Raw genomic sequence first — 55,773 nt, forward strand, 5'->3', positions numbered from 1 at the left:
CAGGACGTAGTCGCCGATGGAGACCTCGTACACCGGCATGCGCGTGGCGTACTCGTCCATGACCCGGCGGTCGATGCCCTCGTAGCGGGCCGGCGTGAAGATCAGCCAGGGCCGCTCGGAGAGTTCGACGGCCAGTTCCTGGGTGAAGGGGCGGCCGCTGGGGGTGGGGACGACCATGACGGGACCGTGCGCGCCCGCCTCGTAGCCGTCGGCCAGGGCGGAGTCCAGGGCCTCGCCCCACGGCTCGGTCTTCATGACCATGCCGGGACCGCCGCCGTACGGGGTGTCGTCCACCGTGTTGTGCCGGTCGTACGTCCACTCCCGCAGGTCGTGCACGTGTACGTCGAGCTGCCCCCGGGCGCGCGCCTTGCCGACGAGGGAGACGTCCAGCGGCTCCAGGTACTCGGGGAAGATCGTGACGACGTCGAGTCGCATCAGGCGTCGTCCCCGGAATCCGCGGCGTCCTCGTCCCGGGTCGAGACGACGACGGCGTCACGCTCGTCGATCAGCCCGGGCGGCGGGGTGATGACGCAGCGCTGCTCCTCCAGGTCGATCTCGGCGACGATCTCCTCCACGAAGGGGATCATCACCTCGGTGCCGTCCGGCCGCTCGACGATGAAGAGGTCCTGCGAGGGCAGGTGGGAGATCTCGGTGATCCGGCCGATCTCGGTGCCGTCCTCCAGCACCACGTCCAGGTCCATCAGCTGGTGGTCGTAGTACTCGTCGGGCTCCTCCGGCAGCTCCGCCGGGTCCACCTCGGCGATCAGGAGGATGTTGCGCAGCGACTCGGCTCCGGTGCGGTCCTTGACGCCCGCGAAGCGGAGCAGCAGCCGCCCGCTGTGCACGCGGCCCGTCTCGATCGTCAGCGGTCCCGCCGTCGCGGGCTCCGTCTTGAGCACGGCGCCGGGACTCAGTCGCAGCTCCGGCTCGTCGGTGCGCACCTCGACGGTGACCTCACCCTTGATGCCGTGGGCGCGGCCGATCCGCGCGACTACCAACTCCACTGTGCTCTTCCCTTACTGCGGCGTGGTTGCTCACATCAATGGTCGCTCCTGCCCGGGGGCAGAAACGACACGGGCCGGGGCGGGCGACCAACGCCCTCCCCGGCCCGTGCCGGTGAATCAACTGCTCAGCGGACCTGGTCCACGTCGACGAGGTCGACGCGGATCCCCCGGCCGCCGATGGCGCCCACGACGGTACGCAGTGCACGTGCGGTGCGGCCGTTGCGGCCGATCACCTTGCCGAGGTCGTCGGGGTGAACCCGGACCTCGAGCACCTGCCCGCGGCGCAGGTTGCGCGAGGCGACCTGCACTTCGTCGGGGTTGTCCACAATGCCCTTTACGAGGTGCTCAAGAGCCTCCTCGAGCATGCTCAGGCCTCGGTCGACTCGGCGGCGGCCTCAGCCTCGTCCGCCTTCTTGTCGGCCTTCTTCGCCTTCTGCGTGATGGCCTCGCCCTTGCCCTCGCCGATGCCCTCGAGGGCCTTGGCGAACTCGTCGAAGGAGCGACGCTTGCTCTCCTTCGTCGCCGGCTGCAGGAGCGGCGCGGGGGCGGGGAGACCCTTGTGGGCCTGCCAGTCACCGGTCAGCTTCAGGATGGCGAGCACAGCCTCGGTGGGCTGGGCGCCGACGGACAGCCAGTACTGCGCACGCTCGGCGTTGACCTCGATGCGCGACGGGTTGTAGGTCGGGTGGTAGATACCGATCTCCTCGATCGCGCGACCATCCCGGCGGGTGCGGGCGTCGGCGACGACGATGCGGTAGTGCGGCTGGCGAATCTTGCCGAGGCGCTTGAGCTTGATCTTGACTGCCACTGGAGTGGTGTCTCCTGAACTTGACGTGGTTGGGCACATGAGATGCCACGTGGGGTTGCGGTACTCGGGTGCCCGATGGACGCGTCAGCCGGAGGAGAGAGGGGTCCTATGCGACTGTCGAGTACAGCTAGCCATTGTGCCATACGCCTGCGGCGCGCTCAGCCGGGCGGGCAGGACCGGTGCCCGCCGGCGGTACGGCGGTACGGGTCACCCGTGCGTGCGCCGTCGGCGGCCGCCCCGGTGGGGGCGATGGCCCGGCGCCCGGTTCGCCGTGGGGCGGTGGCCCCGGCGGCGACGGGAAAGGCGGTCAGGAGGCCGCCGCGATGGCCACGTCGGGGATGCGGAAGGGCTTCATGCAGCCACCGCACACGATCGGCGCCTGGGCCAGCACGGAGGGGACCACCCGGACGTTGCGCCCGCAGTCGCAGACGGCCTTGACGCGCACGCCGCCGCCGGAGGAACCGTGCCGGGCGGCAGGTCCCCGGAAGCTGCGCTTGGTGTCGGCCGCGGTGGCGGCCGTGTGTGCCTTCAGCGCGCGCTGCAGGCGCTCGATGGTGGGACGGTAGCGGCGCTTCGCCTCCGGATTGAGCGTGACCAGGGAGAAGCCGCTGCTCGCGTGCGGCTCCTCGGAGTGGTCCAGCCCCATCTCCTCGGCGATCGCGAGGAATCTGCGGTTGTGGTAGCGGCCGGCGCGCGAGGTGTCGCGGACACCCCGGGCGGCGGCGATGCCGTGGACTGCCTCGTGCAGCAGTCGCTCGAAGGAGAGCTCGGCGCCGCAGGCGGACGAGGACTCTCCGATCAGGGACTCGGGCGCGGCAAGGTCAGGCAGCTCGGGGTGGTACCGCTGAATATCGGCCCACGCCTGCGCCAGCTCTGCGGCGAGAACAGGTGGTGTCGTGCTCACGTCGTGACAACGAGCCGAGGTGCCCGGGTGTTCCGATTCCGGGCCATTCCAAATTTTTTGCACGTACCAGTCAGTTCAGTCTCATGCGTCCTGACGAGGACGGGTGCGCCGATCTCAGGAGGAGTCGGTACGTAACGTCGACCAAGTCGTCCCGGTCGACCGACATGAACCGGCCCCGGCGCGCGGCACGAGCCGCACGCCGGGGCACAAGAGCCGGTGGGCCCGGTCAGTACGAGCGCGCGACGATCGCGAGCGTACCGGGGGCGTCGTCCGCCTCCGGGACCGACCCGTCCTCGGCGATCAGGCAGCGGACGGAGACGGCCTGCTCGGCCAGCTTCGCCTCGCCCTCCGGACCGAGGTCCGCCCACGGGATCCGCGCCCAGCCACCGGCGACGGCGGCCTCGGCGGCCTCCTCGATGGTCGCGACGTCGGACGTACGGGCCAGACGGCGCTCGCGGGACTCGCGCAGCAGCTGCGCCTGGTCCTCGTCCAGCACCTTGGGCAGCAGGTCGGCGAGGGCGTCGATCTGCACGGGGGTCTTCCCGCCCGGAATCCGGCGGGCCAGCATGGCGGTGCCGGCCTCCAGGTCGCGGGGGCCGATCTCGATGCGGACCGGTACGCCCTTGAGCTCCCAGTCCACGGCGCGGCGGCCGAAGGGGGTGTCGACGCGGTCGTCCACGTGCACGCGGATGCCCGCGGCCTTGAGCTGGGCGCCCAGCTCGCGGACCTTGGTGACGGCCTCCTCGCCCTTGATCGCCATGACGACGACCTGGACGTGCGCGAGGCGCGGCGGGACCCGCAGGCCGTTGTCGTCGCCGTGGGACATGATCAGGCCGCCGACCATGCGGGTCGAGACGCCCCACGAGGTCTGCCAGACAAGCTCCTGCTTGCCTTCCTTCGACAGGTACTGGGTGTTGAAGGCCTTGGCGAAGTTGGTGCCGAGCTCGTGGCTCGTGCCCAGCTGCAGGGCCTTGCCGTCGCCCATCATGCCCTCGAGGGTGAGGGTGTTGATGGCGCCGGCGAAGCGCTCCTTGGCGGTCTTGCGGCCGAGCACGACGTCGATGCCGAGCACGTTCGTCATGAAGTCGCCGTAGACGTCCGTGTGGATGCGGGCCGCGTAGTCGCGGGCCTCCTCGTAGGTGGCGTGGGCGGTGTGGCCCTCCTGCCAGAGGAACTCGCTCGTACGGAGGAATACGCGCGGGCGCATCTCCCAGCGGACCACGTTGGCCCACTGGTTGATCAGCAGCGGCAGGTCGCGGTAGCTCTGGACCCACTTGGAGAAGTAGTCGTTGATGATCGTCTCGGACGTGGGCCGGACGACGACCGGCTCTTCCAGCTCCTTGCCGCCGCCGTGCGTGACGACCGCGAGCTCGGGGGCGAAGCCCTCGACGTGCTCGGCTTCCTTCGTCAGGTACGACTGCGGGATGAACAGAGGGAAGTACGCGTTCTGGGCGCCCGCGTCCTTGATGCGCGCGTCCATCTCCTGCTGCATCCGCTCCCACAGGCCGTAGCCGTACGGTCGGATGACCATGGTGCCTCGGACCGGACCGTTGTCGGCCAGCTCGGCCTTGTTGATCAGATCCTGGTACCAGCGGGGGAAATCCTCCGCCTGCGGGGTGAGAACGGGTGCCTTTGCCATGCCGCGAATCGTACGGCGCCCGGCACACGATGCGTGAATCGGGTGCCGCACTCCTCTGGACGCGGGGGCGAATGGGGAGTTCTCTGGCAACGGGGGCAAGGGGGCGAGACGGAATCAGGAGCGCTCTTTCGATGACACCGACGCCGACGGCGACGCTCGTCGCCCGGGACTGGGCGGAGATCCAGGAACGGATGCTTGTACCGCTGTACGAGGCGGTCTACGACCGGCTGGAGGTCGGGCCGGGCGACCGGCTGCTCGGCCTCGACTGCGGAGCCGGGCTGCCGCTGCTGCTGGCGGCCGGGCGGGGAGCCGTGGCCACGGGCGTGGAGGCGGATCCGGCCCGGCGGGCGCTGGCCCGTGAGCGGCTGCTGGAGGTCCTGGCGGCCCCGCCGGAACCGCCGCCCCCGCCCCGCCCGTACGACGCCCTGCTCGCCTTCTCCCCGGCACCCGCGGCCCTGGCTGCGGCCCTGCCCGCGGTCCGCCGGGGCGGGGCGGTGGTGCTGGCCGGCTGGGGGCCCGCGGAGCGCTGCACGGTGCCCTCGGTCCTCGGCGGCGGGCCCGCGCCGCAGGATCTGGACGGGCTGGTGGAGCGGGCCGGGCTCCGGCCGGACGGTTCCGGGCGGGTGTTCTGCCCGTTCGGGTACGCGGACGTGGACAGCGCGGTACGCGGACTGCTGTCGACCGGGCTCTACGACGGCACGGCGGATTCCGTGCTGGCGGAGAAGGAGCTGGCCGAGGCGCTTCACCCGTTCGAGCGATCCGACGGGGCCGTGTGGCTGCCGAACATCTTCCGGTACGTGATCGCCCGGGTGGACTGACGGCCGCTCCTCAGTCGGTCCCGTGCCCCTTCGTCAGCCGCGCGATGCCCGCGGCGGCGTAGGCGGCCGTCTCGTCCAGGGTCTCGTTGGCGAGGAGGGCCTCCGCCAGGGCGTCCAGCTGCCCGCGGTGATCGCGCAGCAGGCGGCAGGCCTCCAGGTAGCACTCGTCCACGATGCGCCGCATCTCGTGGTCGACCGCGTCGAGGGTGGCGGGGGCGGCGGAGAGTCCGTACGGGCCCTGCCCGTCGGAGGGGACCGCGGTGAGGCGGCCGATCCGCTCGCTCATGCCCCAGCGGCCGACCATGCCGCGGACGATGTTGGTCACCTGCTCCAGGTCGTTCTCGGCACCGGTGGTGATGACGTCGTAGACGACGTGCTCGGCCGCCATGCCGCCGAGCGCGCCGATGATGCGGCCGCGCAGGTACGGCTCGGTGTAGGCGTACCGGTCCGCGTCCGGGGTGGAGAGGGTGACACCCAGCGCGCGGCCGCGGGGCACGATCGTGATCTTGCGGATGGGGTCGGCGCCCGGCTGGAGCATGCCCAGCAGGGCGTGGCCGCTCTCGTGGTAGGCGGTGCGCCGGCGCTCCTCCTCCGGCATGACCAGCGGTCTCTCGGCGCCGAGCTGGACCTTCTCCAGGGCGTCCGACAGGTCCGCCCCGGTCACCTGCGTCTGCTGGCGTTTGACGGCCAGCAGCGCGGCCTCGTTCGCCAGGTTCGCCAGGTCCGCTCCGGTCATGCCGGGGGTGGTACGGGCCACGTGTGCCAGGTCGACCCCCTCGGCGAGCGGGATGTCCCGGGTGTGGATGCGCAGGATGGCCTCGCGGCCGGCCCGGTCGGGCGGGGAGACGACCACCATGCGGTCGAAGCGGCCGGGGCGGGTGAGGGCGGGGTCCAGCACGTCGGCACGGTTGGTGGCCGCGAGGACGATCACGCCCTCCGAGCCGGAGAAGCCGTCCATCTCGGTGAGGATCTGGTTGAGGGTCTGTTCGCGTTCGTCGTGGCCGCCCATGGCACTGCCGCCGCCGCGGGCCCGTCCGATGGTGTCGATCTCGTCGATGAAGATGATGGCGGGGGCCACCTTGCGCGCCTCGGTGAACAGTTCGCGCACCCGGGAGGCGCCGACCCCGACGATCATCTCGATGAACTCGGAGGCGGAGGCGGAGAAGAAGGGCACCCCGGCCTCACCCGCGACCGCCCGCGCCAGCAGGGTCTTGCCGGTGCCGGGCGGGCCGGAGAGGAGGACTCCGCCGGGCATCCGGGCGCCCATCTTCCGGTACTCCTCCGGGTTCTTGAGGAAGTCGACGACGTCGTTGAGCTCCCCCTCGACCTCGTCGATCCCTGCCACGTCCTCGAAGGTGGTGCGGCGGGAGCCCGTCTCCAGCTCGACCGGCTTGGGCGGCGCCTTGCGGCCCAGCGCGCCCATGCCGCCCATTCCCGAGCCCATCCGACGGGCGATGACCACCCACAGGAGGACCAGCAGCAGCATGGGGGCGAGGGAGATCAGCAGGTTGGCGAGGAAGCTGCGCTGGACGACGACGGGGGAGGCCGTCACGGTCACGTTCTGCTTGGTGAGGTCGGCCCACAGCGCGTCGTCGGCGAAGGCCGGGCGCTGGGTGACGAATTTGGTGTAGTCGCCCTTGTCGCCGTCGGGCAGCGGCTGCCCGGCCTTCAGCTCACCCTGGATGGCGTCGCCCTTGGAGTAGATCTTCGAGACGTTGCCGGCGGCGACCTGCTTGCTGAACTCGGTGTACGAGATCGTCGGCTCGTCCCCCTCGTTGAAGAAGGACAGCACCAGGTTGGCCACCAGATAGACGATCAGGGCCGCGAGGATCAGCCCCCGCCAGCCGCCCGGCAGCCCCTTCTTCTTCGGCGGAGGACTGGGCGGGGCACCTTCCGAGCGCCAGGGGGTGTCGGCCCTGTCGCGGGGAGGTACGGGGGTGGGGCTGGGCACGGGGCGCCTCCTTCTGCCATCCTCCCGGCCGACCATAAGGGATAAATCAGGCCATCGCCCCAGCAGAGAACAGCAGAGCCCCGACCGTGCGAACACGGCCGGGGCCCTCCTCACCCACCTGCGCGGGTGTTACTTCATGAACTTCTTGAACTCGTCCGGAAGGTCGAAGTCCTCGCCGCCCTGACCGCCCGCCGGAAGGCCGAAGGGGTTGCCGGCGGCCGCGGGCTCGATCGCCTGCGGACCCTGCTCCCGGCGGGCCGCGGCTGCGGCCTCCTCTTCCTTGCGCTTCATCGGGTTGCCGCTCTTGCGCTTGCCCTTGGCCTGCTTGACCTGCTTCTTCTGCCGGCCGGGGCCACCGCCCATCCCGGGCATGCCCGGCATACCCGGCATGCCGCCGCCCTGGGCCATGCGGGACATCATCTTGCGGGCGTCGAAGAACCGCTCGACCAGCGACTTCACCGCGCTGACCTCGGCACCGGAACCCTTGGCGATCCGGGCACGGCGCGAGCCGTTGATGATCGTCGGGTCCTGGCGCTCGCCCGGGGTCATCGACTTGATGATCGCGGCCATGCGGTCGACGTCACGCTCGTCGATGTTGTTGATCTGGTCCTTGATCTGCCCCATGCCGGGCAGCATGCCGAGCAGCTTGGAGATGGAGCCCATCTTGCGGACCTGCTCCATCTGGGCCAGGAAGTCGTCGAGCGTGAACTCCTTGGGACCCTTGGCGAGCTTGGCCGCCATCTTCTCGGCCTCGGCCTGCGAGAAGGTCTTCTCGGCCTGCTCGATGAGGGTGAGCATGTCACCCATGTCGAGGATCCGGCCCGCCATGCGGTCGGGGTGGAACGCGTCGAACTCGTCGAGCTTCTCGCCGTTCGAGGCGAACATGATCTGCTTGCCGGTGACGTGCGCGATGGAGAGCGCGGCACCGCCTCGGGCGTCACCGTCGAGCTTGGAGAGCACGACGCCGTCGAAGCCGACGCCGTCACGGAAGGCCTCGGCGGTGTTGACCGCGTCCTGGCCGATCATGGCGTCGACGACGAAGAGGATCTCGTCGGGGCTGACGGCGTCGCGGATGTCCGCGGCCTGCTGCATCAGCTCGGAGTCGATGCCGAGGCGGCCGGCGGTGTCGACGATGACGATGTCGTACTGCTTGGTCCGCGCGTACTCGACGGAGTCCTTCGCGACCTGGACCGGGTCGCCGACGCCGTTGCCGGGCTGGGGCGCGTACACGGCCACACCGGCGCGCTCGGCGACGACGCTCAGCTGGTTGACGGCGTTGGGGCGCTGGAGGTCGCACGCGACCAGCAGCGGGGCGTGGCCCTGCCCCTTCAGCCAGAGGCCGAGCTTTCCGGCGAGGGTGGTCTTACCCGCACCCTGGAGACCGGCCAGCATGATCACGGTGGGGGCGGTCTTGGCGAAGCGCAGCCGCCGGGTCTCGCCGCCGAGGATGGTGACGAGCTCGTCGTTGACGATCTTCAGGACCTGCTGGCCCGGGTTCAGGGCCTTGCTGACCTCTTCACCGCGCGCGCGTTCCTTGACGTTCGCGATGAAGGAGCGGACGACCGGGAGGGCGACGTCGGCCTCGAGGAGCGCGATACGGATTTCCCGGGCCGCTGCGTCGATGTCAGCCTCGGACAGCCGGCCTTTGCCGCGCAGGCCCTTGAAGGTATTCGCCAAGCGGTCGGAGAGCGTATCGAACACGGTGGTCGCGATTCCTCGGGTCGGGGGCGTTGTGGTCGTCCCCCAGGGTATCCGGCCCGGCCGCACATCCGGCCCTGCGGTCGGCTTTCCCCGGTACTCCGCCCCGGCCCCGCCCCTCAAACGCCGGGGAGGCTGAATTTTGCCCGCCCCGGTGGTCACGTGCGGCTTCAAGATCGGGGCTCCGCCCCGGGGAACGGTGGAAGGGCGGGTAGGGGGCCGCTCAGCGCAGCGGCCGCCCGGGCTACGTCAGGGCCGACGCCACCAGGCCGGCGAGGGCGGTCGCGTTCGCGGGGTCCAGGGGCTTGCCCTCGGGGGTGGTGACGTACAGCGTGTCCACGGCGTTCGCGCCCAGCGTGGAGACGTGGGCGCTGCGCACCCTGACGCCCGCCGATTCCAGGGCCCGCCCGATCCGGTGCAGCAGACCCACGGCGTCCGGCGCGCGCACCTCCAGGACCGTGGCCAGGGAGGACACGTCCGGGACCACCGTGACCCGGGGCGGCGGCGGGACCACCCCGCGCCGGCGCGGATAGGCCGCCTCGCGGTCGGCCAGCTTGGCCGGGACGTCCAGCGAGCCGTCCAGGGCGCGGACCAGGTCGGTACGGAGCCGGGCGCCCTGCGGCAGCGCGCCGTACTCCGCCGCCACCCGCCAGCGCAGCACCAGGACCTCGCCCAGCCGGTCCGGGAGCTCCATGGAGCGCAGGTCGGCCGCCCGTACGGTGAGCCGGTGCAGGGCCAGGACCCCGGCCACCGCCGGGAGGACCCCCGGCTGGTCGGGGACGGCGACGACGAGGTCCACGCCGACCGCGTCTTCCTCCTGCCGGGCCTGGAGCGCCAGGACCGGCTCCCCGGTGCGCAGGGCCTCCATCGCCAGGCGTTCCTGTTCCGTGGTCGGGATCTCCGGTTCGCCGGCCACCGGGGCCGTGCCGCGCAGTACGGCGGCGACCCGCGCGACGAGGTCCGCCACGAGCGATCCCCGCCATGCGCTCCACGCCGCCGGCCCGGTGGCCAGGGCGTCCGCCTCGGTCAGGGCGTGCAGTATCTCCAGCGTGCCCACCGAGCCCACGGCTTCGGCGACCGCGCGGACCGTGGCCGGGTCGTCGAGGTCGCGCCGGGTGGCGGTGTCGATCAGCAGCAGGTGGTGCCGTACGAGCGCCCCGAGCACGGCGACGTCGTGCGGGTCGAAGCCGACGCGGGCGGCGACGTCACGGGCGATGGTCTCGCCGGCCACCGAGTGGTCCCCCGGCCAGCCCTTGCCGATGTCGTGCAGGAGCGCGGCCATCAGCAGCAGGTCGGGGCGGCCGACCCGGCGGGTGAGGGCGGAGGCCCGCACCGCCGTCTCGATCAGGTGCCGGTCGACCGTCCAGGTGTGGACGGGATTGCGCTGGGGGCGGCAGCGCACCCGCTCCCAGTCCGGGAGCAGCCGGGTGATCATGCCCTCGGCCTCCAGGGCCTCCCACACGGCCACCGTCGGCTCCCCCGCCCCGAGCAGGGTCAGCAGTTGCTCGCGGGCCTCGGCCGGCCAGGGCACCGGGAGCGGTTTCCCCTGCGCCGCGAGTCTGCGTACGGCGTGCAGGGAGACGGGCAGACCAGCCTGTGCGGCGGCCGCGGCGAACCGCAGGGCGAGGACGGGATCGCGGTCGGGGCGCGCGGCCAGGGCCAGTACGGCCTCGCCGTCGGACTCCACCACGCCTTCGGCCAGGGGTGCCCGCGCGGCGGCCCGGTCGCCGCGGGTGCCCAGCAGTCCGCGCAGCCTGGGCCGGGCGGCGCGGGCCCGTAGGACGCGGCCCACCTCCCGCCAGGTCACGTCGCCGGCGTAGGCGACGACGCGGGCGGCCTCGTACACCTCGCGCAGCAGCGCGTCCGCGTCGAGGAGTCCGAGCTGGGCCGCGACCTGGTCCTGTTCCTGGAGGGAGAGCCGGTCGGTGGCCCGGCCGGTGACCAGGTGCAGGGCGTCGCGGGCGTCCAGGAGCCGCCGCCGGGCCTCGGCGAGGCCCTCGCGCGGGGCGTCGGCCAGCCAGGACGCGGCGACGGCCCGCAGTGCGGTGGCGTCGCGGAGGCCGCCGCGGGCCTCCTTGAGGTCGGGTTCGAGCAGGAAGCGCAGTTCCCCGGCCCGGTCGGCCCGCTCGCGGCACAGGGAGTGCAGCTCCGGGAGCCTTTTGGCCGCCTGATTGCGCCAGTCGGCCAGTACGGAGGTCCGCAGGCCGGCGAGGAGTCCGGCGTCACCGGCGACGGTGCGGGCGTCCAGCAGGCCGAGGTGCACCTTGAGGTCCTCGGCGGCGGTCCGGCGGGCCTCACCGGGGGTCCGTACCGAGTGGTCGAGGGCGAGGCCGAGGTCCCACACCGGGTACCAGAGGCGGTCGGCCAGCGCGCCCAGCGCCCGCGGCTCGGCCTTGCCGTCGTGCAGCAGCACCAGGTCGAGGTCGCTGCGCGGGGAGAGTTCGGCGCGCCCGTAGCCGCCGACGGCCACCAGCGTGGCACCGCGGACGCCCGTCTCCCGTACGGCGGTCGTGAACAGGGCGTTCAGCCATTCGTCGGTCAGCCCGGCCAGGGCGGAACGGCGCGAAGGCCCGGACTGCGACTCCTCCTGGAGGAGTCGCAGCCGGGCCGCGGCGTATCCGCTGGGTCCCGAGCCGGCCGTGTGGTCCGTGTTCTCTTCGACGCTCGTCACCCGGGAGCTCCTGTCACCTAGAGCGCGTCAGCGCCGCGCTCGCCGGTGCGGACCCGTACGACCGAGTCCACGGGGACGCTCCACACCTTGCCGTCACCGATCTTTCCGGTGGCCGCCGCGCTCACGATCACCCGGATCAGTTCCTCGGCGTCGGAGTCGTCGACCAGGACCTCGATGCGGATCTTGGGGACGAGGTCGACCTGGTACTCGGCACCGCGGTAGACCTCGGTGTGGCCGCGTTGGCGGCCGTAGCCGCTGGCCTCGGTGACCGTGAGTCCCTGCACTCCGAAGGCCTGGAGGGCTTCCTTGATCTCGTCCAGCTTGTGCGGCTTGACGATCGCGGTGATCAGCTTCATGCGTCAACCTTCTTGCTCGCGGCGGAGGGGGTGGGTGCGGCGGTGCTCCGCGAGGCGGCTCCGCCGCCGGCTCCGCTGAAGTCGTAGGCCGTCTCGGCGTGCTCGACCTGGTCGATACCGGCGACCTCGTCGTCCTCGGACACCCGCATCCCGATCGTCTTGTCGAGGAGGAGGGCGAGGAGCGCCGATGCCACCAGAGAGTAGGCGAGGACGGCGAAGACGCCGATGGCCTGCTTGCCGAGCTGTTCCAGACCGCCGCCGTAGAAGAGGCCGGCCACGTCGGACTGGACCCCGCCGGTGGCGAAGAGGCCGACGAGCAGGGAGCCGACCACACCGCCGACGAGGTGGACGCCGATCACGTCGAGGGAGTCGTCGTAGCCGAACTTGTACTTGAGGCCGACGGCCATGGCGCAGAGCACACCGGCGATGGCGCCGACGGCGATCGCGCCGAGCGGGCTGACCGCTCCGCCCGAGGGGGTGATGGCGACGAGGCCGGCGACCGCGCCGGAGGCGGCGCCCAGGGTGGTGAAGGAGCCGTGGCGCAGCTTCTCGTAGCCGAGCCAGGCGAGCATGGCGGCGGCGGTGGCGACCTGGGTGTTGACGAACATGACCGCGCCGACGCCGTCGTCGTTGCCGAGCCAGGAGCCCGCGTTGAAGCCGAACCAGCCGAACCACAGGAGGCCGGCGCCGAGCATCACGAGGGGGAGGCTGTGCGGGCGCATCGGGTCCTTCTTGAAGCCGACGCGCTTGCCGATGACCAGGATCACGCCGAGGGCGGCGGCGCCGGCGTTGATGTGGACGGCGGTGCCGCCCGCGAAGTCGATGACGCCGAGCTCGAAGAGCCAGCCGCCGGCGCCCCAGACCCAGTGGGCGACGGGGAAGTAGACGACGGTGACCCACAGGCCGGTGAACAGGACCCAGGCGCCGAACTTCACGCGGTCGGCCAGCGCACCGCTGATCAGGGCGGGGGTGATCACGGCGAACATCAGCTGGAAGACGGCGAAGACGTAGACCGGGATGGTGTAGCCGTCCCAGAGCTCGGTGATCCCGATGCCGCTGAGGCCGACGTAGTCGGAGTTCCAGCCGATGAGGGAACCGGAGTCGGTGCCGAAGGCGAGGCTGAAGCCGTAGAGGACCCACAGGATCGTGACGATCCCGAGGCTGATGAAGCTCATCATCAGCATGTTGAGGCTGCTCTTGACGCGGACCATGCCTCCGTAGAAGAAGGCGAGTCCCGGGGTCATCAGCATGACCAGGGCGGAGCAGATGAGCATGAACCCGGTGTTCGCGGCAGACAGCGTCGGGGCGTCTGCCGCGAGGGTCGTGATGGCTGATGCCATCGGCGTCTCCTCGTCGTCGGTACGTTCGCGTGCGGGCGATCGTGAAAACCTGAGCGGCGTAAAAGGGGTGTCCGGCCGGGCTGGGGAGGCTGGCCGGTTAATGACCCCGAGATTCGCGCAGGCCGGTTTCCGGCGGCGCCGCTCGGTGTTTCGCGCCCGTGACGAAGAGGGCGGGCGTGTTACGCGTCAATGAACAGGTGGATCACAGAAGCCGGCCGCGGCAGTGACCCGGATGTCCTGGCTGGGGGAGCCTGATCGGGCTTCACGGGGTGACTGCCGCGGCCGGGGCCTTGGGGGCGGCCGCGTGGGCCGTCAGACGGCCTCCGCGGCTTCGGGGAGCCGGGAGGCGAGGTGGTCGGTGAGCCGGACCACCTCGGCGACGTCGCCGTACTCGCGGGCGGCGGTGTCTACGGTCTTGCGCAGGCGGGTGTTCACCCGTTCGGACCGCACCTTTCCCGCCACGTCGAGGGCTCGGTCGACGAGGGCCGCGGCCTGCTCGGGCTCGCGCTGGAGCAGGTGCACGGTGGCCATGCCGATGAGGTTGAGGGCGTAGGAGCGCTGGTGCTCCTCGTCCTTCTCGAAGAGCTCGACGGCCCGTTCCATGACGGGCTCGGCGAGGGAGGCGTACATGGGGCTGCGCCCGGCCACGTAAGCCAGGTCCCGGTACGAGTGGGAGTTCTCGCCGTTCAGCTCGGCCTCGGAGAAGAAGCGGATCCAGTCGGGTTCGGGCTCGCCCGCGAAGCCGACGTCGGAGAAGGTGTCCTCGGCCATCCGCACGGCCCGCTTGCACCGGCTGGGCTGGCCCATGTTGGCGTACGCGCGGGCCTCCATCGCATACAGCATGGCCTGGGTGCGCGGGCCGGCGCAGTCGCGGCTGCCGTACTGCGCGAGGTGGACGAGTTCCAGGGCGTCCTCGGGGCGGCCCAGGTGGATCATCTGGCGGCTCATGCTGGAGAGGATGTACGAGCCGAGCGGCTTGTCCCCGCCTTCCTTGGCGGCGTGCAGCGCGAGCACGAAGTACTTCTGCGCGGTGGGGTGCAGGCCGATGTCGTAGCTCATCCAGCCGGCCAGCTCGGCCAGTTCGGCGGCGACCTTGAAGAGCCGCTTCATGACCGGCGCCGGGTGGTTCTCCTGGAGCAGGTCGGTGACCTCGTGGAGCTGGCCCACGACGGCCTTGCGGCGCAGTCCGCCGCCGCACTGGGCGTCCCACTGGCGGAACATGACGGTGGTGGCGTCGAGGAGGTCGAGTTCCGGTGCGGAGAGCCGGGGCGGGCGGTGGCCGCCGAGGGCCCCCGTCGGCCCCGCCGCGCGCGGTCCCGGGTCGGCGGCCGGGGCCGGGACGAGCCAGCGCTGCATGGGCTCGATCAGGGCGGGGCCGGCGGAGAGGGCGAGCGAGGTCCCGAGGAAGCCGCGGCGCGCCAGCATCAGGTCGCTGCGGGAGAACTCGCCGAGGAGTTCGACGGTCTGCGGACCGGCCCAGGGCAGGTCGACCCCGGAGACGGAGGGGGTCTGGTGGGCGGTGCGCAGGCCGAGCTGCTCGATGGCGACGACGGAGCCGAAGCGCTCGGAGAACAGCTCGGACAGGATGCGCGGGACGGGCTCGCGGGGCTGTTCACCGTCGAGCCAGCGGCGCACCCGGGAGGTGTCCGTGCTGATGTGGTGGGCACCCATCTGGCGCGCCCGGCGGTTGACCTGCCGGGCGAGTTCACCCTTGGACCAACCGCTGCGGACGAACCACGAGGTCAGCTGGTCATTGCGCGCAGCAGCATCCTCGATCGTTCCGCTTGCGCCGTTGCCGCTCACTGGAACGCCCCCATCCGCTCAGCATCTTCCACACGAAACCCTGGCCGGGGCGCCGGGCGCCACCACGGACCTTCACAGGTCCTTCACGTATTGCCTCCGGCATACCCACGGATGGGTCGCCTTCGGTTTCGTGTACCGAAAGTAATCCTACGATCACCCCTGCGGCGAGGTCGATTCCAGAAACGCCACCATTCGCCACCCCTTCGAATGAACTAGCCACCCGCCAGGCGCGATTCACTTGACACCGAGGTGAAAGCGGATCGGTTGGACTGGAGTGCGCTCGGGGCGCGCGCGGCAAGGAGTGCGCCGGGCGGCATCGGAGAACACCCCGCGGCGGGACCGCCGGCAGAGGTCCCGGCGAGGTCGTCGCTCCGGCTTCGTAACCACCGGCACGTCCGACCCGTTGGAGGGGGCATGGGCATGGGCTTCACGATCGGCGGCAGCCGCAGCACCAAGGAGTTCCGCTCCGGCACCCGGCGCCGCGGCGGCCGGACCTCGGAGTGCACGGCGGTGGCGGAGTACACCGGGCTGTGGGGCTGGGACGTGGTCCCCGGCGCCCGCGCCGCGGCGCCCGCCCGCGACTGCCCCTGCGGGGACACGAAGTGCCGCGAACCCGGGGCACATCCCCTGGCCTTCGCCCCCACGGTCCCGGCCGGGGCCACCCTGGACGAGGTCACCGAGGCCTGGAGCGAGTACCCGGGCGCCGCCGTACTGCTCCCCGTGGGCCGCGCCTTCGACGTCATCGAGGTCTCGGAGGAGGCCGGGCGGCACGCGCTGGTGCGGCTGGAGCGGATGGGCCTGCCCCTCGGCCCGGTCATCGTCACCGCCGGCGGCCGGGCGCAGTTCTTCGTGGCCCCGGGGGCGGCGGCCGAACTGCCGCAGCTGCTGTACCGGATGGGCTGGGACGACGCCGACCTCGACCTGCGGGCCCTGGGCCACGGCGCCTTCGTGACGGCCCCGCCCTCCGACCGCGCGGGGCTCGGCCAGGCCGGCTGGCTGCGGCCGCCCGCGCTGGACTCCGCCGGCGGCCCCCCGCAGGCCAGGCTGCTGCTGGGGACCCTCGCGTACATCTGCCACCGCTTCCGCCGGTAGCCGCGGTCCGGACGCGCACATGACGGTGCCCCCGCGTTCCGGCGGAACGCGGGGGCACAGATGTCCGTGCGGGACCGTGGTCAGTCGCCGATCAGGGCGTCCACGAACGCCTCCGGCTCGAAGGGCGCCAGGTCGTCCGGACCCTCACCGAGGCCGATGAGCTTGACCGGTACGCCCAGTTCGCGCTGGACGGCGACGACGATGCCGCCCTTGGCGGTGCCGTCGAGCTTGGTCAGCACGATGCCGGTGATGTCCACGACCTCGGCGAAGACACGGGCCTGGGTCAGGCCGTTCTGCCCGGTGGTGGCGTCCAGGACCAGCAGGATCTCGTCCAGCGGACCGTGCTTCTCCACGACGCGCTTGACCTTGCCGAGCTCGTCCATCAGGCCGGTCTTGGTGTGCAGGCGGCCCGCGGTGTCGATGAGCACCACGTCGGCGCCCTCGGCGATGCCCTCCTTGACCGCGTCGTAGGCGATCGAGGCCGGGTCACCGCCCTCGGGGCCGCGTACCGTACGGGCGCCGACGCGCTCGCCCCAGGTCTGGAGCTGGTCGGCGGCGGCGGCGCGGAAGGTGTCGGCCGCGCCGAGCACCACGCTGCGGCCGTCGGCGACGAGCACCCGGGCCAGCTTGCCGGTGGTGGTGGTCTTGCCGGTGCCGTTGACGCCGACGACCATGATCACGCCGGGGGTGTCCTCGCCGCTCTCCGTCTTCACGACGCGGTCGAAGTCGGTGCCGACCAGGGTCAGCAGCTCCTCCTTGAGCAGGGCGCGCAGGTCCGCCGGGGTCCGGGTGCCGAGCACCTTGACCCGCTCGCGGAGCCGGTCCACGAGCTCCTGGGTCGGCACGACACCGACGTCGGCGACGAGGAGGGTCTCCTCGATCTCCTCCCAGGTGTCCTCGTCGAGGTGCTCCCTGGAGAGCAGCGTGAGCAGCCCCTTGCCGAGGGAGTTCTGCGACCGGGCCAGGCGGGCGCGCAGCCGGACCAGGCGCCCGGCAGTGGGCTCGGGAACCTCGATCTCGGGCGCGGCCGGGGCCGCGGGCACGGGTTCGGCCACCGGCGCCTCGACGGGAGCCTCGGCCTCCGGGAGCCCGACCTCCTCGATCGTGCGGCGCGGCTCTTCCGCCGTCTCTACGGCGTCCTCCCCCACCTGCGGCTCGGCAGGCGGGGCAGTGATGGTCGGCGTGCTCGGCGGTGCCGGCGGCGGCAGCTGCTTCTTCTTGCGGCTGCTGACGACGAGCCCGCTGATCACACCGACCGCGACCAGGGCGATGACTACAGCAAGGATGAGGATGTCCATAACCCCACCAGTATCGGACACGGCCACCCCGGAGCCGGGAACCCGGGCGCGCGGACCAGCACGTAAGCCGCTGTTTGTGGTTTTAGCAGCAAATCCGTGATGATGGACGACTTCCCCTCATACCCTCCCCAACGGAGCAATCGCATGCCTGCCGAGCCCGCCGACGGCACAGCCGAAACCGCGATCGAGACCCGCGGCCTGGAACCCGTCCCGGACAGCGAGCGCGGCGGCCGGGTCCGCGAGCTCGTACCCACCTGGGTCGCCGCCAACATCAGCGTGCTGCTGCTGACCATGGGTGCGGGGCTGGTGATCTTCAACAAGCTCAACATCTGGCAGGTGCTCGTCGTCGCGGTCGCCGCGCCGGTCGTCTCGTACGGGCTCGTCGGCCTGATATCCATCGCGGGCAAGCGCGGCGGCGCCCCGGGCATGGCCCTCTCGCGGGCGGTGTTCGGGCAGCGCGGCAACCTCTTCCCGGGCGCCCTGATCTGGGTGGCCCGGTGGGGCTGGGAGACCATCAACGCGGTCAGCGGCGCCTACGCCGTACTGACCGTGCTCGACCTGCTGTTCGGGGTCCGCAGCAGCACCCCGCTCATCCTCGTCACCCTGCTGTTCTTCGTGGGCTGCACCTTCTTGGTCTCGGGGCTCGGCATCAACGCGCTGCGCGTCTGCTCCACGTGGTCGGCGTACCTCTTCGGCGCCTTCAGCGTGCTCGTCCTCGGGTACCTGGTCTTCACCACCGAGTGGTCCGCCGTCTTCGCCAAGCCCGCCGGCTCCAGCGCGATGATGATCGCGGGCATCGGCACGATCGCGGCCGGCGGGATCAGCTGGGTGCCCTCGGGCCCCGACTTCACCCGCTACCTGCCGCGCACCGCCTCCTCCAAGGCCATGGTCGGCGCGACGGTCGGCGGCGCCGGCGTGGTCGTGCTCCCGATGGTCCTGATGGGCGCGGTCATGGCCGTCGGCACCCCGGACCTGGCCACGGCCCAGGACCCGGTGTCCTTCATCGGTGAGCTGCTCCCGACCTGGATCGCTGTCCCGTACCTGCTCATCGCGCTCATCGGCATGCTGCTGATCAACTCGATGTCCATGTACTCGGCCGGGTTCACCGCGCAGACCCTGGGCATCAAGGTCCCGCGCGCCGCGGCCGTCAGCGTCAACGCGGTCATCAGCCTGGTCTTCGGTTTCCTGCTGATGGTGGTCGCCACCAGCTTCTTCGGCTCGTTCATCTCCTTCCTGACCCTGCTGGCCGTGGCGTTCTCCGCCTGGATCGGCGTCTTCGGCGTGGACATGCTGCGCCGCACGGCCTACGACGGCCCCGCGCTGCTGGACACCACGCGGACCAGCGCCTACTGGTACAAGGGCGGGTTCGCCTGGCAGGCGATGACCGCGTGGGCCCTCGCCCTCGTCGCGGGCCTGCTGTTCACCAAGGTGGACTGGTTCGCCGGACCGCTCGCCTCCACCTGGATCGGGGAGAACGGCCTGGGCTGGGCCGCGGGCATCCTCACCTCGGCCGTGCTGTACGCCGTACTGCCGCGCACGGCGCCGGCGGAGCCGGCCGCGGCCGGGGAGCGCGCGCTCGCCGGATCCCTGTCCAACTGACGCCACGTCAGCTAACGTCCCCCTTCGCCCGCCCACCCACATCCGGCGAAGGGGGACTTCTCCATGCCCATCACCGTGGCCCGGTTCAATCTCGTCGACCCCGACGGCACCCCCGAGTCCCTCTCCGCCCGCTACAAGGCGGCGCTGGAGATGGCCCGGTACGCGGACGACCGCGGGATCGACACCGTCCAGACCGAGGAGCACCACGGCACCGGCAACAACTGGCTGCCCTCCCCCTTCGCCTTCGCGGGCGCGGTCTTCGGCGCGACCCGCCGGATCGCCGTCACCGTCTCGGCGATCATCGGCCCGCTGTACGACCCGCTGAAGGTCGCCGAGGACATCGCCGTCCTCGACCTGCTGAGCGGCGGCCGCCTGGTGACGGTCGCGGGGATCGGCTACCGGCCCGAGGAGTACGAGCAGCACGGCGTGGAGTGGGGCCGGCGCGGCCGGCTCCAGGACGAGCTGCTGGAGACCCTGCTGAAGGCGTGGACCGGCGAGCCCTTCGAGTTCCGCGGCCGCACGGTACGGGTCACCCCGACGCCGTTCACCCGGCCGCACCCCCTGCTGCTGGTCGGCGGCAGCTCCGAGGCCGCGGCCCGCCGGGCCGCCCGGCTGGGGCTGCCCTTCTTCCCCAGCGCGCACCTGCCGGAGCTGGAGGCGTACTACACCGCGCGGCTGGCGGAGTACGGCACGGAGGGCTTCTGCATGATGCCGGCGGCCGAGACCCCGCTGCTGCACATCGCGGAGGACCCGGACCGGGTGTGGGCCGAGCACGGCGAGCGCTTCCTGCACGAGGCGGGCATGTACGCGTCCTGGCAGTCCAAGGACATCCGCAGCGCCGTACGGTCGGTCGCGCGCTCGGTGGCGGAGCTGCGCGCGGAGGGCGTGTACCGGATCCTCACCCCGGACGAGGCGGTCGCGTACGGCCGGGCCGCGGGCGAGGCGGGGAACCTGGTCCTGCACCCGCTGTGCGGCGGGATGCCGCTGGACGAGGGCTGGCGGAGCCTGCACCTGCTCTGCGAACAGGTACTGCCCCGGCTCAAGGACTGAGCCGGGGCAGTATCGAGGAGAAGGGGCGTTGGCGGGGGTGGTTACCCCATCTCCTCCAGCGCCTTGCCCTTGGTCTCCGGCACCCACTTGAGGATGAACGGGATCGAGAGCAGGGCGAAGCCGGTGTAGATCATGTACGCGCCGGACAGGTTCCAGTCCGAGAGCGTCGGGAAGCTGACGGTGATGACCCAGTTGGCGATCCACTGGGCGGCGGCGGCCACGCCGAGGGCGGCGGCCCGGATGCGGCCCGGGAACATCTCACCGAGCAGCACCCAGACGACCACGCCCCAGGAGAGGGCGAAGAAGAGGACGAAGCAGTTGGCGGCGACCAGGGCCACGATGCCCTGGGCGTGCGGCAGGGAGATGTCGTCGCCGACCCCGGACTTGTACGAGAAGGCCCAGGCGGCCAGGCCCAGCGAGATCGACATGCCGACGGAGCCGATGAGCGCGAGCGGCTTGCGGCCGATCCGGTCCACGAAGATCATCGCGATCACCGTGCCGATGATGTTCACGACCGAGGTCTCGAAGGAGTACAGGAACGAGGCGCTCGCGTCGATGCCGACCGACTGCCACAGCGAGGAGCTGTAGTAGAAGATCACGTTGATGCCGACCAGCTGCTGGAAGAGCGAGAGGCCGATACCGACCCAGACGATGGGCAGGAAGCCGAAGCGGCCGCCGAGCAGGTCCTTGAAGGTGGACTTGTGCTCGGAGCGCATCGCGTGCTCGATCTCGGCGACGCGTCCGTCCAGGTCGATCTTCGAACCCTCGACCTCGGTCAGCACCTTCCTGGCCTCGTCGTTGCGGCCGACGGAGATCAGGAAGCGGGGGGACTCCGGGATGACGAAGGACATCAGCCCGTAGAGGGCGGCCGGGACGACCATGACGCCCAGCATCCACTGCCAGGCCTCCAGGCCCGCGATGTCGCCGCGCTGGTCCCCGCCGGCGAGGTTCAGGATGGCCCAGTTGACGAGCTGGGAGACGGCGATGCCGATGACGATGGCGGCCTGCTGGAAGGAGGCGAGCCGGCCGCGGTAGGCGGGCGGGGACACCTCGGCGATGTAGGCGGGGCCGATGACGGAGGCCATGCCGATGCCGAAGCCGCCGATCACGCGCCACATGGCGAGGTCCCAGAGGGCGAACGGAAGGGCCGAGCCGAGCGCGCTCGCGGTGAACAGGACGGCCGCGATCTGCATGCAGCGGATTCGGCCGATCCGGTCGGCGAGGCGGCCGGCTGTGGCGGCACCGAAGGCGCAGCCGATCAGCGCCGCCGCGATCACCTGGGCGAGCGCCTCCGAGCCGACGTCGAAGCGTTCGCGGATGGCGACGACGGCGCCGTTGATGACGGAACTGTCGTACCCGAAGAGGAAACCGCCCATGGCCGCGGCCGCGGCGATGAAGATGACGTGGCCGAGATGCTCGGGGTGGGGCGAGGATCCGCCGCCCGGTGCCGAGGCCCGCGATGTGCTGCTGGTCAAGGTGTGCTCCGTGGGGGTTTTGTCCGTCCTCACAGTGGCGCACAGTTCAAGATCGGGCACCACTCGAAGGCGGGAGACAGCGGAGCGAGCCTATGCGTTCAGTTCCTGAAGTCAATACTTGGCTTGAAGTTCACGTGTCCGGAAGAGTACCGACATTGAATTCACTTCTTGAATCTACGAGCCTCAGCGGAGCCGTTGACTGATGACCTTGGAGACCCCGTCCCCCTGCATCGAGACGCCGTAGAGCGCGTCCGCGACCTCCATCGTCCGCTTCTGGTGCGTGATGACGATCAGCTGCGAGCTCTCCTGGAGCTCCTCCATGATCCGGATCAGCCGCTGCAGATTGGTGTCGTCGAGCGCGGCCTCGACCTCGTCCATCACGTAGAAGGGGCTGGGGCGCGCCTTGAAGATGGACACCAGCAGCGCCACGGCGGTCAGCGAGCGCTCGCCGCCGGAGAGCAGCGACAGCCGCTTGACCTTCTTGCCGGGCGGACGGGCCTCCACGTCGACGCCGGTGGTCAGCATGTTGTCGGGATCGGTGAGGATCAGCCGGCCCTCGCCACCGGGGAACAGGCGCGAGAACACGCCCTCGAACTCCCGGGCCGTATCCCGGTACGCCTCGGTGAAGACCTGCTCGACACGCTGGTCGACCTCCTTCACGACTTGAAGGAGGTCGGCCCTCGTCTTTCGGAGATCCTCCAGCTGCTCGCTGAGGAACTGGTGGCGCTCCTCCAGCGCCGCGAACTCCTCCAGCGCGAGCGGGTTGACCTTGCCGAGCTGCTGGTAGGCACGTTCGGCGATCTTGAGCCGCATCTCCTGCCGGGCCCGGACGAAGGGGCCGGGACGGTTCCGCGGGTCCTGCGGGTCCTCCGGCAGCACCTCGCCCTCGGCGGCCGGGGACGGGGGCACCGGCTGGTCGGGGCCGTACTCGGCGACCAGCCCGGCGGCCGCCATGCCGAACTCCTCCAGCGACTTGGCCTCCAGCGCCTCGATGCGCAGCCGCTGCTCGGCCCCGAGCACCTCGCCGCGGTGGACCGAGTCGGTGAGCTTGTCCAGCTCCCCCTTCAGTTCCCGGCCGCGGTTGCGCGCCTCGCCGAGCTCCCGCTCGCGCAGGCCCTTCGCCCGTTCGGCGGCCGCCCGCTCCTCGTCGGCCCTGCCGAGCGACACCTCCACGTGCGCGAGGAGCTGCCGGGACCCGTCGGCCACCGCCCGGGCCACCTCCGCCTCGTGGCGCAGCCGGGCCCGGCGGCGCTCGGCGCGGGTCCGGGCCTCGCGTTCCGCACGGGCCGCCCGGTCGAGTGAATCCGCCCGTCCGGCCAGCCCCTTGACCCGCTCCTCAAGGGTCCTCAGCTGCAGCCGGGCCTCCATCTCGGTCTGCCGGGCGTTGGCCCCGTCGGCCGCGAGCCGGTCCCGCCGGGAGCCGTCCGGCTCCTCGTCCACCGGCATCTCCTCGGCCGTCGCGAGCCGCTCCGCGCACTCCTCCACCTCGGCCAGCGCCTGCTCCAGGGCGTCCTGGGCCCTGGCCGCGGCGGCGGCGCTGCGTTCGGCCTCGCCGGCCGCGCCCTTCGCCTGTCCGGCGAGCCGCCCGAGCTGCTGGGCGACCCCGGCCCGGGCCTGTTCGGCGGCGCGCCGCCGCTCGGCGAGCTCCTCGACCAGGGCGGCGGCGTCCTGGCGGCGCGCCTGGGCGGCTGCCCGGGCGTCGGTGAGCTCCTCGCACCGCGTGGCGAGCCGGGCCAGCTCGCCCGCGGCCTCGTCGACGGCCGCCTGTACCTCGATCAGGCTGGGGGCTCCGGCGGAGCCACCGTGCGCGAGGTGCGCCCCGAGCACGTCACCGTCGAGGGTCACGGCCACCGCGTCGGGCCGCTCCGCGACCAGCGCCTCGGCCTCGTCGAGGGTCCCGACCACGACGTGGTCCCGCAGCACCCACTCCACGGCCCGCCGCACCTCGACGTCCCCGCCGACCAGCCCGGCGGCCGGTACGGGCGCGCCCGCCGGTCCGGCGCCCGCGAGCCGCTCCGGGGCCGGGGCCGGGGCCGACGCCGACGCCGACGCGGACGCGGACGTACCGACGCTCGCCGGAAGGTGCGGTGCGAGTGCGGGTGCGGGTGCGGGCAGATCTCCGTCCCGGGAGGGGGCCGGGTGGGGGACCGCTCCCGGGGATCCGGCTCCCCCGGCGGCCGCTCCCCCGGTCCCGCCCGCGGGTCCGGCCGAGGCCTGGCCCGGGAGGGCGGGCGCCGCCGGGGCGATCAGCAGGGTGGCGCGGCCCGCGTCCGCCTCACGGAGGTGGCGGATCGCCTCGGCCGCCGCCCGCGGGGAGGCCACCGCCAGCGCGTCCGCGGCCGAGCCCAGTGCGGCGGCCACGGCGACCTCGTACCCCGGGGTCACCGACAGCCGCTGCGCCGCCGGTCCCAGCAGCCCGGCCAGCCGCTCCCGCGCCGCGAGCAGTGCTCCCGTACCGTCCTTGCGGCGCAGCCCCAGCGCCAGCGCGTCCCGGCGCGCCGAGACGGCCGCCCGTGAGCGCTCCGCCCCGGACAGGTCATCCCGGGCGGCGGACAGTTCCGCCTCCGCCCGTGCCAGCCGTTCCCGCGCGCTCGCGTGGTCGGTGTCGGCCGACGGGTCGTCGAGGCCGCCGACCTCCTCCGCCAGCGCCTCGTACTCCTCCTGCGCGGCGGCGGCCCGGGACTGCGCCGCGTCCCGCGCCGCGACGAGCCGGTCGATCTCGGCCTGCGCCGCCCCCGCACGGGAGCGGGCCGCGCCGAGCCGCCCGGTCAGCCGGGCCAGTCCCTCGCGCCGGTCGGCGACGGCCCGCGCGGCGTCCCGCAGCCGGCGTTCCTCCTCGGCCAGCGCCCGCTCCAGCTCCGCCCGGTGCTCGGCCGTGTCCTCCAGCGCCCGCGTGGCCGCCTCCAGAGCCGCCGTCAGTTCCGCCTCCTGCTCACGGATCCGCGCGGCCTCCCGCTCCATCTCCTCGGGATCGCGGCCGCGCCGCTCCTCCTCGGCCGGAGCCGACGCGCTCTTGACCCGCGCGTCCGCCAAGGAGGCGGTCCCCCGGACGCGTTCGGCGAGCTGCGACAGCTCGTACCAGGTCTGCTGCGCCCGCTGCAGCCGCGGTGCGAGCTCCCGTACCGCCTCCTCCAGCTCCGCCTCGCGCCGCACGGCGCCCGCGAGCTGGGCCTCGGCGGCCTCCTTGCGCTCCTTGAGCGCCGCCTCGTCCGCGATCTCCGCGTCGAGGGCGCGCCGCAGTACGACCAGGTCGTCGGCGAGCAGCCGCAGCCGCGCGTCGCGCAGGTCCGCCTGGATCACGGCCGCCCGCCGGGCGACCGCCGCCTGCCGTCCCAAGGGCTTGAGCTGGCGCCGCAGCTCGTCGCCCAGATCCTGGACGCGCGCGAGATTGGCCTGCATCGCGTCCAGCTTCCGCAGCGCCTTCTCCTTGCGCTTGCGGTGCTTGAGTACGCCGGCCGCCTCCTCGATGAAGGCGCGGCGGCCCATGGGATCGGCGTGCAGTACGGAGTCCAGCTGGCCCTGTCCGACGATGACGTGCATCTCGCGGCCGATGCCGGAGTCGGAGAGCAGCTCCTGGATGTCCAGCAGGCGGCAGGTGTCACCGTTGATCTGGTACTCGCTGCTGCCGCCGCGGAACATGATCCGGGTAATGGTGACTTCGGCGTAGTCGATGGGGAGCGCGCCGTCGGAGTTGTCGATCGTCAGGGACACCTCGGCCCGTCCGAGCGGCGGACGCCCGGTGGTCCCGGCGAAGATGACGTCTTCCATCTTCCCGCCGCGCAGGGACTTGGCCCCCTGTTCGCCCATGACCCAGGAGAGCGCGTCCACCACATTGGACTTGCCGGAGCCGTTCGGGCCCACGACACAGGTGATTCCGGGCTCGAAGCGCAAGGTGGTGGCGGACGCGAAGGATTTGAAGCCACGCAGGGTCAGGGACTTGAGGTGCACGCCGCCGGACTCTACCTTTCGCGTTCGGTTTCACCCATGAAGGTGCTGGGCACAACTGACGCCAATGGGATCAGGCCCCCCACCTGGCCCTGTGGTACGTGGCGCGGCGGTGGGGGAAAGAGGGCGAGGGAAGAGGACCAGGAAAGAAAGAAGGGACGCCGGAGCGTCCCTTGCAGATCATGCGGGGCTGGAGTCGAGCGACGGGTGAAGCACGGGTCAGGTGAGCGCAGGCTCCGCCTGGGGTACGTCGATGTCGATGCTGCCGAGCAGCGAGTCTCCGTCGTGCTGAGCGGCGGCCGCGTTCAGCGCGTCATTTTCGGACTGAATCCGTACGAGCTCGGACTCGAGGTCCTGGACGCGCTGCTGAAGCCGTCGCATCTCGGCGAGGAGTCGCGGGTCAGAACCGCCGACGTAACCGAGAAGCGCCTTTGCCATGATGGATGGTCCTCCACACTGAGTGACCGACCGAAGCGGTGTGGGTCGTGAGGGAATCGCACCCGCGGATGTCCGACAGCGACTGACAGTCACTGCGCTTGCTAGTGCCAACACTGCCAAACAGCTCAGGTGCGCGGGGCTTCCAGCGTCTCACCAAAAAGTTTGACGGTCAACACGATCACGCCCCGTATCGGCGCGCGTCCCGGTCCCCGCAAGGGGTGTGGAGATCATCCTCATCTTCGAGCCTTCCACGGATCGCCCTCGTCGGCAACGCGTCGACGACGAATGCGCAGTTCCGACCGTGTACGGACGATCAGAGATGTGATGAGTGCATGATCAGTCGATCGGTCATCGCATCCCGAATCCGTCGTAGCCACCGCGCGGTGTGCCCCAGATCTCTGTCACTCCGTCCACCCGGCCGGGCGTGTCGGAGGAGCGCAACCAGTCGAGCAGCCGGTGGCAATTCTCACGTTGACCTTCGGCGACGACCTGCACTCGCCCGTCGTCGAGGTTGAGCGCGAAGCCGACGACCCCGCCGATCTCCAGGGCGTTCTCCCTGGTGAACCAGCGGAAGCCCACTCCCTGCACACGGCCGCGCACCCAGGCGGTCAGACGGACATCTTCATTCATGCGTGAACGCTAACCGGGCGAGCACTTTCGGGACACATCACCCCCCTGGCCCCATGGCGTACAGTCGCGCCTCAACGAACTCACCCATTTGGGTGGGTAAGGGATGATCTTGACCCGGCAAGGAAGGCACGCTCCGATGGGCCGTCACCGACTCCCCGCCCCGCCGCACGGCGGCGGCAAGCGCGGCACCGCCCTGCGCACCGGCCTGCTGGGCGTCTCGGTGGCCGTCGCCCTCGGCACCGCTGCCGTCACCACCGGCATGGTGCCGGTCGGCGGTTCCTTCCCCTATGTGGGTGTCAGCACTACGGACGCCCCCGCCACGGAGCCCGCGGCCAAGGCCTCGACCGGCCCCGACACGGCACTGCCGCAGCAGAACGGCCTCGTGAACCTGTCCGGCCGCGCCTCCGTCGGCACCGGGTCGGGCAGCGCGTCCCCGAAACCGTCGGCCCCGGCCTCCCCGTCGGCGTCCGCCTCCCCGACCCCCTCGCCGAGCGGCTCCCCGAGCGCCTCGCCCTCGCCGTCCGCCCCGCCGAGCGCCTCTCCCTCCCCGTCGGCCACGCCGGCCCCGTCCAGCAAGGCCCCGTCCGCCAAGGCCCCGCGCACGAGCCCGGCCGCTCCGGCCGCTCCGGCCGCGACGGTCACGCCGACCGCCCCGGCACCCGCCACGAGCCAGGCCCCGGCCCCGGCCCCGGCACCCTCGAAGTCGGCCACCCCCGAGCCCCGCCCGCCCCTGGACGGCCACTCCGCTGAGGAGTCCGCCGTCGTCGAGCTGGTGAACCAGGAGCGCGCGCTGGCCGGGTGCGGCCCGGTCCGGGCCAATCCGCCGCTCGCGGCGCTGGCCGGGGCCTTCAGTCTGGACATGGCCACCCGTGGCTTCTTCAGCCACGAGGACCCCGAGGGCAACACCCCCTGGGACCGTGCCGTCAAGGCCGGCGTCTCGGGCCTCGGCGGCGAGAACATAGCCCGCGGCCAGGGTGACGCCGAGGCCGTGATGAAGGCCTGGATGAACAGCCCGGACCACAAGGCGAACATCCTCAACTGCGAGTTCCGCACCCTGGGCGTCGGCGTCCAGCTCGCCGCCGGCGGCCCCTGGTGGACCCAGGACTTCGGCTTCTGAGACGAGCCCGCAAGGGCTCAGACCGAGGCGGCGGCCAGGGCGGCGCGGCCCGCGATGACGATGCGGGTCTGCTCGGTGACGCGGCGGCCCAGGTGCTCGGCGGTCGCGATGTCGGCCTTGTGGACCGCGTCCGCACCCTCGTCGGAGTTGGTCTGGGCGGCGGCTCCGGAGAAGAAGCCCAGACGGTTCAGGTCGTTCTCGGAGGCCGTGCTGGAGTTCCAGCCCGGCTTCAGACCCAGGTTGATCCAGCTCATGCCGTGCTGCGCGGCCAGGATCTGGAAGAACTGCAGGGTGTGCAGCTTGTCGCCGCTCTTGGACGCGGAGTTCGTGAAGCCGGCCGCCACCTTGTCCTGCCAGGTGTCGCCGAACCAGCGCTTCGAGGAGGCCTCGGCGAAGACGTGGAAGGCGCCGGAGGCGGTGCCCATGTACGTCGGGGAGCCGAAGACGATCGCGTCGGAGGCGTCGAGCAGCTCCCACTGGGCGTCGTCGATCTCGTCGACCTTGATCAGGTGCACGGTCGCTCCGGCGTCCACGGCGCCGCTGCGGACCGCCTCGGCAACGACGGCGGTGTGGCCGTAGCCGGAGTGGTAGGCGATCGAGACGACGGGGGTGTGCGTGATTGCGGACAAGGCTGATCTCTCCCTCGGGAAAACTCTCGTCGCGGCACAGGGCGTGGTGCGACGAGAGAAAGAGAATCACTAACTTTTAGAAAGCGCAACCCTCGGGTTAGCGCTGCGGGCGAGTACGCTGGCTTCATGGAGACCCCCGCCTGTACCGAAGCCGCCGAGACAGCACAACCGTTCGATGTCTTCGCGCGCGCCTGCCCGTCCCGGGAAACCCTCGAACACGTCACCGGCCGCTGGGGCAGCCTCACCGTCGGCGCCCTGCGCGAAGGCCCGTGCCGTTTCAACGAGCTGCGCCGCCGGGTGGAGGGCGTGAGCGAGAAAATGCTCTCCCAGACCCTGCACGCGCTGGAGCGCGACGGCATAGTCAGCCGCGAGGCGCAGCCCACGAACCCGCCGCGCGTCGACTACGAACTGACTCCGCTCGGCGTCGAGGTCGCGGACCGGCTGCTCGCGCTCATCCACTGCCTGGAGGGGAACATGCCGGCGGTGCTGGGCGCCCGGCAGTCCTACGACGCCACGCGCGGCGGCCTCTGACACCGCGGGCAGAAGTAGCTCGACCGGTTCATCCACGGCCGGCGCCGTATCGGCGTACCGCAGCGCCGGCAGGGCTCGTCCTCACGCCCGTAGGCGTCGAGCGAACGGTCGAAGTAGCCCGACTCCCCGTTCACGTTGACGTACAGGCTGTCGAAGCTGGTGCCGCCGACCGCGAGGGCGGCGTTCATGACGTCCCGGGCATGGCCGAGGAGTTCCGCGCTCCGGGGGCGCGTGAGGTTGGCGGTGGGGCGCTCGTAGTGCAGCTTGGCGCGCCACAGCGCCTCGTCCGCGTAGATGTTGCCGACCCCGCTGATCAGGGACTGGTCCAGCAGCGCCCGCTTGACGGTGGTCCGCTTGGCTCGCAGCGCGAGATGGTAGGCACCCTCGTCGAACAGCGGGTCCAGGGGGTCACGAGCGATGTGCGCGATCACGTCGGGCAGCCCGTCGGTGCTGTCGGCGGCGACCTCGTGCAGCGAGAGGCCGCCGAAGGTCCGCTGGTCCACGAAGCGCAGCTCCGTCCCGGCGTCGTCGTCGAAGCGCACCCGGATCCGCAGGTGCTTCTCGTCTGGGGCGTCCTGCGGCTGCATCAGCAGCTGCCCGCTCATCCCGAGGTGTCCGAGCACGGACAGGTCCCGGCCCTCCAGCGGCAGCCACAGGTACTTCCCGCGCCGCCGCGGCACCCCGACGGTCTCCCCGCGCAGCCGCGCCGCGAAGTCGGCCCCGCCGCCCGGATGGCGCCGGACGGCCCGCGGATGCAGGACCTCGACGGCCTCGACGGTCCGCCCCGCCACCCAGCGCTCCAGCCCCCGCCGCACGACTTCGACTTCGGGCAACTCGGGCACGGGGCACCTCCGGTGGGTGTGGATCTGATGCTCCCGGCGAGCGTACCGGCCGCCCGGAAACGGAACCGCCCGCCCCTGCGAGGCAGGGGCGGGCGGGTACATCCCGAAGGAAGGGTCAGGCGTCCGGCGCCGAGTCGGCGGGCGTCGGCACCCCGCCGTTCTCGGTCCCGGCCGAAGCCGGAACCTCTGCCGGACCGGCAGCTGCGGCAGCTGCCGCAGCCGCGGTCCGCTCGTCCGCGGCGGCACGGATTCCGCGCCATGCGGACTCCGCGGCCTGCTGTTCCGCTTCCTTCTTGCTGCGGCCGGTGCCGGTGCCGTACGAGACACCACCGACGCGAGCGGCAGCAGTGAAGGTCTTCTCGTGGTCCGGACCGGTCTCGGAGACCATGTACTCGGGCACGCCAAGGCCTTCGGCCGCCGTGAGCTCCTGGAGACTGGTCTTCCAGTCCAGGCCGGCCCCGAGGTTCGAGGACTTCTCGATGAGCGGGTCGAAGAGCCGGTGAACCAGCTCCGAGGCCGCGTCGAGGCCCTGATCGAGGTAAACCGCGCCGATCACCGCTTCAAGGGTGTCGGCGAGGATGGAGGCCTTGTCCCGGCCCCCCGTGCCCTCTTCGCCCCGGCCTAGCCGGATGAAGGAGCCGAGTTCGAGGCCGCGTCCGACCTCCGCCAGTGCGCGCGAGTTGACCACCGCGGCCCGAAGCTTGGCCAGCTGGCCTTCGGGGAGATCCGGGTGAGTCGTGTACAGCGTGTCCGTGACCACCAGTCCCAGCACGGAGTCCCCGAGGAACTCCAGGCGTTCGTTGGTGGGCAGACCGCCGTTCTCGTACGCGTACGAGCGGTGGGTCAGCGCACGCACCAGAAGGGCGGACTCGAGTTGATACCCGAGCCGCCCTTCCAGAAGCGTGTGGGACGAGGCCGCGTTGTTACTGTCTGCCTGCTTCTCAGCGTTGGACAGCTCAGACATTGCGCCTCTCACCAGCCGCTCAGACCTCGAGGACCTGGCGCTTGTTGTAGGTGCCGCAGCTCGGGCACGCAATGTGCTGGAGCTTCGGCTCCTGGCAACGCTCGCACGAAACCAGGGTGGGGACCGCAGCCTTCCACTGCGACCGGCGGTGGCGCGTGTTGCTGCGCGACATCTTCCGCTTCGGAACAGCCACGGCTACTTCTCCTGCTTCTCGGCGGCGCCCTGAACTCCGTCAGAGGCAGTGCCGCTCATGTTGTCCTTCTCGCCGTCCTGATCGGTCACGACGAGTCCCTGCAATGCCGCCCAACGGATGTCGACGGCGTCATGGTGGTGGTCCGGGTCGTCGTTCAGGCTGAGCCCGCAATCGGGGCACAGTCCGAGACAGTCCTCCCGGCACACCGGCTGCATGGGCAGTGCGAGCACCACCACATCCCGCAGCACGGGTTCGAGGTCGAACAAACCGTCCTCGAGGAAGAGCGTGTCCTCGTCGTCCTCGGCGTCGTCGGCCGGTTCCGCCTTGGAGCGGCTCCGGTCGTCGGCGTCAGGGTACGAGAACATCTCCTGGAAGTCCGCCTTGAGCTCGCGCTCGACGGACTCCAGACACCTTACGCACTCCCCTACGGCCGACGCACGGGCGGTGCCTGTGACAAGCACCCCTTCCATGACCGACTCCAGGCGGAGGCTGAGCTTCACCGGGGCGCCTTCCGGCACTCCGATGACGCCGACGAGACCGAAGTCCGCCGGTGCCGCGATCTCACGGGACAGCCGCTGCATGGCACCAGGACGCCGGCCCAGCTCGTGCGTGTCGAACACGAGGGGGTTGTGGTGGTCGAGGCGGGTATTCAGGGCCGTTCCTGCTTTCACAGATCGCTGAAGATCAAAGATTCCGCCGCACTAGGGCAGCATGGATCGCGGTGCATACGCGCGACCGAACAGCCAGGATACCCGCAGCGGCGCCCAGCGCCCAATCCGGTACTAGCGCCCCTGTTCGTACTGCCGCAGCTGGTCCAGGTTGATCATGCTCGTGTCGAAGAGGCTGGTCTCGTCGAGCGAAGGCTGCTGGGCCTGCGGCTGCTGGTACGCGGCATAGGGGTCGGGCTGCTGCGCGTCGTAGTGCGCGGCGTAGGCCGCTCCGGTGGAGCCGCCGCCCGCGGTGGAGTACGGGTCCGGCTGCTGGTAGCCGCCGTACGGGTCCTGGTAGGAGTACGCGTCCTGCGGCTGGGCGGCGGACTGGGCGGGCTGCTGGTAGCCGTACGTGTCGTACACGGGCTCCGCCTGCGCCGGGATCGGTGCCTGCGCGTGCAGCGGCTCCGGCTCCGCCAGGCCCGCCAGGAAGTCCGAGTCGCTCGCCGAGCGGGACTGCTGTCCGCCCACCGCGTCCTGGGCGGCCATGTGCACCCCCAGGTCGTCCGTGGGGACCCGGCCCAGGAGCTTCTGGCGGCCGCGGCCCACAGCCTCCAGGGTCTTGGAGAGCACCGCCTCGAAGGTCGCCAGCTTGGTGTCCACGTAGGCGTCCGCCTGCTGCCGCTGCATCTCGGGGTCGTGGCTGCGCTCGGGTGCGTCCATGTCCGGGTAGCCGTGCTCGTCCAGACCCGGACCGCGGCCCAGGAGCTTCTCCCGGCCCCGGTCCACCGAGCCGATGGTCTTGCTCAGCACGACCTCGAAGTTCGCGAGCTTGCTGTCGACGTAGTCGTCGGCCTCGGCCCGGATCTCCTCGGCCTCCCGGCGGGCCTCCTCCAGGATCCGGTCCGCCTCGGCCTGGGAGCGCCGCGCGATCTCGGTGTCGGAGATCAGCGAACCGCGCTGGTTGTGGGCCGCGTCGATGATCCGCTCCGCCTCCCGGCGGGCCTCCTCGACCATCTGCTCCCGGCCGCCGATGAGCTCCTGAGCCTGCGCGAGCGAGCCGGGCAGCGCCTGGCGCACCTCTTCGAGCTGCTCCAGCAGCTCGGCACGGTTGATCACGCAGGAGGCCGACATGGGCATGGACCGGGCGCCGCCGACGGCCGCGACGATCTCGTCGAGCTTCTTCTGCACGTCCATGGGGGCTCGCACTCTCTCGGCCTCAGGCGGTTCCTGAGACGGACGGGACGACTGTAAGGCCACCGGGCCGACCCCCGACACCGCCTGACGCCCTGTCAGTCGGTCAGCGGTCGCGCAGCCGCTCCAGGAGCGCCGCGTGGACGTGCGCCGGCAGCAGGTGGGCGACGTCGCCGCCCCAGGTCGCGACCTCCTTGACCAGCGAGGAGGACAGGAAGCTGTAGGTGGGGATGGTCGGGACGAACAGCGTCTCGACACCTGACAGGCCCATGTTCATCTGGGCCATCTGGAGCTCGTAGTCGAAGTCGCTGACCGCGCGCAGGCCCTTGACGATGGCCGGGATGTCCCGCTCCTTGCAGAAGTCGACGAGCAGTCCGCGGAAGGCCTCGACCTGGACGTTGCCGTAGTCGGCCGTCGCCTCGCGGATCAGCTCGATCCGCTCCTCGACGGTGAACAGGCCCTGCTTCGACTCGTTGATCCCCACGGCGATGTGCACGACGTCGTACAGCCTGGAGGCGCGTCCGATGATGTCGAGGTGTCCGTTGTGGATGGGGTCGAAGGACCCCGGACAGACGGCGCGGCGCAACTGAACTCCCTCGTTCATGAGTCTTCGCTGGTGAAAGCGGCGCGGCCGTACCAAAGAGTGCCCTCGCCGTACTTGCGCGACCGGAGCGGCTCGAAGCCCTCGGGCCACGGGAAGGCACCGCTCCTGGTGCTGCGCTCCACGGTGACGAGCGCATCGTCCGTGATCCAGCCATTGGACCGGAGTGTGAGGAGGATCTCCCGCAGTTCCGCGCCGTCCACGGCGTACGGCGGATCCAGGAAGACGATGTCGTACGGGTCCCCCGCCGCCCTGGCCGCCACGATCTGCTCGGCCTTGCCCGCGCGGAACTCCGCGCCGGGCAGGCCCAGCGTCCGGATGTTGTCCCGGATCGCCTTGGCGGCCTTGGCGTCGGCCTCGACGAGCAGGGTGTGGGCCGCGCCCCGGGAGAGCGATTCCAGGCCGACGGCGCCGGAGCCGCCGTACAGGTCGAGCACCCGGGCCCCTTCGACGCCGTGCAGCGACTCCCAGGTCGAGAAGAGGCCTTCGCGCATCCGGTCCGAGGTCGGCCGGGTGCCGGTGCCGGGGGGCACGGCCAGCCGTCGCCCGCCGGCGCTGCCGGCGATCACGCGGGTCATCTGGGGTCCTTCGGTACGGCGGTAGGTGGGGTGCCCCGGCGCTGCCGCGGCACTCCAACGATAGGTCGTGCTGCTCAGCCCTTCTCCAGGTACTGCTCGCGCTCGGTGTCGAGCAGGGCGTCCAGCGCGGTCCGCAGGCCCGGCAGGTGTTCCAGCGCGGGGTCCTCGGCGACGACGCGGGTGGCCTCCTCCCGTGCCTGGGCGATGACCTCCTCGTCCTCGATGACGGCGAGCATGCGCAGCGAGGAGCGGACTCCGGACTGGGCCTGGCCGAGCACATCGCCCTCGCGGCGCTGTTCCAGGTCGATCCGGGAGAGTTCGAAGCCGTCGAGGGTGGCGGCGACGGCGGCCAGCCGGGCCCGGGCGGGGCTGGCCTCGTGCATCTCGCTGACCAGCAGGCACAGACCGGGCGCGGATCCGCGGCCGACGCGGCCGCGCAGCTGGTGGAGCTGGGAGACGCCGAACCGGTCCGCGTCCATGATCACCATGACGGTGGAGTTGGGGACGTTCACCCCGACCTCGATGACGGTGGTGGCGACCAGCACCTTGACCCCGCCGGCGGCGAACCGGCGCATGACGTCGTCCTTGTCGGCGGGGTCCATCCGGCCGTGCAGCACCTCGACGGCCATCCCGGCCAGCGGTCCGCGCGTGAGCTGCTCGGCGATCTCGACGACCGCGAGCGGTGGCCGCTTGTCGGCGTCGTCCTCGGCGGACTTCTTCTTGGGATCGTCCTCCCCGTCCCCGATGCGGGGGCAGACCACGTACGCCTGGTGCCCCTTCTCGACCTCCTCGCGGACCCGTTCCCAGGCCCGCGCGAGGAAGTGCGGCTTGTCCTTCGAGGGCACCACGTGCGTCGCGATCGGGGAGCGCCCGGCCGGAAGCTGGTCGAGGACGGAGGTCTCCAGGTCGCCGAAGACGGTCATGGCGACCGTGCGCGGGATCGGGGTCGCCGTCATCACCAGCAGGTGCGGGGGCTGCTTCCCCTTGGACCGCAGCGCGTCGCGCTGCTCCACCCCGAAGCGGTGCTGCTCGTCCACGACGACCAGGCCGAGGTCGTGGAACTGCACCTTGTCCTCGATCAGTGCGTGCGTGCCGATCACGATCCCGGCCTCGCCGGTGACCAGGTCGAGCAGGGCCCGGCGGCGCGCGGGCATCCCCATGGAGCCGGTGAGCAGCACCACCTTGGTGCCCCGGTCGGAGCCGCCGAGCATGCCCCCTTCGGCCAGTTCGCCCATCATCTCGGTGATGGAGCGGTGGTGCTGCTGGGCGAGCACCTCGGTGGGCGCGAGCATGGCGGCCTGCCCGCCGCTGTCCACGACGGCGAGCATCGCCCGCAGCGCGACCAGGGTCTTGCCCGAGCCGACCTCTCCCTGGAGGAGGCGGTGCATGGGGTGTTCGGTGGCCAGGTCGTCGAAGATCTCCTTCGAGACGGTCTGCTGGCCCTGGGTGAGGGTGAAGGGCAGTTTCGCGTCGAAGGAGTCGAGCAGGCCGCCGGGGACCGGGCGGCGCGGGACGGCCGGGAGCTGGGAGTCGGCGTGCCGGCGCCGGGCCAGGGCGACCTGGAGGACGAAGGCCTCGTCCCACTTGAGGCGCTGGCGGGCGTCCTCGATGTCGGCCTTGGTGCCCGGGCGGTGGATCTTCAGCAGGGCCTCGGTGAGCGGGACCAGCCCGCGGCCCTCGCGCAGGGCGCGCGGCAGCGGGTCCACGGCGTCCTGGGCGCTGGGCAGCACCGCGTCCACGCACTTGGCGATCTTCCAGGACTCCAGCTTGGCGCAGGCCGGGTAGATCGGGATGAGCTGGTTGGCGAAGGCGGTCGCGGCATCCCGGTCGGAGGCGTCCTGGCCGAGCGGCTCGTAGGCGGGGTGGGAGAGCTGGAGCTTGCGGTTGAACATGCCGACCTTGCCGGCGAACATCGCGCGGCTGCCGGGCAGCAGGTCCTTGTGCGGCTTGTGGACGCCGGCGCCGAAGAAGACCAGCTGGAGGCGGCCGCTGCCGTCGGTGATGGTCACCTCCAGACGCTTGCCGCGGCCCCCGTTGAAGGTCAGGATCCGGGCGTCGGCGACCTGCGCGACGACGGTCACGTGCTCGTCGATCTGGTCGGCGAGCTCGGCCAGGGAGGTCAGCTCACCGCGCTCGGCGTACCGCCGCGGGTAGTGGTGGAGCAGGTCCAGGGCCGTGTGCAGGCCGAGCTGCTCGGCCAGCACCTTGGCGGTGGCGGGACCGAGCGTCTTCTTGAGGTCTTCGTCGAGCGCGGGCACGTGTTCCATTGCACACCATGGCGCTGACAAGCCCGCTATTCCACCCCGACCAGGAGCGGCGCCGAGTACCGGCCGCCCCGGTAGGTGACGGTGTCCACGGCGAGGTGGCCCTGCTGGACGTAGGCCTCCAGGCGCTCGGCGACGGCGTCCGGAACGTCGGGTCCCAGGACCAGGGTGACGAGTTCGCCGCCGGAGCCCAGCATCCGGTCCAGGACGGCCTCGGCGGTCTCGGCCAGGCCCGAGCCGATCACCGCGACGTCCCCGTCGATCAGGCCGAGCACGTCTCCGGCCTGGCAGATGCCGGCCGAGGTGAAGGACTGCCGCTCGGCGACGGCCAGTTCCCCGTACCGGGTGGCGCCGGCCGCCGCCGTCATGGCGACCACGTCCTCGTCGAAGCTGCCCTCCGGGTCGTGGACGGCGAGGGCGGCCAGGCCCTGGACCGCCGAGCGGGTGGGGATCACAGCCACCCGTACGCCCTCGGCGCGGGCCTGTTCGGCCGCCGCGGCCGCGGCGGCGCGCAGTTCGGCGCCGCCCGGCAGCAGGACCACCTCACGGGCGTGCGCGCGGCGGACGGCGTCGAGGAGTTCGGCGACGGCCGGCGGCTCCCCGGGGCGTACGAGCACGGTGGTCGCTCCCGCCTCCCCGCACAGCCCGGCCAGTCCCTCGCCGGCGACGACGGCGACCACGGCCCGCTGGGCGCGCTCGCCCCGCGCCCGGCGGCGCTCGTCACCGAAGTGGGTGATCCGTATCCGGTAGGGCCGTCCGGCCACGACTCCGGCCTCCACGGCCGCGCCGGGGTCGTCGACGTGGACGTGGACGTTCCACAGTCCGTCGCCGCCGACCACGACCAGTGAGTCGCCGAGTCCGTCGAGGCGTTCGCGCAGTTCGCCGACGGCCGCCTCGGAGGCCTCCAGCAGGTAGATCACCTCGTATGCGGGCCCGTCCTCCTCCTGCGCGCAGGGGTCCGGCGACTGCGGTACGGGCACCGCGCGTACGGGTTCGGCGGCCGGCTCCTGGCCGGACAGTGCCTGCCACAGGGCGCCGAAGACGACGACCAGCCCGCAGCCCCCGGCGTCGACCACTCCGGCCCGGCCCAGCGCGGCGAGCTGCCCAGGGGTCTCGGCCAGGGCGGCGCGGGCCCCGTCGTAGGCGGCCCGGGCCACCTCGGCCGCGGTCCCGGCGGCGGCTCCGGCCGCCTCGCCGGCCCGGGCGGCGGCGCCGGCGACGGTGAGCATGGTGCCCTCCACCGGGTGCGCGACGGCCGCGTACGCCTCCTCCGCGGCCCGGGTGAGCGCGCGGGCCAGCAGCCCGCCGGGGCCCGGTCCGGCCTGCTGCGCCTGCTCGGCCCGCTGGGCCGGCTCGTCGCCGAGTACGTCGGCCACGCCGCGCAGGAGCTGCGCCAGGATCGTCCCGGAGTTCCCGCGGGCTCCCACCAGGGCTCCGTGCGCCCAGGCCCGTACGGCCTCGGCCAGGGAGGTCCCCGCTGTGCCGTCGGTCACCTCGGGGAAGGCCTCGGCAAGGCCGCGGTCGGCCGATTCGGCGGTGAGGTAGAGGTTGGTTCCGGTGTCCGCGTCGGCGACCGGGTAGACGTTGATCGCGTCGATGTCCTCGCGGGCCCGGCCCAGTGCGGCCAGGGCCAGCGAGCTCCAGGTGCGCACCGCTTCGGCGTCGAGCTCGTCAGGGCGCTGCGGCTGCGGCTCGTGCGGCACCGGGCGTTCCTCCTTGTGCGGGCCAGGGTTCACCGCAGGGTAACGAAGGACCGCCCGGGCGTCGGGACCGCGGGGCGGGGGCAGCGGCGGCCATGGTAGTTTTCTTGGACGGACGCAGTCGTTGTATGCTGCTCCGGTTGCCCGGCGAGAGTCGGGCCATTCCCCCGGCAAACCACTTCAGTCCTCTGAATCCGGTGCGCCGGTTTCACTGTAATTGCATCTGAAGTCTTGGAGTGACCTGTGGCTGCCAACTGCGACGTTTGCGCCAAGGGGCCGAGCTTCGGCAACAACATCTCCCACTCGCACCGCCGCACCTCGCGTCGCTGGAACCCGAACATCCAGCGCGTCCGTGCCGTGGTCAATGGGACGCCGAAGCGCCTCAACGCCTGCACCTCGTGCATCAAGGCCGGCAAGGTCTCGCGCTGACGCCTCCCGTCGTAGCGCAGCCCTTTCCGGTTGCCAAAAAGGCCGGTTCACCTCTGGTGAACCGGCCTTTTGCCTTGTCCGGGGGCCCGGCCGGAGGGCCGGCCGGGCTGTCGCAGCGGGTTCAGCGCCACTGCCAGGCGTGATCCACCGGGCCGATGCCCCCGCCGAGCGCGAAGCCGGCGGCGATGGCGCCCGTGACGTACTCCTTGGCGGCCGTGACGGCCTCCGGGACGGTCAGTCCCCTGGCCAGGCCCGCCGCGATCGCGCTGGCGAGGGTGCAGCCGGTGCCGTGGGTGTGCCGGTTGTCGTGACGCCGGGCGCGCAGCCACCGCTCCTCGGTGCCGTCGGTGAGCAGGTCCACCGCCTCGTGGCCGTGCGCCGCGAGGTGTCCGCCCTTGATCAGCGCCCACTGCGGCCCGTGGCCGAGGATCGCGTCGGCGGCCCGCCGCATGTCGTCCTCGGTCTCCACCACCACACCCGTGAGCTGGGCCACCTCGTCCAGGTTGGGGGTGGCCACCGTGGCCCGCGGCAGCAGCTCCTTGCGTACGGCGTCCAGCGCCGAGGCGGCGAGCAGCGCGTCCCCGTGCTTGGAGACCCCGACGGGGTCCACGACGGCCGGGGCCCGGGTGTCCGCCAGCAGCGCGGCCACCGTCTCCACCAGGACGGCGGAGGAGAGCATCCCGGTCTTCACTGCCTGGACTCCGATGTCGTCCACGACGGCCCGGTACTGGGCCGTGACGGCCTCGGCGGGCAGTTCCCAGACTCCCCGTACCCCGAGCGAGTTCTGCGCCGTCACGGCGGTCACCACGCTCATGCCGTGCACCCCGAGCGCCAGCATGGTCTTGAGGTCGGCCTGGATGCCCGCGCCGCCGCCGGAGTCGGATCCGGCGACGGTCAGGCACAGCGGCGGGGCGGTGCTCACAGCGTGCCGTCCTGGGCGGCCGGGTCGGCCCCGAAGTGGTCCCAGCCGCCGGTGCTGGTCCAGGGCGCGCCGTCGACGGTCACCTGGGGCAGCGCGGAGCGGTTGAGCACCTCGCCGATGACCTTCCAGCGGGCGGGGAGCTTCACGTCGGGCGGGAAGGTCGCCACGATCGCGTGGTCCTCTCCCCCGGTGAGCACCCACTGGAGCGGGTCCACGCCGACGGCCTGCCCGATGTCGTGCATCTGGGTCGGGATGTCGACGGCCGCCGAGCGCAGGTCGATCCGTACCTTGCTGGCGTCGGCGATGTGCCCGAGGTCGGCGATCAGGCCGTCGCTGACGTCGGTCATGGCGGTGGCGCCGAGCCCGGCGGCGGCGGGACCCGCGTGGTACGGCGGCTCGGGGCGCCGGTGCGCCTCGACGAAGGCCCGCGGGGAGCGGAAGCCGCGCGAGAGCACGGCGAAGCCTGCCGCGGACCAGCCGAGCCAGCCGGTGACGGCGACGACGTCGCCGGGCTGGGCGCCGGAGCGCAGGACGGGCTCGTGGTTGCGCAGGTCGCCGAGGGCGGTGATGGCGACGGTGATGACGTCCCCGCGGACGACGTCCCCGCCGACCACGGCCGCGCCGGCGACCTGGCACTCGTCGCGGATCCCGTCCATCAGTTCGGTGGGCCAGGTGACCGGCAGTTCTGCGGGGACGACGAGGCCGAGCAGCAGCGCGGTCGGCACCGCGCCCATGGCTGCGATGTCGGCGAGGTTCTGCGCGGCGGCCTTGCGGCCGACGTCGTAGGCCGTGGACCAGTCGCGCCGGAAGTGCCGGCCCTCCAGCAGGATGTCGGTGCTCGCCACGACCCGCCGGTCGGGGGCGGACACCACCGCGGCGTCGTCGCCCGGTCCGAGCCGGACCGCCGGGGTGGTGGTGAGCCGTGAGGTGAGCTCCCTGATCAGCCCGAACTCCCCCAGCTCGCCGACAGTGCCCTTCATCGCTGTGCCCCTTCTTGCCCAGTCCGCTTGCGGTCGCGAGCCGTCTCAGCTCTGGGTACCGTCAACAGATACGTCAACTTCTGCTCTCCGTACGCCCCGCTGTGCGTGGCGCCGGGCCCGCGGGTCTCCCCGTGGCGCACGGCGACGCGGTACCGTGGCGTCCCTTCTTCCCCCGGCCCGTTCATTCGTGTGGGGCCCACCCGAAGGTTAGGGGAAATGATCCTCGTGGCCGCCCTGGAGGTTCCGTGGTACAGGCGTACATCCTTATCCAGACCGAAGTGGGCAAGGCGTCGTTCGTCGCCGAGTCCATCGGCCAGATCCCGGGGGTGATCCAGGCCGAAGACGTGACGGGCCCGTACGACGTGATCGTGCGCGCCCAGGCCGACACCGTGGACGACCTCGGCCGTATGGTCGTCGCCAAGGTCCAGCAGGTGGAGGGGATCACCCGCACCTTGACCTGCCCGGTGGTCCATCTGTAGCCCCCGTCTACTCTTGGCCGGTGATGTCCCTCCACCACCGGCCCCTGCGTGTCCGCGCCCTGTCCGCCCTGTCCGCCCTGCCCGCCTCGATGGCCGTCCTGGCCGCCGCGGCGTGCTCCCCGGGCGGATCCGAAGCCCGGGTGGACCCCCCGCCCACGCCGCCCGCCGCCGTCGCGGGACTCTGTGCGGCACTGCACAAGGAGCTCCCGGAGACGGTGGCCGGCCTGGCGCGGACCAGAACCGAACCGGAGTCCGATCTGACCGCCGCGTGGGGCGGTTCGGCGATCGTACTGCGGTGCGGTATCCCCAAGCCCCCCAAGATGCTCGATCCGAAGCAGGAGGGCGTCCACGTGAACGGAGTGGCCTGGCTGCTGGAGAAGCTCGACGACGGTTCCGGCGGGGGGTTCCGGTTCACCACCGGGCTGCGGCTGGCCTACACCGAGGTCCAGGTCGACAAGGAGCATGCCACGGATGCGGGGATGCTGGTCGGCCTGTCCACGGCCATCACCGCGACCGTGCCCGAGGGCATCGCCTCCTACTGAGTACCGCGCTCCGCGTACCGCGCACCGGGTACCGAGCACACCGCCGCCCGCCGACCGCCTTCGAAGGCGGTCGGCGGGCGGTCGGCTTTTCGGACGACTGTCAGCGCAGGCCGGTGGAGCGGCGCAGGGCCGCCTGGATCAGGCTGTCCACCAGCTCCGGGTACTCGATGCCCGTCTTCTGCCACATCAGCGGGTACATGGAGATCGGCGTGAAGCCCGGCATCGTGTTGATCTCGTTGATGACGAACGTGCCGTCCTCGGTGAGGAAGAAGTCGGCGCGCACCAGGCCCTCGCAGGACGCGGCCTCGAAGGCCTCGATCGCGAGCCGCTGCACCTCGGCGGTCTGCTCCGGGGTGAGCGGGGCGGGCACGATCCCGGAGGCGGAGTCGATGTACTTCGCCTCGAAGTCGTAGAAGTCGTGGCTGGACACCGGCGGGATCTCGGCGGGGACGCTCGCGCGCGGCCCGTCCTCGAACTCCAGGACCCCGCACTCGATCTCGCGGCCGCGCAGCAGCGCCTCCACGATGATCTTCGGGTCGTGGCGCCGGGCCTCCTTGACCGCGGCGTCCAGACCGGAGGCGTCGTCGACCTTGGTGATGCCGATGGAGGAGCCGGCCCGGGCGGGCTTGATGAACAGCGGCCAGCCGTGCTCGGCGGCGAAGTCCAGGATCTTGCCCGTGGCGGCGTCCCGGTCGGCCTCCCACTCGCGGGGGCGGATGGTCACGTACGGGCCGACGCGCAGCCCGAAGGACGTGAACACCCGCTTCATGTAGTCCTTGTCCTGGCCGACGGCCGAGGCGAGGACGCCGGAGCCGACGTACGGGATGCCGGAGAGCTCCAGGAGGCCCTGGAGGGTGCCGTCCTCGCCGTACGGCCCGTGCAGTACGGGGAAGACGACGTCGACCTCGCCCAGGGCCTTGGGGACGGCGCCCGGTTCGGTGTAGACGACCTGGCGGCTGGCGGGGTCGACCGAGAGCACGACGGCGCCGTCCTCGGAGTCGGCGAGCTCCTCGACACTCGGGAGCTTGCGGTCGGCGATGGCCATCCGCTCGGGCTCGTCGGCGGTCAGCGCCCATCGGCCGTCCGTGGTGATGCCGATGGGCAGCACCTCGTACTTGGAGCGGTCGATGGAGCGCAGCACGGCGCCCGCTGTGACGACCGAGATGGCGTGTTCCGAGCTGCGGCCGCCGAACACGACGGCCACGCGGGGCTTGCGGCCCTGCTGCTCAGGGGTCTGGGGGAGGTTCTCGCTGCTCATATCGCCACGAGAGTACCCGCTCAGGCGTCCGGAAAGGAGCTAGCGACGTTCCGGTTTGGCGCTGCGGCCCATCAGGTCCTTGAGCGCGACCAGGGTCGGCTTGCCGTGGTGGACGATGTCCACCACCGTGTCGGTGATCGGCATGTCCACCCCGTGGCGGCGGGCCAGATCCGCCACCGACTGGCAGGACTTGACGCCCTCGGCGGTCTGCTTGGTGACCGCGATGGTCTCCTCCAGGGTCATCCCGCGGCCGAGGTTGGTGCCGAAGGTGTGGTTCCGGGAGAGCGGCGAGGAGCAGGTGGCGACCAGGTCGCCGAGGCCCGCGAGGCCGGAGAAGGTGAGCGGGTCGGCGCCCATCGCCACGCCGAGGCGGGTCGCTTCGGCGAGTCCGCGGGTGATGAGCGAGCCCTTGGTGTTGTCGCCCAGGCCCATGCCGTCCGCGATGCCGACGGCGAGGCCGATGACGTTCTTGACGGCGCCGCCGAGCTCGCAGCCGGTGACGTCGGTGCTCGTGTACGGGCGGAAGTACGGGGTGTGGCAGGCGGCCTGGAGGCGCTGGGCCACGCTCTCGTCCACGCAGGCGACGACGGAGGCGGCGGGCTGGCGGGCGGCGATCTCGGCGGCCAGGTTGGGGCCGGTGACCACGGCGATGCGCTCGGCGGGGACCTTGGCCACCTCCTCGATGACCTCGCTCATCCGCTTGGCGGTGCCGAGTTCGATGCCCTTCATCAGGGAGACGAGCACGGTGTCGGGGGCCAGCAGGGGTGCCCACGCGGCGAGGTTCTCGCGCAGGGTCTGGGACGGGACGGCGAGGACGGTGAAGTCCGCGCCGGCCGCGGCCTCGGCCGGGTCGGTGGTGGCCCGGAGGTTCGCGGGGAGTTCGACGCCGGGGAAGTAGTCCGGGTTGGTCCGGCCGGTGTTGATGGCGTCGACCACCTCCTGGCGGCGGCCCCACAGCGTCACCTCGCAGCCGGCGTCGGCGAGGACGATGGCGAAGGCCGTGCCCCAGGAGCCTGTTCCGAAGACGGTCGCCTTCACGGGACGTGTCACTTGTTGCCCTCCCCTGCGGCCTTGCGCCGCTGTTCCGCCCTGGCGTTGCGATGGTCGTACAGCTGCTCGGGCGCGGTCTCGCCGCGCACCTCCTCCAGCAGCGCGGTGATGGCCGCCATGATGACCTCGGTGACCTCCCGGAGGACCTCCGGGGTGGGTTCCGCGTCGTAGAAGGCGGAGAGGTCCACCGGCGGTCCGGCGAGCACCTGGAGGGTCTTGCGCGGGAAGAGCCGGACCTTGTTCTCCTTGGCGTAGGGCGGCATCGCGAGGTTCGCGCCCCACTGGGCCACCGGGATGACGGGCGCCCTGGTGATCAGCGCCACGCGTGCGGCGCCGGTCTTGCCTGCCATCGGCCACATGTCGGGGTCGCGGGTGAGGGTGCCCTCCGGGTAAAAGGCCACGCATTCGCCCTGCTCGATGGCGTCCACGGCGGCCCGGAATGCGTCCAGGGCGTTGGTGGACTCCCGGTAGACGGGGATCTGTCCGCTGCCGTGCAGGATCGACCCGACAATAGGGACCTTGAAGAGGGCGGCCTTGGCGAGCAATCGGGGCACCCGGCCGGTGTTGTACTGGAAGTGCGCGTACGAGAGCGGGTCCAGATACGAGTTGTGATTGACGGCGGTGATAAAACCGCCCTCGGCCGGAATGTGCTCCATTCCCCGCCAGTCCCGCTTGAAGAGCACTACCAGCGGCGGTTTTGCGATGACCGCCGCCAGGCGGTACCAGAAGCCGATTCTGCGGCGGGACACTCGGACACCTTCCTCTAGGACCGGTGCGCGGCTTGGGCACCTCGTCGGCCGGACAAGTGTCACCCCACGCCCGGTCTCTGTCGAGAACACCGTACGCCCCGCTCACCCCGCCGGACTCCCGGGTTGGCCGGGCGGAGGTGACAATGGGCCGACACATGACCCGGCCGTGACCTGACCATGGCCGAAGGATGTGCCGGAGCGCACCGGAGGGAAGGGGTCCGTCACGAACGCCGTCTGGAGTCTGGTGGTCCCGCTGAAGCCTCTGGCGGTGGCGAAGAGCCGTCTCGCGCGGGCCGTGGGCGCCTCTCGTCCGGGCCTTGCCCTGGCCTTCGCCCAGGACACCGTCGCGGGGGCCCTGGCCTGCGCGGCGGTCGCGGATGTGGTGGTCGTCACGGACGACGCCGCGGCCGGTGCGGAACTGGCGCGGCTCGGGGCGCGGATCGTTCCGGACGCCCCGGCGGCCGGGCTCAACGCGGCCCTGGACCACGGGGCGCGGGCGGTGCGGTCGGGCCGGCCGGGCGCCGCGGTGGCCGCGCTGAACGCCGATCTGCCGGCGCTCCGGCCCCCGGAATTGCAACGCGTGCTCGAAAACGCTTCGGTATTTCCGCGGGCATTTCTGGCGGATGCGGCCGGAATCGGGACGACCTTGCTTTCCGCCGCACCGGACGTGGAATTGGCCCCCTCCTTCGGCGGGCCGTCACGGGCCAGACATTCGGCCTCGGGGGCGGTGGAAATCTCCCTGGCGGACGTCGACAGCGTGCGCCGGGACGTGGACACGGCGGCCGATCTGCGCACCGCGCTCACCCTCGGCGTGGGGCGCCACACCGCCCGATACAGTGCCCGTATGCAGGCGACCGCGTACACGTACGACTCCCAGACCCGCAGCGGCAGCGTGCTGCTGGACGACGGCACTCCGGTGCCCTTCGAGGCCCCGGCCTTCGACGCGGGCGGCCTGCGGCTGCTGCGGCCCGGGCAGCGGGTCCGGATCGAGACGGACGGCGCGGGCGCGAGCCTGCGGATCACCCTGGTGACGCTGCAGACGTTCTGAAGGGGCGGCCGCCCGCGGCCCGGACCGGTCGCCGGCGCGCCGAACGCACCGCGGGCCGGCTCCCCCACATGGGGAGCCGGCCCGGCCTGTGTGACGCGTGCCCCTACTTCTTGCGGGCGGTGGTCTTCTTCGCGGTGGCCTTGCGCGTCGCCGTCTTCTTGGCGGGCGCCTTCGTCGCTGCGGTGACCTTCTTGGCCGCCGGCGCGGTCTTCTTCGCCGCGGCGGTGGTCTTCTTCGCGGCGGCCGTGGTCTTCTTGGCCGCGGTGGTGGTCTTCTTGGCGGCCGCGGTGGCCTTCTTGGCCGTGGCGGTGCTCTTCACCGCCGCCTTCTTGGCGGTCGCCGTGGCCTTCTTGGCCACGACCTTCTTTGCGACCGTGGTCTTTGCCGCGGCCTTCTTGGCGGTGGTGGCCTTCTTCGCCACGGCCTTCTTAACCGTCGCGGAGGCACCACCCGTGAGGCTGCCCTTGGGCGCCTTCTTCACGGACACCTCGCCGCCCTTGGGGAGCTTCTTGGTGCCGCTGACCAGGTCTTTGAAGCCCTGGCCGGCACGGAAGCGGGGCACAGAGGTCTTCTTGACCCGGACGCGCTCACCCGTCTGAGGGTTGCGGGCGTAACGGGCCGGACGGTCGACCTTCTCGAACGAGCCGAAGCCCGTGACCGAGACCCGGTCGCCCGCGACGGTAGCGCGGACGATCGCGTCCAGTACCGCGTCGACAGCATCCGCGGCCTGCTGGCGGCCGCCCAGCTTGTCGGCAATCGCTTCTACGAGCTGCGCCTTGTTCACGTCTTCCCCTTCGGAGACTTCGCCAGAACGAATGTGTTCAAGCTTATTTCGCACGTTAGGCGGATATATACCGCAAATCAAACACGAAACGGGCTAATCACCCTAGTGCCGCAACGCTGTAGGCCGTTACGGAGTTCCTTCGCATCAGTCGCCTTCAGGGAATCGACCCTCGTCGAGGTCCTTCATCAACCTGTCCAGGCGCCTTGCCGCATCGGCGAGATCATGCTTCGCCGCGGCCGTGACGACCAACAGCTTCCGGGACAGCGCCATCCTTACGCCCTCCGGGACTTGCAGTGAGCGCACCCGTGTGTGTGCTTCTTTCAACCGGTCCGCGACGAGTTCGTAGAGCTCGAGTTGACTGTCGCGTTCCATGCACAGATTGTGCCATCTGGGGCGAGTTGTCGCCTCACGGGGCCTCAACAAACGGCTGTGCCCCCCGCCGGAGGGCGGGGGGCACAGTGTTGTCGATGTGATCACCCGAAGGTGAATAAGCGCTGATCAGGCAGGAATCAGGCCTGAATCGTGCGCGGCTTGAAGGTGGGGCGGGCGCTTTCGTACGTGGCGATGTCCGCTTCGTTCTGAAGGGTGAGCGAGATGTCGTCCAGGCCCTCCAGCAGACGCCAGCGGGCGTTGTCGTCGAGTTCGAACTCCGCGACGACGCCTTCCGCTCGCACCTGGCGGTCGACCAGGTCGACCGTGATCTCGGCGGTCGGGTCGGCCTCCGTCAGCTTCCACAGCTGCTCGACGGTCTCCTGCGGGAGGACGACGGTCAGCAGGCCGTTCTTCAGCGAGTTCCCGCGGAAGATGTCGGCGAAGCGGGAGGAGATGACCGTCTTGAAGCCGAAGTTCTGCAGGGCCCAGACGGCGTGCTCGCGCGAGGAACCCGTACCGAAGTCGGGGCCGGCGACCAGTACGGTCGCGCCGGCGCGCTCCGGGCGGTTCGTGACGAACTCCGGGTCCTTGCGCCAGGCCTCGAAGAGCCCGTCCTCGAACCCGTCGCGGGTGATCTTCTTCAGCCAGTGGGCCGGGATGATCTGGTCGGTGTCGACGTTGCCGCGGCGCAGCGGGACGGCCCGGCCGGTGTGGGTGGTGAAGGCTTCCATGGTTCAGACTCCGGCGGTCGCGTCGGCGGCGGACAGGTCGGCGGGCGAGGCCAGATGGCCCAGCACCGCGGTGGCGGCGGCCACCTGCGGGGAGACCAGGTGGGTGCGCCCGCCCTTGCCCTGCCGGCCCTCGAAGTTGCGGTTGGAGGTGGACGCGGAGCGTTCACCGGGCGCCAGTTGGTCGGGGTTCATGCCCAGACACATCGAACAGCCCGCGTGCCGCCACTCGGCGCCGGCCTCCTTGAAGACCTTGTCCAGACCCTCTTCCACGGCCTGCAGGGCGACCCGGACCGAGCCCGGGACGACCAGCATCCGTACGCCGTCGGCGACTTTGCGGCCCTCGATGATGCCGGCGACGGCGCGCAGGTCCTCGATGCGGCCGTTGGTGCAGGAACCTACGAAGACGGTGTCGACCTTGATGTCCCGCAGCGGCTGTCCGGCGGTCAACCCCATGTACTCCAGGGCCTTTTCGGCGGCCAGGCGCTCCGAAGCGTCCTCGTACGAAGCCGGGTCGGGGACGTGGGCCGACAGCGGCGCGCCCTGGCCCGGGTTGGTGCCCCAGGTGACGAAGGGGGACAGCGCGGTGCCGTCGATGACGACCTCCGCGTCGAAGACCGCGTCGTCGTCCGTGCGCAGGGTCTTCCAGTACTCGACCGCCGCGTCCCAGTCCTTGTCCGTGGGGGCGTGGTCACGGCCCTGCAGGTAGTCGAAGGTGGTCTGATCAGGGGCGATCATGCCCGCGCGGGCACCGGCCTCGATCGACATGTTGCAGATGGTCATGCGGGCTTCCATCGACAGCTTCCCGATGGCCTCGCCCCGGTACTCCAGGATGTAGCCCTGGCCGCCGCCGGTGCCGATCCTGGCGATGATCGCCAGGATCAGGTCCTTCGCGGTGACGCCCTCGGCCAGCGCGCCGGTGACGGTGATCGCCATCGTCTTCGGGCGGGCCAGCGGCAGCGTCTGGGTGGCCAGCACGTGCTCGACCTGGCTCGTACCGATACCGAAGGCCAGCGCGCCGAACGCGCCGTGCGTGGAGGTGTGCGAGTCGCCGCAGACCACGGTGGTGCCGGGCTGGGTCAGACCCAGCTGCGGCCCCACGACGTGGACGACGCCCTGCTCGACGTCACCCAGCGAGTGCAGGCGCACGCCGAACTCGGCGCAGTTCGCCCGCAGCGTCTCCAGCTGGGCGCGCGAGACCGGGTCGGCGATCGGCTTGTCGATGTCGATGGTGGGGGTGTTGTGGTCCTCGGTCGCGATGGTGAGGTCGAGGCGTCGGACCTTGCGGCCGGCCTGACGCAGTCCTTCGAAGGCCTGCGGGCTGGTCACCTCGTGCAGCAGGTGCAGATCGATGAAGAGGAGGTCGGGCTCGCCTTCGGCGCGCCGGACGACATGGTCGTCCCAGACCTTCTCCGCGAGTGTCCTACCCATCGCTTTCCCTCCGGCCGGCCGGTTGTGCCGGCGCTTCATAGAGATCTTGTACGCCGCACCGCCCGTACCCCACGTCCCGGACGACGGCTCGGACCCAGTGGTTCGTGGACCCGCACATACAGACTCGCTGGTTCTTGGAAAAATTGAACTTGCGTTTCACAGTGTGAGACGCGAATATCGTTTCATGGACAACTCTAGCGGCGTCGGCGTTCTCGACAAGGCAGCTCTGGTATTGAGCGCACTGGAGTCCGGTCCGGCCACCCTCGCCGGGCTGGTCGCGGCGACAGGGCTCGCACGACCCACGGCACATCGCCTTGCCGTGGCACTGGAACACCACCGGATGGTGGCGAGGGACATGCAGGGCCGGTTCATCCTCGGACCGCGGCTGGCGGAGCTCGCCGCCGCGGCCGGCGAGGACCGCCTGCTGGCCACGGCGGGACCGGTACTCACCCACCTCCGTGACGTGACGGGAGAGAGCGCGCAGCTCTACCGCCGTCAGGGAGACATGCGTATCTGCGTGGCGGCCGCGGAACGGCTCTCGGGTCTTCGGGACACCGTCCCGGTGGGCTCGACGCTTCCGATGAAGGCCGGTTCGGCCGCGCAGATCCTGATGGCCTGGGAGGAGCCCGAGCGGCTCCACCGCGGTCTTCAGGGCGCGCGCTTCACGGCGACGGCGCTCTCGGGCGTACGGCGTCGCGGCTGGGCGCAGTCGATCGGCGAGCGGGAGCCCGGCGTGGCCTCCGTCTCGGCGCCGGTGCGCGGGCCGTCGAACCGCGTGGTGGCCTCCGTATCGGTCTCCGGACCGATCGAGCGGCTGACCCGCCACCCGGGCCGGATGCACGCCCAGGCCGTCATCGACGCGGCCGCACGGCTCTCGGAGGCCCTGCGCCGCTCCAGCTGAGCCCCTTTCGGCCCGCAGGGCCTCTTCCCCCGCCCGCCCGCCGGGCCCGGGGGCGCGTACGACGCCGCACACGTCCTGACACGCGCCTTCGGGCCCGCACTCATCTGCGCGCCGGCACAACACGAAAGAGGCCCTCCGCGATGAACGCGGAGGGCCTCTTCGATGCGTACCCCCGACCGGATTCGAACCGGCGCTACCGCCTTGAGAGGGCGGCGTGCTAGGCCGCTACACAACGGGGGCTAGCTGGTGCTGCTGTTACTGCGCTGGGCTACCAGGACTCGAACCTAGAATAAGGGAACCAGAAACCCTCGTGTTGCCAATTACACTATAGCCCAAAGTGGTCTAGACCAGACCAACAGTACCCCCGACCGGATTCGAACCGGCGCTACCGCCTTGAGAGGGCGGCGTGCTAGGCCGCTACACAACGGGGGCCCTAGCGATCCTGCTTCGAGACGTCCGGGTGCGACCCAAGAGATCTCGCGGGAAGGATCTGTACCCCCGACCGGATTCGAACCGGCGCTACCGCCTTGAGAGGGCGGCGTGCTAGGCCGCTACACAACGGGGGCAAAGCACTGCGTTACTGCTGCACTGCGCTGGGGTACCAGGACTCGAACCTAGAATAAGGGAACCAGAAACCCTCGTGTTGCCAATTACACTATACCCCACCAAAAGTCAACCCCTTGCGGGGGGCTTTTCTTTGGGTGGCGCCTCCGTCCGGCCTCTCGGCCCGCTCCGGCGGCGCAGAAAGAACATTACCGGATGCCTGACCGTGCTCCAAAACGGGTATCCCGCGCCAGCAGCTGCGGGAGCTGGTCAAGGCCCTCGATGCGGTGCGCGCCGTCCGGCCCGGGGCCGCGGCAGCCGTCGCGGTCGATCCAGACGGCCGTCAATCCGGCGTCACGCGCTCCCCGTGCGTCGATCTCCGGCTGGTCTCCCACGTACGCCACCTCGCCGGGCGGCAGCCCGAGCGCGTCGCACGCGGCCAGGAAGGCCCCCGCCTCGGGCTTGCTGATCCCGAGTTCGACGGCGCAGACCAGCACCTCGAAGCGGTCGCGCAGCCCGAGGTCGCGGAGCTTCGGGTCCTGGTTGGCGAGGGAGGAGTTGGAGAGCACCCCGTGCCGGTAGTCGGCCGCGAGGGCGTCGAGGGCGGGCACCACGTCGGGGAAGACGGTCCAGCCGGCCTTGTAGTGCTCCACGTACTGGTCGAACCAGGCGTCGGCCTCGTCCGCGGTCATCCCGGGCTCCTCCAGGAACTCCCGCACCCGCTCCTGCCGCTGCCCCTGGAAGGTGCCCTCGCCGGCGGCGAAGCGCGCCCAGTGCCGGTCGGTGATCTCCCGCCACAGCGCGAGCGCCTGCGCGGGGGTCCCGTACCGGTCCGCCAGACCTGCGGCCTCCACCTGTCGCGCCAGCCCGGCGGCGTCGGCCCCCGTGTAGTCGAAGAGGGTGTCGTCGATGTCCCAGAGAACCGCTCGGATGACCATGTCCCCAGTATGCGAAACCCCTGCGGACCGTGTCTCGCGGACGCAGGAAATGGAATTCAGTGCTCCATTTTTATTTGCCCTTGGCCTTCGAGGCCGCCGTCCGCATGCACTCCGATGCCGCCCTCGCCTTCGGCGTGGCCCCCGCCCGGGCCAGCAGCGGATATGACATCTGGTGCAACGGCTACCACGCCAACTGCGGCACCTTCTATTACAACTCCAACCTGAGCGGCTACACGTACCTGGAGTCGGGCAAGGCGGGATACGGCAAGCCCGTCAAGAACAACGCCCGCCTCCTTCTGCAACGGCAGCATGCAGAAGGCCACCGTCTTCCACAACAGCGGCTTCGCCGGCGCCTGTGACGCGGTCGCGTCCCTCACCAACGTCTACAAGCTGAACAGGACCTACCACCAGAACGCCTCCCTCGGCTTCGGTTCCCGTACGGGCTCGGACTGCTACACGTCCAACTGACCCGAGTCGTCACTCCAGCAGCGCACCACAGCCCCGCGCGTCGGCCGTCCGCGGCCGCGCGCGGGGCCCGCACGGAAGGCATGACGATGAGACGAGTGGCAACTGCCGTGCTCGCCGCGGTAGTTCTGGCCGGATGCTCGGCACAGGGAGCGCCGCAGGAGCACGCGGCGCGACCCGCGGACGCCGGCACCGCACAGCCCCGGGCCGCGAAGCCCTCCTCCGAGGGGAAGACGGGGCCGCTCGAATACGGGGGCAAGGCGATCCCGGAAGAGGGCTGCCCGGGCCAGTCGATTCTGGATTTCCGCAAGGATTACGAGCACCCGCAGGCCGTCGAGACGGCGCGCCGGATATCGAGCCGGAGTTATCAGGATTCCCTCGCCCGTCCCGAGGTGCAGGCGGCGTTCCAGAAATGGTCCGCCCGCATGAAGGAAAAGGGCTACACGTACGCATCGCCGATGGACCCGCCGGCCGTGGAGAAATTCCAGGACGGTCCGGTGACGGACGGGGAAAAGGCGACGGCACAGGCCGACGTGGCCTGCAAGGCGCGTACCGGTCTGCTGAACTCGTGGTTCACCGCGGAGGCGGAAATCCAGCAGACGAAGATCGCAGTGGATGCCAAGGTGCTCCAGGAGCTGCGCGAGCTGCACCTGAAGAAGGTCGCCGCGGCCCGGACCATCCTCACCGAGGCCTGATCCCCCTCGCCGCTCGGGGCTCAGACCTCAGAGCTCAGACATCAGGCCCGGACCCCTGGCAACTGCCGGGGGTCCGGGCCTGGTCTTCGTACGGGAGCGGCTACGCGGCGAGCTTGGCCAGCGCCGCGTCGATACGGGCCAGCGAGCGCTCCTTGCCCAGGATCTCCAGGGACTCGAAGAGCGGCAGGCCGACCGTGCGGCCGGTCACGGCCACGCGGACCGGGGCCTGGGCCTTGCCGAGCTTGAGGCCGTGGGCCTCACCGGCGGTCAGGACGGCCTGCTTGAGGGACTCGGGGTCGGCCCAGTCCGCCGACTCCAGGTTGGCGCGCGCCGTGGTGAGCAGCGCGGCCGGCTCGCCCTTCATCGCCTTGTCCCACGAGGCCTGGTCCTCCACCGGCTCCTTCAGGAACAGGAAGTCGACGTTGGCCGTGATGTCCGACAGGACGGTCACCCGGGTCTGGGCGTACGGGGCGATCCGCGCCCAGGCCTCGGCGTCGAAGTCCTCGGGGGCCCAGTTGGCGTGCGGGGCCTGCAGCCACGGGGCGCAGGCGTCCGCGAAGGCCTTCGGGTCCAGCAGGCGGATGTGGTCGCCGTTGATCGACTCGGCCTTCTTCAGGTCGAAGCGGGCCGGGTTGGCGTTCACGCCGTCGATGTCGAACTTCGAGACCATCTCCTCGATCGAGAAGACGTCCTGGTCCTTGGAGAAGGACCAGCCGAGGAGCGAGAGATAGTTCAGCAGGCCCTCGGGAAGGAAGCCGCGCTCGCGGTACAGGTTGAGCGAGGCCTCGGGGTCGCGCTTGGAGAGCTTCTTGTTGCCCTCGCCCATCACGTACGGCAGGTGGCCGAAGGCGGGGGTGCTCTTGGCGACGCCCAGCTCGGTCAGTGCCGCGTAGAGGGCGATCTGGCGGGGGGTCGAGGACAGCAGGTCCTCGCCGCGCAGGACGTGCGTGATCTCCATCAGCGCGTCGTCGACCGGGTTGACCAGCGTGTAGAGCGGGGCGCCGTTGGCCCGGACGATACCGAAGTCCGGCACGTTCTCCGGGGTGAAGGTCAGCTCGCCGCGGACGAGGTCGGTGAAGGTGATCGGCTCGTCGGGCATCCGGAAGCGGACGATCGCCGGGCGGTGCTCGCCCTGGTACGCCTCGATCTGCACGGGGGTGAGCTCGCGGCAGTGGCCGTCGTAGCCGGAGGGCTTGCCGGCGGCGCGGGCGGCCGCGCGGCGGGCGTCGAGCTCTTCGGTCGAGCAGTAGCAGTGGTACGCGTAGCCGCCGTCGAGCAGCTTCTTCGCGACGTCCGCGTAGATGTCCATGCGCTCGGACTGGCGGTACGGGGCGTGCGGGCCGCCGACCTCGGGGCCCTCGTCCCAGGTGAAGCCGAGCCAGCGCAGCGAGGCGAGCAGCTGGTCGTAGGACTCCTCGGAGTCACGGGCCGCGTCGGTGTCCTCGATGCGGAAGACGAACGTACCGCCGTGGTGGCGGGCGAACGCCCAGTTGAAGAGTGCGGTCCGGACCAGGCCCACGTGGGGGTTGCCGGTCGGGGAGGGACAGAAACGTACGCGGACAGGTCCGTTAACCACGCTTGATCACCTTGTTGGTGAGAGTGCCGATGCCTTCGATGGTGACGGCGACCTCGTCGCCGACGTTGAGGGGGCCGACTCCGGCCGGGGTCCCCGTGAGGATGACGTCGCCGGGCAGCAGCGTCATGGCCTCGGAGATGTGGACGATCAGGTCCTCGATGGAGCGGACCATGTCACTGGTACGGCCGAGCTGGCGCTGTTCGCCGTTGACCGTGCACTGGATGGTCAGGTCGCTCGGGTCCAGGTCGGTCTCGATCCAGGGGCCGAGGGGGCAGGCGCTGTCGAAGCCCTTGGCCCGGGCCCACTGCTTCTCCCGCTGCTGGACGTCGCGCGCGGTGACGTCGTTGGCGCAGGTGTAGCCGAGGATGACGTCCTTGACGCGCTCCTTCGGGACCTCGCGGCACATACGGCCGATGACCACGGCGAGCTCCGCCTCGTGGTGGAGGTCCTGGGAGAAGGAGGGGTACGTGATCGGGTCGCCCGGGCCGACCACCGAGGTGGAGGGCTTGAAGAAGGTGATCGGGGCGTCGGGGACCTCGTTGCCGAGCTCCGCCGCGTGCTCCGCGTAGTTGCGGCCGATGGCCACGACCTTGTTCGGGAGCACGGGCGGCAGCAGCCGGACCTTGCTCATCGGGACCTTCGTGCCCGAGAGCTCGAAGTCCGCGAAGGGGATGCCCTTGATGATGTCGAGAACGAGCGTGGAGTCGTCGCCGGGGGCGCCGTCGCCCTCGACCGCGCCGAACGCGACGTTGCCGTCGATCGAGAACCTGGCGATGCGCACCTGTTGCGTCTGCCCCTCTGTATTTCCGCTGGCTGGAGTCTGCGGACCCCAGGCTAACGCGGCGGGCAGCGGCGCTTCACGTTCCTTTGCGGGGTGGCTACTCCGCGGCGGCGGCGACCGGCACGTTCATCAGGACGGTGCGGCGCGGGTTCGCGGTCTGCGTCGGCAGCTCGACGGCGTGCTCCGGGGTGGCCGGTGCCGCCTGCAGTTCCTCGGCGTCCTTGAGGTGCGCGAGGGTCGTGCGGCGGGGGTTGGCTATGTTGCGGAACATCGTCGTCGTCTTCATCGGAGTTCGGGGTCCTCGGTTCGATCTATGGGTGTCGGTTGTCGCGTGCACCAACCCTGGCGCCAACCCTTTAAGGGGCAAGGCTAAACATCTGAATCCCCCGGCGAACCAGGAAGTAATGGCCACGGCTATGTGAGTTTGCTCACCCTTGACCTGACATTACCGGCATAATGGACAGTCAACTTCACCCCCCGAAACGGACATTGCGCCACTGAATGCGCCATTCCGCTCCTGATCATCTCGACTGGGACACCTTGACGGCCGTGTTGTTTGGATGGCGTAAGTCCGCTTTCTACCGAATGCAGTCGCACATCGTGTAGCCCATCTGTCACAAGCCGTAACCGACTCTCCGGGCCGACACTCGCACCTTGTTGGAGATCCGCCACTGTGCTGGAATTCGCGGGACCGCCGCGGGAATCAGCCGGCGCGCAGGTGGCGCGACACCGCGCCGAGCGCGGTGGCAAAGAGAGGAAGACGCGCCGGTCACCGACGACCACCATGGGGCGGCAAGTGCCCCACGACTCGACACCGTCCCACCGGTCTCCCGGCGGGACGCCTGGTCCAGAGGTTGCGACGCTAGTGCAGGGACGATTCAAGAGGGATGGCAGCGCTGCGGCGGAGCAGGAGCCGCGCGGCGGGACCGACCGTGGCTCCTCGCCCCAGCACGCCCAGAACCGCGGGCCGGCTGTCGAAGGCGCAGGCCCCGACACCTCCGCCGCGGTGAAGGCGAAGGGCCGTGGGAAGTCCGTGAAGGCCAGGGTCAAGGCGAAAGCCGGACCCGCCGCGCCTGCCGGGCCGGCTGAGCAGGACGAGGCGATACCGAAGGCCCCCAACGGGCCCGGTTCTCGTCTCGCCATGCAGAACTGGCGCATCAGCACGCGACTCGTGTCGCTGCTGACCCTGCCGGTCGTCGCCGCCACCACGCTCGGTGGTTTCCGTATCAACGACTCGCTCAACGACATCGCGCAGCTGGAGCACATGCAGCTGCTGACGACGATGACGCGACAGGCCACCAACCTGGCCGCCATGCTCCA

General features: G+C 71.1%; 54 protein-coding genes, 5 tRNA genes and 1 pseudogene (2 of these 60 only partly in view). 15 read left to right on the forward strand and 45 right to left on the reverse strand.

Annotated features, from left to right (window positions below; translation table 11 throughout):
- From trmD to proS, 6 genes are all read right to left on the reverse strand, one after another.
- On the reverse strand, positions 1-435 hold the 5' portion of the coding sequence (gene trmD / locus ACFY04_RS27810) for a tRNA (guanosine(37)-N1)-methyltransferase TrmD (protein ID WP_150259726.1). It extends 387 nt beyond the left edge of the window; the window shows 435 of its 822 coding nt (coding positions 1-435); its start codon is at positions 433-435; the stop codon falls past the left edge of the window.
- Entirely contained in the window at positions 435-1,004 is a 570-nt protein-coding gene (gene rimM / locus ACFY04_RS27815; protein WP_389120684.1) for a ribosome maturation factor RimM, read from the reverse strand. The genes trmD and rimM overlap by 1 nt, the downstream gene beginning before the upstream one ends.
- Before the next feature lie 125 nt (positions 1,005-1,129).
- Positions 1,130-1,369: an RNA-binding protein gene (locus tag ACFY04_RS27820; RefSeq protein WP_030011889.1), complete on the reverse strand. Its 240-nt coding sequence runs from the start codon at positions 1,367-1,369 to the stop codon at positions 1,130-1,132.
- Positions 1,370-1,371: 2 nt separating this feature from the next.
- Positions 1,372-1,812 (reverse strand): 30S ribosomal protein S16, encoded by a 441-nt coding sequence (rpsP, locus tag ACFY04_RS27825; RefSeq protein ID WP_030011890.1) that lies wholly within the window; start codon positions 1,810-1,812, stop codon positions 1,372-1,374.
- A 307-nt stretch (positions 1,813-2,119) separates the two neighbouring features.
- Positions 2,120-2,716, reverse strand: coding sequence for a hypothetical protein (locus ACFY04_RS27830; RefSeq protein ID WP_030012572.1), 597 nt, complete (start codon positions 2,714-2,716; stop codon positions 2,120-2,122).
- A gap of 226 nt (positions 2,717-2,942) precedes the next feature.
- A complete protein-coding gene (gene proS / locus ACFY04_RS27835; RefSeq protein ID WP_389120686.1) occupies positions 2,943-4,355 on the reverse strand; it encodes a proline--tRNA ligase in 1,413 nt (470 codons plus the stop codon).
- Positions 4,356-4,486: 131 nt separating this feature from the next.
- On the opposite strand from proS, the gene ACFY04_RS27840 reads away from it, so the two are divergent.
- Positions 4,487-5,173, forward strand: a complete 687-nt coding sequence (locus tag ACFY04_RS27840) for a methyltransferase type 11 (protein WP_389120689.1) — start codon at positions 4,487-4,489, stop codon at positions 5,171-5,173.
- Between the two features lie 10 nt (positions 5,174-5,183).
- On the opposite strand, the gene ftsH is transcribed toward ACFY04_RS27840, so the two are convergent.
- The 6 genes from ftsH to ACFY04_RS27870 all read right to left on the reverse strand — a co-directional run bounded on the left by ftsH (position 5,184) and on the right by ACFY04_RS27870 (position 14,992).
- Positions 5,184-7,160 carry an ATP-dependent zinc metalloprotease FtsH gene (ftsH, locus tag ACFY04_RS27845; protein ID WP_389120691.1) on the reverse strand — a complete coding sequence of 659 codons (1,977 nt, stop codon included), beginning with the start codon at positions 7,158-7,160 and terminating at the stop codon, positions 5,184-5,186.
- Positions 7,161-7,253: 93 nt separating this feature from the next.
- Entirely contained in the window at positions 7,254-8,825 is a 1,572-nt protein-coding gene (ffh, locus tag ACFY04_RS27850) for a signal recognition particle protein (protein ID WP_389120693.1), read from the reverse strand.
- Between the two features lie 241 nt (positions 8,826-9,066).
- The gene (locus tag ACFY04_RS27855) at positions 9,067-11,493 is read right to left on the reverse strand and encodes a [protein-PII] uridylyltransferase (RefSeq protein ID WP_389120695.1); all 2,427 of its coding nucleotides are present in this window, start codon (positions 11,491-11,493) and stop codon (positions 9,067-9,069) included.
- 17 nt (positions 11,494-11,510) lie between these two features.
- The gene (locus ACFY04_RS27860) at positions 11,511-11,849 is read right to left on the reverse strand and encodes a P-II family nitrogen regulator (protein ID WP_030009357.1); all 339 of its coding nucleotides are present in this window, start codon (positions 11,847-11,849) and stop codon (positions 11,511-11,513) included.
- Positions 11,846-13,189, reverse strand: a complete 1,344-nt coding sequence (locus tag ACFY04_RS27865; RefSeq protein WP_389120697.1) for an ammonium transporter — start codon at positions 13,187-13,189, stop codon at positions 11,846-11,848. The genes ACFY04_RS27860 and ACFY04_RS27865 overlap by 4 nt, the downstream gene beginning before the upstream one ends.
- A 312-nt stretch (positions 13,190-13,501) precedes the next feature.
- Positions 13,502-14,992, reverse strand: a complete 1,491-nt coding sequence (locus ACFY04_RS27870; protein ID WP_389120699.1) for a hypothetical protein — start codon at positions 14,990-14,992, stop codon at positions 13,502-13,504.
- Positions 14,993-15,412: 420 nt separating this feature from the next.
- On the opposite strand from ACFY04_RS27870, the gene ACFY04_RS27875 reads away from it, so the two are divergent.
- Positions 15,413-16,084, forward strand: a complete 672-nt coding sequence (locus ACFY04_RS27875; protein WP_389120701.1) for a bifunctional DNA primase/polymerase — start codon at positions 15,413-15,415, stop codon at positions 16,082-16,084.
- Between the two features lie 80 nt (positions 16,085-16,164).
- Here the strand turns inward: ACFY04_RS27875 and ftsY are convergent, their stop codons facing one another.
- On the reverse strand, positions 16,165-17,382 hold the full coding sequence (ftsY, locus tag ACFY04_RS27880; protein WP_189745525.1) for a signal recognition particle-docking protein FtsY: 1,218 nt from the start codon (positions 17,380-17,382) through the stop codon (positions 16,165-16,167).
- Between the two features lie 144 nt (positions 17,383-17,526).
- On the opposite strand from ftsY, the gene ACFY04_RS27885 reads away from it, so the two are divergent.
- Positions 17,527-18,981 carry a cytosine permease gene (locus tag ACFY04_RS27885; protein ID WP_389120704.1) on the forward strand — a complete coding sequence of 485 codons (1,455 nt, stop codon included), beginning with the start codon at positions 17,527-17,529 and terminating at the stop codon, positions 18,979-18,981.
- Between the two features lie 63 nt (positions 18,982-19,044).
- Complete coding sequence (locus tag ACFY04_RS27890; RefSeq protein ID WP_389120707.1) at positions 19,045-20,031, forward strand: LLM class flavin-dependent oxidoreductase; 987 nt, start codon at positions 19,045-19,047, stop codon at positions 20,029-20,031.
- Between the two features lie 41 nt (positions 20,032-20,072).
- Here ACFY04_RS27890 and ACFY04_RS27895 read toward each other — a convergent pair whose 3' ends face one another.
- From ACFY04_RS27895 to ACFY04_RS27910, 4 genes are all read right to left on the reverse strand, one after another.
- On the reverse strand, positions 20,073-21,506 hold the full coding sequence (locus tag ACFY04_RS27895; RefSeq protein ID WP_389120709.1) for a sugar porter family MFS transporter: 1,434 nt from the start codon (positions 21,504-21,506) through the stop codon (positions 20,073-20,075).
- 183 nt (positions 21,507-21,689) lie between these two features.
- Positions 21,690-25,454: an AAA family ATPase gene (locus ACFY04_RS27900; RefSeq protein ID WP_389120711.1), complete on the reverse strand. Its 3,765-nt coding sequence runs from the start codon at positions 25,452-25,454 to the stop codon at positions 21,690-21,692.
- 216 nt (positions 25,455-25,670) lie between these two features.
- On the reverse strand, positions 25,671-25,889 hold the full coding sequence (locus tag ACFY04_RS27905) for a hypothetical protein (RefSeq protein WP_030012524.1): 219 nt from the start codon (positions 25,887-25,889) through the stop codon (positions 25,671-25,673).
- Between the two features lie 348 nt (positions 25,890-26,237).
- Positions 26,238-26,519 (reverse strand): acylphosphatase, encoded by a 282-nt coding sequence (locus ACFY04_RS27910; RefSeq protein ID WP_030012523.1) that lies wholly within the window; start codon positions 26,517-26,519, stop codon positions 26,238-26,240.
- A 136-nt stretch (positions 26,520-26,655) separates the two neighbouring features.
- Here ACFY04_RS27910 and ACFY04_RS27915 point away from each other — a divergent pair, with 136 nt between their 5' ends.
- Positions 26,656-27,636: a CAP domain-containing protein gene (locus ACFY04_RS27915; RefSeq protein WP_389120713.1), complete on the forward strand. Its 981-nt coding sequence runs from the start codon at positions 26,656-26,658 to the stop codon at positions 27,634-27,636.
- Between the two features lie 17 nt (positions 27,637-27,653).
- Here ACFY04_RS27915 and ACFY04_RS27920 read toward each other — a convergent pair whose 3' ends face one another.
- Positions 27,654-28,265 carry a flavodoxin family protein gene (locus tag ACFY04_RS27920; RefSeq protein WP_389120715.1) on the reverse strand — a complete coding sequence of 204 codons (612 nt, stop codon included), beginning with the start codon at positions 28,263-28,265 and terminating at the stop codon, positions 27,654-27,656.
- Between the two features lie 126 nt (positions 28,266-28,391).
- Between ACFY04_RS27920 and ACFY04_RS27925 the strand changes: the two genes are divergently transcribed.
- Positions 28,392-28,796 carry a winged helix-turn-helix transcriptional regulator gene (locus ACFY04_RS27925; RefSeq protein WP_389120717.1) on the forward strand — a complete coding sequence of 135 codons (405 nt, stop codon included), beginning with the start codon at positions 28,392-28,394 and terminating at the stop codon, positions 28,794-28,796.
- Here the strand turns inward: ACFY04_RS27925 and mutM are convergent.
- The 9 genes from mutM to ACFY04_RS27970 form a co-directional block, all read right to left on the reverse strand.
- Entirely contained in the window at positions 28,769-29,638 is an 870-nt protein-coding gene (gene mutM, locus ACFY04_RS27930; RefSeq protein ID WP_389120720.1) for a bifunctional DNA-formamidopyrimidine glycosylase/DNA-(apurinic or apyrimidinic site) lyase, read from the reverse strand. The genes ACFY04_RS27925 and mutM overlap by 28 nt on opposite strands.
- Before the next feature lie 115 nt (positions 29,639-29,753).
- On the reverse strand, positions 29,754-30,602 hold the full coding sequence (gene rnc, locus ACFY04_RS27935) for a ribonuclease III (RefSeq protein ID WP_389120722.1): 849 nt from the start codon (positions 30,600-30,602) through the stop codon (positions 29,754-29,756).
- Between the two features lie 19 nt (positions 30,603-30,621).
- Positions 30,622-30,795, reverse strand: a complete 174-nt coding sequence (gene rpmF / locus ACFY04_RS27940; protein WP_003965982.1) for a 50S ribosomal protein L32 — start codon at positions 30,793-30,795, stop codon at positions 30,622-30,624.
- A gap of 2 nt (positions 30,796-30,797) precedes the next feature.
- Positions 30,798-31,448 (reverse strand): YceD family protein, encoded by a 651-nt coding sequence (locus ACFY04_RS27945; protein WP_382538170.1) that lies wholly within the window; start codon positions 31,446-31,448, stop codon positions 30,798-30,800.
- A 129-nt stretch (positions 31,449-31,577) separates the two neighbouring features.
- Entirely contained in the window at positions 31,578-32,642 is a 1,065-nt protein-coding gene (locus ACFY04_RS27950) for a cell division initiation protein (protein ID WP_389120725.1), read from the reverse strand.
- A gap of 103 nt (positions 32,643-32,745) precedes the next feature.
- Positions 32,746-33,225 carry a pantetheine-phosphate adenylyltransferase gene (gene coaD / locus ACFY04_RS27955; protein ID WP_389120830.1) on the reverse strand — a complete coding sequence of 160 codons (480 nt, stop codon included), beginning with the start codon at positions 33,223-33,225 and terminating at the stop codon, positions 32,746-32,748.
- A gap of 14 nt (positions 33,226-33,239) precedes the next feature.
- On the reverse strand, positions 33,240-33,818 hold the full coding sequence (rsmD, locus tag ACFY04_RS27960) for a 16S rRNA (guanine(966)-N(2))-methyltransferase RsmD (RefSeq protein ID WP_389120727.1): 579 nt from the start codon (positions 33,816-33,818) through the stop codon (positions 33,240-33,242).
- A gap of 74 nt (positions 33,819-33,892) precedes the next feature.
- Positions 33,893-36,085, reverse strand: coding sequence for an ATP-dependent DNA helicase RecG (gene recG, locus ACFY04_RS27965; protein ID WP_389120730.1), 2,193 nt, complete (start codon positions 36,083-36,085; stop codon positions 33,893-33,895).
- Positions 36,086-36,111: 26 nt separating this feature from the next.
- Positions 36,112-37,785 carry a DAK2 domain-containing protein gene (locus ACFY04_RS27970; protein ID WP_389120732.1) on the reverse strand — a complete coding sequence of 558 codons (1,674 nt, stop codon included), beginning with the start codon at positions 37,783-37,785 and terminating at the stop codon, positions 36,112-36,114.
- A gap of 240 nt (positions 37,786-38,025) precedes the next feature.
- On the opposite strand from ACFY04_RS27970, the gene rpmB reads away from it, so the two are divergent.
- Positions 38,026-38,211, forward strand: a complete 186-nt coding sequence (gene rpmB / locus ACFY04_RS27975; RefSeq protein ID WP_007266795.1) for a 50S ribosomal protein L28 — start codon at positions 38,026-38,028, stop codon at positions 38,209-38,211.
- Positions 38,212-38,332: 121 nt separating this feature from the next.
- Here the strand turns inward: rpmB and thiD are convergent, their stop codons facing one another.
- Together thiD and ACFY04_RS27985 are read right to left on the reverse strand one after the other, a co-directional pair.
- On the reverse strand, positions 38,333-39,133 hold the full coding sequence (thiD, locus tag ACFY04_RS27980) for a bifunctional hydroxymethylpyrimidine kinase/phosphomethylpyrimidine kinase (RefSeq protein ID WP_389120735.1): 801 nt from the start codon (positions 39,131-39,133) through the stop codon (positions 38,333-38,335).
- Complete coding sequence (locus ACFY04_RS27985; RefSeq protein ID WP_150259680.1) at positions 39,130-40,113, reverse strand: thiamine-phosphate kinase; 984 nt, start codon at positions 40,111-40,113, stop codon at positions 39,130-39,132. The genes thiD and ACFY04_RS27985 overlap by 4 nt, the downstream gene beginning before the upstream one ends.
- A 245-nt stretch (positions 40,114-40,358) precedes the next feature.
- Here ACFY04_RS27985 and ACFY04_RS27990 point away from each other — a divergent pair, with 245 nt between their 5' ends.
- Together ACFY04_RS27990 and ACFY04_RS27995 are read left to right on the forward strand one after the other, a co-directional pair.
- Positions 40,359-40,592: an Lrp/AsnC family transcriptional regulator gene (locus tag ACFY04_RS27990; protein WP_030011290.1), complete on the forward strand. Its 234-nt coding sequence runs from the start codon at positions 40,359-40,361 to the stop codon at positions 40,590-40,592.
- A 23-nt stretch (positions 40,593-40,615) separates the two neighbouring features.
- The gene (locus ACFY04_RS27995; protein WP_389120738.1) at positions 40,616-41,134 is read left to right on the forward strand and encodes a DUF3515 domain-containing protein; all 519 of its coding nucleotides are present in this window, start codon (positions 40,616-40,618) and stop codon (positions 41,132-41,134) included.
- Positions 41,135-41,234: 100 nt separating this feature from the next.
- Here ACFY04_RS27995 and ACFY04_RS28000 read toward each other — a convergent pair whose 3' ends face one another.
- Genes ACFY04_RS28000 through ACFY04_RS28010 form a run of 3 tightly spaced genes read right to left on the reverse strand, consistent with a single transcriptional unit; the run spans position 41,235 to position 44,191 of the window.
- Complete coding sequence (locus tag ACFY04_RS28000; RefSeq protein WP_314244333.1) at positions 41,235-42,392, reverse strand: D-alanine--D-alanine ligase family protein; 1,158 nt, start codon at positions 42,390-42,392, stop codon at positions 41,235-41,237.
- A 39-nt stretch (positions 42,393-42,431) separates the two neighbouring features.
- Positions 42,432-43,442 (reverse strand): NAD(P)H-dependent glycerol-3-phosphate dehydrogenase, encoded by a 1,011-nt coding sequence (locus tag ACFY04_RS28005; RefSeq protein WP_373046153.1) that lies wholly within the window; start codon positions 43,440-43,442, stop codon positions 42,432-42,434.
- Complete coding sequence (locus tag ACFY04_RS28010) at positions 43,439-44,191, reverse strand: lysophospholipid acyltransferase family protein (RefSeq protein ID WP_389120743.1); 753 nt, start codon at positions 44,189-44,191, stop codon at positions 43,439-43,441. The genes ACFY04_RS28005 and ACFY04_RS28010 overlap by 4 nt, the downstream gene beginning before the upstream one ends.
- Positions 44,192-44,381: 190 nt before the next feature.
- On the opposite strand from ACFY04_RS28010, the pseudogene cofC reads away from it, so the two are divergent.
- Positions 44,382-45,032 (forward strand): annotated as a pseudogene (gene cofC, locus ACFY04_RS28015) (2-phospho-L-lactate guanylyltransferase); the annotation flags it as partial.
- 310 nt (positions 45,033-45,342) lie between these two features.
- On the opposite strand, the gene ACFY04_RS28020 reads toward cofC, so the two are convergent.
- From ACFY04_RS28020 to leuC, 4 genes are all read right to left on the reverse strand, one after another.
- Positions 45,343-46,023 carry an HU family DNA-binding protein gene (locus ACFY04_RS28020; RefSeq protein WP_301366289.1) on the reverse strand — a complete coding sequence of 227 codons (681 nt, stop codon included), beginning with the start codon at positions 46,021-46,023 and terminating at the stop codon, positions 45,343-45,345.
- A gap of 144 nt (positions 46,024-46,167) precedes the next feature.
- Positions 46,168-46,395: a hypothetical protein gene (locus ACFY04_RS28025; RefSeq protein WP_030009267.1), complete on the reverse strand. Its 228-nt coding sequence runs from the start codon at positions 46,393-46,395 to the stop codon at positions 46,168-46,170.
- A gap of 137 nt (positions 46,396-46,532) precedes the next feature.
- Positions 46,533-47,126, reverse strand: coding sequence for a 3-isopropylmalate dehydratase small subunit (gene leuD / locus ACFY04_RS28030; protein ID WP_389120746.1), 594 nt, complete (start codon positions 47,124-47,126; stop codon positions 46,533-46,535).
- A 3-nt stretch (positions 47,127-47,129) separates the two neighbouring features.
- The gene (gene leuC, locus ACFY04_RS28035) at positions 47,130-48,554 is read right to left on the reverse strand and encodes a 3-isopropylmalate dehydratase large subunit (RefSeq protein ID WP_389120748.1); all 1,425 of its coding nucleotides are present in this window, start codon (positions 48,552-48,554) and stop codon (positions 47,130-47,132) included.
- Positions 48,555-48,738: 184 nt separating this feature from the next.
- Here leuC and ndgR point away from each other — a divergent pair, with 184 nt between their 5' ends.
- Positions 48,739-49,455, forward strand: coding sequence for an IclR family transcriptional regulator NdgR (ndgR, locus tag ACFY04_RS28040; protein WP_389120751.1), 717 nt, complete (start codon positions 48,739-48,741; stop codon positions 49,453-49,455).
- Between the two features lie 167 nt (positions 49,456-49,622).
- Here the strand turns inward: ndgR and ACFY04_RS28045 are convergent.
- From ACFY04_RS28045 to ACFY04_RS28070, 6 genes are all read right to left on the reverse strand, one after another.
- Positions 49,623-49,695: transfer RNA gene (locus tag ACFY04_RS28045), tRNA-Glu, on the reverse strand.
- Between the two features lie 23 nt (positions 49,696-49,718).
- A tRNA-Gln gene (locus ACFY04_RS28050) sits at positions 49,719-49,790 on the reverse strand.
- Between the two features lie 24 nt (positions 49,791-49,814).
- A tRNA-Glu gene (locus ACFY04_RS28055) sits at positions 49,815-49,887 on the reverse strand.
- Positions 49,888-49,948: 61 nt separating this feature from the next.
- Positions 49,949-50,021 (reverse strand) — tRNA-Glu (locus ACFY04_RS28060).
- A 27-nt stretch (positions 50,022-50,048) separates the two neighbouring features.
- Positions 50,049-50,120: transfer RNA gene (locus tag ACFY04_RS28065), tRNA-Gln, on the reverse strand.
- An 87-nt stretch (positions 50,121-50,207) separates the two neighbouring features.
- Positions 50,208-50,936, reverse strand: coding sequence for an HAD family hydrolase (locus ACFY04_RS28070; protein ID WP_389120753.1), 729 nt, complete (start codon positions 50,934-50,936; stop codon positions 50,208-50,210).
- Between the two features lie 74 nt (positions 50,937-51,010).
- Here ACFY04_RS28070 and ACFY04_RS28075 point away from each other — a divergent pair, with 74 nt between their 5' ends.
- From ACFY04_RS28075 to ACFY04_RS28085, 3 genes are all read left to right on the forward strand, one after another.
- Positions 51,011-51,295 carry a hypothetical protein gene (locus ACFY04_RS28075; protein WP_389120756.1) on the forward strand — a complete coding sequence of 95 codons (285 nt, stop codon included), beginning with the start codon at positions 51,011-51,013 and terminating at the stop codon, positions 51,293-51,295.
- A complete protein-coding gene (locus tag ACFY04_RS28080; RefSeq protein WP_389120759.1) occupies positions 51,246-51,404 on the forward strand; it encodes a hypothetical protein in 159 nt (52 codons plus the stop codon). The genes ACFY04_RS28075 and ACFY04_RS28080 overlap by 50 nt, the downstream gene beginning before the upstream one ends.
- 95 nt (positions 51,405-51,499) lie before the next feature.
- Positions 51,500-52,096 carry a hypothetical protein gene (locus ACFY04_RS28085; RefSeq protein ID WP_389120761.1) on the forward strand — a complete coding sequence of 199 codons (597 nt, stop codon included), beginning with the start codon at positions 51,500-51,502 and terminating at the stop codon, positions 52,094-52,096.
- A gap of 100 nt (positions 52,097-52,196) precedes the next feature.
- Here the strand turns inward: ACFY04_RS28085 and gltX are convergent, their stop codons facing one another.
- The 3 genes from gltX to ACFY04_RS28100 form a co-directional block, all read right to left on the reverse strand.
- Positions 52,197-53,672, reverse strand: coding sequence for a glutamate--tRNA ligase (gltX, locus tag ACFY04_RS28090; RefSeq protein WP_389120764.1), 1,476 nt, complete (start codon positions 53,670-53,672; stop codon positions 52,197-52,199).
- The gene (locus ACFY04_RS28095) at positions 53,665-54,453 is read right to left on the reverse strand and encodes a fumarylacetoacetate hydrolase family protein (protein ID WP_030009261.1); all 789 of its coding nucleotides are present in this window, start codon (positions 54,451-54,453) and stop codon (positions 53,665-53,667) included. The genes gltX and ACFY04_RS28095 overlap by 8 nt, the downstream gene beginning before the upstream one ends.
- A gap of 97 nt (positions 54,454-54,550) precedes the next feature.
- Positions 54,551-54,739, reverse strand: a complete 189-nt coding sequence (locus ACFY04_RS28100) for a hypothetical protein (RefSeq protein WP_150259656.1) — start codon at positions 54,737-54,739, stop codon at positions 54,551-54,553.
- Between the two features lie 579 nt (positions 54,740-55,318).
- On the opposite strand from ACFY04_RS28100, the gene ACFY04_RS28105 reads away from it, so the two are divergent.
- Positions 55,319-55,773, forward strand: partial view of a nitrate- and nitrite sensing domain-containing protein gene (locus tag ACFY04_RS28105; RefSeq protein WP_389120768.1) — the start only. It continues 3,175 nt past the right edge of the window; the window shows 455 of its 3,630 coding nt (coding positions 1-455); its start codon is at positions 55,319-55,321; its stop codon lies beyond the right edge, outside the window.

It is taken from the genome of Streptomyces sp. NPDC001549, from assembly GCF_042894025.1.
Classification (GTDB): Bacteria; Actinomycetota; Actinomycetes; order Streptomycetales; family Streptomycetaceae; genus Streptomyces; species Streptomyces kutzneri.

Coding starts and splice junctions, on each gene's coding strand:
- ACFY04_RS27860 (WP_030009357.1), bottom strand. CDS start 11,849: ATGAAGCTGATCACCGCGATCGTCAAGCCGCACAAGCTGGACGAGATC.
- ACFY04_RS27905 (WP_030012524.1), bottom strand. CDS start 25,889: ATGGCAAAGGCGCTTCTCGGTTACGTCGGCGGTTCTGACCCGCGACTC.
- ACFY04_RS28070 (WP_389120753.1), bottom strand. CDS start 50,936: ATGGTCATCCGAGCGGTTCTCTGGGACATCGACGACACCCTCTTCGAC.
- ftsH (WP_389120691.1), bottom strand. CDS start 7,160: ATGGTCGGCCGGGAGGATGGCAGAAGGAGGCGCCCCGTGCCCAGCCCC.
- ACFY04_RS28080 (WP_389120759.1), top strand. CDS start 51,246: ATGCAGAAGGCCACCGTCTTCCACAACAGCGGCTTCGCCGGCGCCTGT.
- ACFY04_RS27820 (WP_030011889.1), bottom strand. CDS start 1,369: ATGCTCGAGGAGGCTCTTGAGCACCTCGTAAAGGGCATTGTGGACAAC.
- ACFY04_RS27910 (WP_030012523.1), bottom strand. CDS start 26,519: ATGAATGAAGATGTCCGTCTGACCGCCTGGGTGCGCGGCCGTGTGCAG.
- proS (WP_389120686.1), bottom strand. CDS start 4,355: ATGGCAAAGGCACCCGTTCTCACCCCGCAGGCGGAGGATTTCCCCCGC.
- ACFY04_RS28000 (WP_314244333.1), bottom strand. CDS start 42,392: ATGAGCAGCGAGAACCTCCCCCAGACCCCTGAGCAGCAGGGCCGCAAG.
- ACFY04_RS27840 (WP_389120689.1), top strand. CDS start 4,487: ATGACACCGACGCCGACGGCGACGCTCGTCGCCCGGGACTGGGCGGAG.
- ACFY04_RS27875 (WP_389120701.1), top strand. CDS start 15,413: ATGGGCTTCACGATCGGCGGCAGCCGCAGCACCAAGGAGTTCCGCTCC.
- ACFY04_RS27890 (WP_389120707.1), top strand. CDS start 19,045: ATGCCCATCACCGTGGCCCGGTTCAATCTCGTCGACCCCGACGGCACC.
- ACFY04_RS27925 (WP_389120717.1), top strand. CDS start 28,392: ATGGAGACCCCCGCCTGTACCGAAGCCGCCGAGACAGCACAACCGTTC.
- rnc (WP_389120722.1), bottom strand. CDS start 30,602: ATGTCTGAGCTGTCCAACGCTGAGAAGCAGGCAGACAGTAACAACGCG.
- leuC (WP_389120748.1), bottom strand. CDS start 48,554: ATGGGTAGGACACTCGCGGAGAAGGTCTGGGACGACCATGTCGTCCGG.
- ACFY04_RS27915 (WP_389120713.1), top strand. CDS start 26,656: ATGGGCCGTCACCGACTCCCCGCCCCGCCGCACGGCGGCGGCAAGCGC.
- ACFY04_RS27865 (WP_389120697.1), bottom strand. CDS start 13,189: ATGGCATCAGCCATCACGACCCTCGCGGCAGACGCCCCGACGCTGTCT.
- leuD (WP_389120746.1), bottom strand. CDS start 47,126: ATGGAAGCCTTCACCACCCACACCGGCCGGGCCGTCCCGCTGCGCCGC.
- rsmD (WP_389120727.1), bottom strand. CDS start 33,818: ATGACCCGCGTGATCGCCGGCAGCGCCGGCGGGCGACGGCTGGCCGTG.
- ACFY04_RS28025 (WP_030009267.1), bottom strand. CDS start 46,395: ATGGAACGCGACAGTCAACTCGAGCTCTACGAACTCGTCGCGGACCGG.
- recG (WP_389120730.1), bottom strand. CDS start 36,085: ATGGAACACGTGCCCGCGCTCGACGAAGACCTCAAGAAGACGCTCGGT.
- ACFY04_RS27885 (WP_389120704.1), top strand. CDS start 17,527: ATGCCTGCCGAGCCCGCCGACGGCACAGCCGAAACCGCGATCGAGACC.
- ndgR (WP_389120751.1), top strand. CDS start 48,739: ATGGACAACTCTAGCGGCGTCGGCGTTCTCGACAAGGCAGCTCTGGTA.
- ACFY04_RS27950 (WP_389120725.1), bottom strand. CDS start 32,642: ATGGACGTGCAGAAGAAGCTCGACGAGATCGTCGCGGCCGTCGGCGGC.
- ACFY04_RS27985 (WP_150259680.1), bottom strand. CDS start 40,113: ATGAAGGGCACTGTCGGCGAGCTGGGGGAGTTCGGGCTGATCAGGGAG.
- ACFY04_RS27995 (WP_389120738.1), top strand. CDS start 40,616: ATGTCCCTCCACCACCGGCCCCTGCGTGTCCGCGCCCTGTCCGCCCTG.
- ftsY (WP_189745525.1), bottom strand. CDS start 17,382: ATGGACATCCTCATCCTTGCTGTAGTCATCGCCCTGGTCGCGGTCGGT.
- ACFY04_RS28100 (WP_150259656.1), bottom strand. CDS start 54,739: ATGAAGACGACGACGATGTTCCGCAACATAGCCAACCCCCGCCGCACG.